The organism is Streptomyces azureus (genome assembly GCF_001270025.1).
Lineage (GTDB): Bacteria > Actinomycetota > Actinomycetes > Streptomycetales > Streptomycetaceae > Streptomyces > Streptomyces azureus.
This window is the reverse complement of record NZ_DF968290.1, coordinates 1-55,141: the sequence shown is the minus strand read 5'-3', so window position 1 is coordinate 55,141 and position 55,141 is coordinate 1. Positions and strand designations below refer to the sequence as shown.

Annotated in this window: 56 protein-coding genes, 1 rRNA gene and 1 pseudogene; 33 read left to right on the top strand and 25 right to left on the bottom strand. The window is 70.6% G+C overall.

The annotated features are described in order from the left end of the window. Positions 1 to 62: 62 nt before the first annotated feature. The 5 genes from AOQ53_RS48110 to AOQ53_RS18730 all read right to left on the bottom strand — a co-directional run bounded on the left by AOQ53_RS48110 (position 63) and on the right by AOQ53_RS18730 (position 3,709). Positions 63 to 143 (bottom strand): putative leader peptide, encoded by an 81-nt coding sequence (locus tag AOQ53_RS48110; RefSeq protein ID WP_350310325.1) that lies wholly within the window; start codon positions 141 to 143, stop codon positions 63 to 65. Positions 144 to 347: 204 nt separating this feature from the next. Then, positions 348 to 1,088 carry an LmeA family phospholipid-binding protein gene (locus AOQ53_RS18745; protein ID WP_059418775.1) on the bottom strand — a complete coding sequence of 247 codons (741 nt, stop codon included), beginning with the start codon at positions 1,086 to 1,088 and terminating at the stop codon, positions 348 to 350. A 393-nt stretch (positions 1,089 to 1,481) separates the two neighbouring features. Continuing rightward, positions 1,482 to 2,561, bottom strand: a complete 1,080-nt coding sequence (locus AOQ53_RS18740) for a hypothetical protein (protein ID WP_059418774.1) — start codon at positions 2,559 to 2,561, stop codon at positions 1,482 to 1,484. Between the two features lie 3 nt (positions 2,562 to 2,564). Beyond that, positions 2,565 to 2,819, bottom strand: coding sequence for a MoaD/ThiS family protein (locus tag AOQ53_RS18735; RefSeq protein WP_059418772.1), 255 nt, complete (start codon positions 2,817 to 2,819; stop codon positions 2,565 to 2,567). 38 nt (positions 2,820 to 2,857) lie between these two features. Further along, the gene (locus tag AOQ53_RS18730; RefSeq protein ID WP_059418770.1) at positions 2,858 to 3,709 is read right to left on the bottom strand and encodes an alpha/beta hydrolase; all 852 of its coding nucleotides are present in this window, start codon (positions 3,707 to 3,709) and stop codon (positions 2,858 to 2,860) included. A 173-nt stretch (positions 3,710 to 3,882) separates the two neighbouring features. Between AOQ53_RS18730 and AOQ53_RS18725 the strand changes: the two genes are divergently transcribed. The 6 genes from AOQ53_RS18725 (at position 3,883) to AOQ53_RS18700 (ending at position 9,487) form a co-directional block, all read left to right on the top strand. Next, complete coding sequence (locus tag AOQ53_RS18725; RefSeq protein WP_059418768.1) at positions 3,883 to 4,662, top strand: winged helix-turn-helix transcriptional regulator; 780 nt, start codon at positions 3,883 to 3,885, stop codon at positions 4,660 to 4,662. A gap of 146 nt (positions 4,663 to 4,808) precedes the next feature. Then, positions 4,809 to 5,831 carry a LacI family DNA-binding transcriptional regulator gene (locus tag AOQ53_RS18720; protein WP_078945378.1) on the top strand — a complete coding sequence of 341 codons (1,023 nt, stop codon included), beginning with the start codon at positions 4,809 to 4,811 and terminating at the stop codon, positions 5,829 to 5,831. Positions 5,832 to 5,954: 123 nt separating this feature from the next. Continuing rightward, on the top strand, positions 5,955 to 6,950 hold the full coding sequence (locus AOQ53_RS18715) for a S1C family serine protease (RefSeq protein WP_059418764.1): 996 nt from the start codon (positions 5,955 to 5,957) through the stop codon (positions 6,948 to 6,950). Between the two features lie 33 nt (positions 6,951 to 6,983). Next, on the top strand, positions 6,984 to 7,184 hold the full coding sequence (locus tag AOQ53_RS18710; RefSeq protein ID WP_059418762.1) for a hypothetical protein: 201 nt from the start codon (positions 6,984 to 6,986) through the stop codon (positions 7,182 to 7,184). A 96-nt stretch (positions 7,185 to 7,280) separates the two neighbouring features. Next, positions 7,281 to 8,018: a response regulator transcription factor gene (locus tag AOQ53_RS18705; RefSeq protein ID WP_059418760.1), complete on the top strand. Its 738-nt coding sequence runs from the start codon at positions 7,281 to 7,283 to the stop codon at positions 8,016 to 8,018. Next, a complete protein-coding gene (locus tag AOQ53_RS18700) occupies positions 8,015 to 9,487 on the top strand; it encodes a sensor histidine kinase (protein ID WP_059418757.1) in 1,473 nt (490 codons plus the stop codon). The genes AOQ53_RS18705 and AOQ53_RS18700 overlap by 4 nt, the downstream gene beginning before the upstream one ends. Before the next feature lie 48 nt (positions 9,488 to 9,535). Here AOQ53_RS18700 and mshD read toward each other — a convergent pair whose 3' ends face one another. After that, a complete protein-coding gene (gene mshD / locus AOQ53_RS18695) occupies positions 9,536 to 10,462 on the bottom strand; it encodes a mycothiol synthase (RefSeq protein ID WP_059418756.1) in 927 nt (308 codons plus the stop codon). A 549-nt stretch (positions 10,463 to 11,011) separates the two neighbouring features. Here mshD and AOQ53_RS46355 point away from each other — a divergent pair. The 3 genes and pseudogenes from AOQ53_RS46355 to AOQ53_RS18680 all read left to right on the top strand — a co-directional run. Next, positions 11,012 to 11,295, top strand: a pseudogene (locus AOQ53_RS46355) (5'-nucleotidase C-terminal domain-containing protein); the annotation flags it as partial. A gap of 58 nt (positions 11,296 to 11,353) precedes the next feature. Further along, positions 11,354 to 12,613: an LmeA family phospholipid-binding protein gene (locus AOQ53_RS18685; RefSeq protein WP_059418751.1), complete on the top strand. Its 1,260-nt coding sequence runs from the start codon at positions 11,354 to 11,356 to the stop codon at positions 12,611 to 12,613. A 148-nt stretch (positions 12,614 to 12,761) separates the two neighbouring features. Further along, positions 12,762 to 13,784: a glycoside hydrolase family 5 protein gene (locus AOQ53_RS18680; RefSeq protein ID WP_059418749.1), complete on the top strand. Its 1,023-nt coding sequence runs from the start codon at positions 12,762 to 12,764 to the stop codon at positions 13,782 to 13,784. A 75-nt stretch (positions 13,785 to 13,859) separates the two neighbouring features. Here the strand turns inward: AOQ53_RS18680 and AOQ53_RS18675 are convergent, their stop codons facing one another. The 4 genes from AOQ53_RS18675 to AOQ53_RS18660 form a co-directional block, all read right to left on the bottom strand. Continuing rightward, positions 13,860 to 15,917, bottom strand: a complete 2,058-nt coding sequence (locus tag AOQ53_RS18675; protein ID WP_059418747.1) for a pectinesterase family protein — start codon at positions 15,915 to 15,917, stop codon at positions 13,860 to 13,862. A gap of 86 nt (positions 15,918 to 16,003) precedes the next feature. Further along, positions 16,004 to 16,852, bottom strand: coding sequence for a hypothetical protein (locus AOQ53_RS18670; protein WP_059418745.1), 849 nt, complete (start codon positions 16,850 to 16,852; stop codon positions 16,004 to 16,006). Between the two features lie 122 nt (positions 16,853 to 16,974). Beyond that, positions 16,975 to 17,244 carry a hypothetical protein gene (locus AOQ53_RS18665; protein WP_059418743.1) on the bottom strand — a complete coding sequence of 90 codons (270 nt, stop codon included), beginning with the start codon at positions 17,242 to 17,244 and terminating at the stop codon, positions 16,975 to 16,977. Next, positions 17,241 to 17,465, bottom strand: a complete 225-nt coding sequence (locus AOQ53_RS18660) for a hypothetical protein (protein ID WP_059418742.1) — start codon at positions 17,463 to 17,465, stop codon at positions 17,241 to 17,243. Before AOQ53_RS18660 ends, AOQ53_RS18665 begins: the two co-directional genes overlap by 4 nt. Before the next feature lie 139 nt (positions 17,466 to 17,604). Here AOQ53_RS18660 and AOQ53_RS18655 point away from each other — a divergent pair, with 139 nt between their 5' ends. From AOQ53_RS18655 to AOQ53_RS18645, 3 genes are read left to right on the top strand one after another with little or no spacing between them, the layout of a single operon-like run. Further along, complete coding sequence (locus AOQ53_RS18655; protein WP_059418741.1) at positions 17,605 to 18,438, top strand: helix-turn-helix domain-containing protein; 834 nt, start codon at positions 17,605 to 17,607, stop codon at positions 18,436 to 18,438. Next, positions 18,435 to 18,650, top strand: coding sequence for a DUF397 domain-containing protein (locus AOQ53_RS18650; RefSeq protein ID WP_059418739.1), 216 nt, complete (start codon positions 18,435 to 18,437; stop codon positions 18,648 to 18,650). The genes AOQ53_RS18655 and AOQ53_RS18650 overlap by 4 nt, the downstream gene beginning before the upstream one ends. Beyond that, positions 18,647 to 18,883: a DUF397 domain-containing protein gene (locus AOQ53_RS18645; protein WP_236711726.1), complete on the top strand. Its 237-nt coding sequence runs from the start codon at positions 18,647 to 18,649 to the stop codon at positions 18,881 to 18,883. The genes AOQ53_RS18650 and AOQ53_RS18645 overlap by 4 nt, the downstream gene beginning before the upstream one ends. On the opposite strand, the gene AOQ53_RS18640 is transcribed toward AOQ53_RS18645, so the two are convergent. Genes AOQ53_RS18640 through AOQ53_RS18615 form a run of 6 tightly spaced genes read right to left on the bottom strand, consistent with a single transcriptional unit; the run spans position 18,873 to position 24,260 of the window. Continuing rightward, positions 18,873 to 19,808, bottom strand: coding sequence for a LysR family transcriptional regulator (locus AOQ53_RS18640; protein WP_059418735.1), 936 nt, complete (start codon positions 19,806 to 19,808; stop codon positions 18,873 to 18,875). The genes AOQ53_RS18645 and AOQ53_RS18640 overlap by 11 nt on opposite strands. A gap of 34 nt (positions 19,809 to 19,842) precedes the next feature. Beyond that, positions 19,843 to 20,496 (bottom strand): hypothetical protein, encoded by a 654-nt coding sequence (locus AOQ53_RS18635; protein ID WP_059418733.1) that lies wholly within the window; start codon positions 20,494 to 20,496, stop codon positions 19,843 to 19,845. A 17-nt stretch (positions 20,497 to 20,513) separates the two neighbouring features. Then, positions 20,514 to 22,031 (bottom strand): hypothetical protein, encoded by a 1,518-nt coding sequence (locus AOQ53_RS18630; protein WP_059418731.1) that lies wholly within the window; start codon positions 22,029 to 22,031, stop codon positions 20,514 to 20,516. After that, complete coding sequence (locus AOQ53_RS18625; RefSeq protein ID WP_059418729.1) at positions 22,028 to 22,888, bottom strand: ABC transporter ATP-binding protein; 861 nt, start codon at positions 22,886 to 22,888, stop codon at positions 22,028 to 22,030. Before AOQ53_RS18625 ends, AOQ53_RS18630 begins: the two co-directional genes overlap by 4 nt. Beyond that, the gene (locus tag AOQ53_RS18620; RefSeq protein WP_059418725.1) at positions 22,885 to 23,721 is read right to left on the bottom strand and encodes a cupin domain-containing protein; all 837 of its coding nucleotides are present in this window, start codon (positions 23,719 to 23,721) and stop codon (positions 22,885 to 22,887) included. The genes AOQ53_RS18625 and AOQ53_RS18620 overlap by 4 nt, the downstream gene beginning before the upstream one ends. Then, positions 23,718 to 24,260, bottom strand: coding sequence for an RNA polymerase sigma factor (locus tag AOQ53_RS18615; protein WP_059418723.1), 543 nt, complete (start codon positions 24,258 to 24,260; stop codon positions 23,718 to 23,720). Before AOQ53_RS18615 ends, AOQ53_RS18620 begins: the two co-directional genes overlap by 4 nt. A gap of 153 nt (positions 24,261 to 24,413) precedes the next feature. Here AOQ53_RS18615 and AOQ53_RS18610 point away from each other — a divergent pair, with 153 nt between their 5' ends. The 7 genes from AOQ53_RS18610 to pstB all read left to right on the top strand — a co-directional run bounded on the left by AOQ53_RS18610 (position 24,414) and on the right by pstB (position 32,746). After that, entirely contained in the window at positions 24,414 to 26,780 is a 2,367-nt protein-coding gene (locus tag AOQ53_RS18610) for an RNA degradosome polyphosphate kinase (protein ID WP_099054632.1), read from the top strand. Next, on the top strand, positions 26,761 to 27,957 hold the full coding sequence (locus tag AOQ53_RS18605) for a CHAD domain-containing protein (protein WP_059418719.1): 1,197 nt from the start codon (positions 26,761 to 26,763) through the stop codon (positions 27,955 to 27,957). Before AOQ53_RS18610 ends, AOQ53_RS18605 begins: the two co-directional genes overlap by 20 nt. Continuing rightward, positions 27,954 to 28,403 carry an NUDIX hydrolase gene (locus tag AOQ53_RS18600; protein ID WP_059418718.1) on the top strand — a complete coding sequence of 150 codons (450 nt, stop codon included), beginning with the start codon at positions 27,954 to 27,956 and terminating at the stop codon, positions 28,401 to 28,403. The genes AOQ53_RS18605 and AOQ53_RS18600 overlap by 4 nt, the downstream gene beginning before the upstream one ends. A gap of 239 nt (positions 28,404 to 28,642) precedes the next feature. Continuing rightward, positions 28,643 to 29,764 (top strand): phosphate ABC transporter substrate-binding protein PstS, encoded by a 1,122-nt coding sequence (gene pstS, locus AOQ53_RS18595; RefSeq protein ID WP_059418717.1) that lies wholly within the window; start codon positions 28,643 to 28,645, stop codon positions 29,762 to 29,764. A gap of 104 nt (positions 29,765 to 29,868) precedes the next feature. After that, complete coding sequence (pstC, locus tag AOQ53_RS18590) at positions 29,869 to 30,870, top strand: phosphate ABC transporter permease subunit PstC (RefSeq protein ID WP_059418716.1); 1,002 nt, start codon at positions 29,869 to 29,871, stop codon at positions 30,868 to 30,870. Continuing rightward, positions 30,867 to 31,925 carry a phosphate ABC transporter permease PstA gene (gene pstA / locus AOQ53_RS18585; protein WP_059418714.1) on the top strand — a complete coding sequence of 353 codons (1,059 nt, stop codon included), beginning with the start codon at positions 30,867 to 30,869 and terminating at the stop codon, positions 31,923 to 31,925. The genes pstC and pstA overlap by 4 nt, the downstream gene beginning before the upstream one ends. A gap of 44 nt (positions 31,926 to 31,969) precedes the next feature. Next, positions 31,970 to 32,746 carry a phosphate ABC transporter ATP-binding protein PstB gene (pstB, locus tag AOQ53_RS18580; RefSeq protein ID WP_059418713.1) on the top strand — a complete coding sequence of 259 codons (777 nt, stop codon included), beginning with the start codon at positions 31,970 to 31,972 and terminating at the stop codon, positions 32,744 to 32,746. Positions 32,747 to 33,018: 272 nt separating this feature from the next. On the opposite strand, the gene AOQ53_RS18575 is transcribed toward pstB, so the two are convergent. After that, complete coding sequence (locus AOQ53_RS18575) at positions 33,019 to 34,017, bottom strand: inorganic phosphate transporter (protein WP_059418712.1); 999 nt, start codon at positions 34,015 to 34,017, stop codon at positions 33,019 to 33,021. A gap of 7 nt (positions 34,018 to 34,024) precedes the next feature. After that, positions 34,025 to 34,645 carry a DUF47 domain-containing protein gene (locus tag AOQ53_RS18570; protein ID WP_059418711.1) on the bottom strand — a complete coding sequence of 207 codons (621 nt, stop codon included), beginning with the start codon at positions 34,643 to 34,645 and terminating at the stop codon, positions 34,025 to 34,027. A 203-nt stretch (positions 34,646 to 34,848) separates the two neighbouring features. Here AOQ53_RS18570 and AOQ53_RS18565 point away from each other — a divergent pair, with 203 nt between their 5' ends. Further along, a complete protein-coding gene (locus AOQ53_RS18565; protein ID WP_059418709.1) occupies positions 34,849 to 35,217 on the top strand; it encodes a metal-sensitive transcriptional regulator in 369 nt (122 codons plus the stop codon). A gap of 7 nt (positions 35,218 to 35,224) precedes the next feature. Here the strand turns inward: AOQ53_RS18565 and AOQ53_RS44710 are convergent, their stop codons facing one another. Then, a complete protein-coding gene (locus AOQ53_RS44710) occupies positions 35,225 to 35,395 on the bottom strand; it encodes a hypothetical protein (RefSeq protein WP_167745734.1) in 171 nt (56 codons plus the stop codon). A gap of 91 nt (positions 35,396 to 35,486) precedes the next feature. Continuing rightward, complete coding sequence (locus AOQ53_RS18560; RefSeq protein ID WP_059418708.1) at positions 35,487 to 36,338, bottom strand: hypothetical protein; 852 nt, start codon at positions 36,336 to 36,338, stop codon at positions 35,487 to 35,489. Positions 36,339 to 36,731: 393 nt separating this feature from the next. On the opposite strand from AOQ53_RS18560, the gene AOQ53_RS18555 reads away from it, so the two are divergent. Further along, entirely contained in the window at positions 36,732 to 38,279 is a 1,548-nt protein-coding gene (locus tag AOQ53_RS18555; protein WP_059418707.1) for an FAD-dependent oxidoreductase, read from the top strand. Between the two features lie 174 nt (positions 38,280 to 38,453). Here the strand turns inward: AOQ53_RS18555 and AOQ53_RS18550 are convergent, their stop codons facing one another. From AOQ53_RS18550 to AOQ53_RS18540, 3 genes are all read right to left on the bottom strand, one after another. Then, on the bottom strand, positions 38,454 to 39,170 hold the full coding sequence (locus tag AOQ53_RS18550) for a phosphatase PAP2 family protein (protein ID WP_059418705.1): 717 nt from the start codon (positions 39,168 to 39,170) through the stop codon (positions 38,454 to 38,456). A 247-nt stretch (positions 39,171 to 39,417) separates the two neighbouring features. Continuing rightward, positions 39,418 to 40,362: a bifunctional lytic transglycosylase/C40 family peptidase gene (locus AOQ53_RS18545; RefSeq protein WP_408055173.1), complete on the bottom strand. Its 945-nt coding sequence runs from the start codon at positions 40,360 to 40,362 to the stop codon at positions 39,418 to 39,420. 233 nt (positions 40,363 to 40,595) lie between these two features. Continuing rightward, complete coding sequence (locus AOQ53_RS18540; RefSeq protein ID WP_059418704.1) at positions 40,596 to 41,333, bottom strand: trypsin-like serine peptidase; 738 nt, start codon at positions 41,331 to 41,333, stop codon at positions 40,596 to 40,598. 287 nt (positions 41,334 to 41,620) lie between these two features. Here AOQ53_RS18540 and AOQ53_RS18535 point away from each other — a divergent pair, with 287 nt between their 5' ends. The 8 genes from AOQ53_RS18535 to AOQ53_RS18505 all read left to right on the top strand — a co-directional run bounded on the left by AOQ53_RS18535 (position 41,621) and on the right by AOQ53_RS18505 (position 50,714). Next, positions 41,621 to 42,922, top strand: coding sequence for a S53 family peptidase (locus tag AOQ53_RS18535; protein ID WP_059418703.1), 1,302 nt, complete (start codon positions 41,621 to 41,623; stop codon positions 42,920 to 42,922). 477 nt (positions 42,923 to 43,399) lie between these two features. Further along, on the top strand, positions 43,400 to 43,708 hold the full coding sequence (locus tag AOQ53_RS18530; RefSeq protein ID WP_003991275.1) for a hypothetical protein: 309 nt from the start codon (positions 43,400 to 43,402) through the stop codon (positions 43,706 to 43,708). A gap of 91 nt (positions 43,709 to 43,799) precedes the next feature. Next, positions 43,800 to 43,922: a hypothetical protein gene (locus AOQ53_RS47410; protein ID WP_268250144.1), complete on the top strand. Its 123-nt coding sequence runs from the start codon at positions 43,800 to 43,802 to the stop codon at positions 43,920 to 43,922. After that, positions 43,919 to 44,746, top strand: a complete 828-nt coding sequence (locus AOQ53_RS18525; protein WP_059418702.1) for a hypothetical protein — start codon at positions 43,919 to 43,921, stop codon at positions 44,744 to 44,746. The genes AOQ53_RS47410 and AOQ53_RS18525 overlap by 4 nt, the downstream gene beginning before the upstream one ends. Beyond that, entirely contained in the window at positions 44,736 to 46,067 is a 1,332-nt protein-coding gene (locus AOQ53_RS18520) for a hypothetical protein (protein ID WP_059418700.1), read from the top strand. Before AOQ53_RS18525 ends, AOQ53_RS18520 begins: the two co-directional genes overlap by 11 nt. Further along, positions 46,064 to 47,620: an SCO6880 family protein gene (locus AOQ53_RS18515; protein WP_059418699.1), complete on the top strand. Its 1,557-nt coding sequence runs from the start codon at positions 46,064 to 46,066 to the stop codon at positions 47,618 to 47,620. The genes AOQ53_RS18520 and AOQ53_RS18515 overlap by 4 nt, the downstream gene beginning before the upstream one ends. A gap of 5 nt (positions 47,621 to 47,625) precedes the next feature. Continuing rightward, positions 47,626 to 49,038, top strand: a complete 1,413-nt coding sequence (locus AOQ53_RS18510; RefSeq protein ID WP_059418698.1) for an ATP-binding protein — start codon at positions 47,626 to 47,628, stop codon at positions 49,036 to 49,038. 11 nt (positions 49,039 to 49,049) lie between these two features. Next, positions 49,050 to 50,714 (top strand): type VI secretion protein, encoded by a 1,665-nt coding sequence (locus AOQ53_RS18505; protein WP_059418697.1) that lies wholly within the window; start codon positions 49,050 to 49,052, stop codon positions 50,712 to 50,714. On the opposite strand, the gene AOQ53_RS18500 is transcribed toward AOQ53_RS18505, so the two are convergent. Continuing rightward, positions 50,703 to 51,272 carry a GNAT family N-acetyltransferase gene (locus AOQ53_RS18500; RefSeq protein WP_059418696.1) on the bottom strand — a complete coding sequence of 190 codons (570 nt, stop codon included), beginning with the start codon at positions 51,270 to 51,272 and terminating at the stop codon, positions 50,703 to 50,705. The two genes, AOQ53_RS18505 and AOQ53_RS18500, sit on opposite strands and share 12 nt — an antisense overlap. A 94-nt stretch (positions 51,273 to 51,366) precedes the next feature. On the opposite strand from AOQ53_RS18500, the gene AOQ53_RS18495 reads away from it, so the two are divergent. Genes AOQ53_RS18495 through AOQ53_RS18480 form a run of 4 tightly spaced genes read left to right on the top strand, consistent with a single transcriptional unit; the run spans position 51,367 to position 55,003 of the window. Next, the gene (locus AOQ53_RS18495) at positions 51,367 to 52,287 is read left to right on the top strand and encodes an ABC transporter ATP-binding protein (protein ID WP_059418694.1); all 921 of its coding nucleotides are present in this window, start codon (positions 51,367 to 51,369) and stop codon (positions 52,285 to 52,287) included. Then, positions 52,284 to 53,063 (top strand): ABC transporter permease, encoded by a 780-nt coding sequence (locus tag AOQ53_RS18490; protein ID WP_059418693.1) that lies wholly within the window; start codon positions 52,284 to 52,286, stop codon positions 53,061 to 53,063. Before AOQ53_RS18495 ends, AOQ53_RS18490 begins: the two co-directional genes overlap by 4 nt. A 24-nt stretch (positions 53,064 to 53,087) precedes the next feature. Further along, on the top strand, positions 53,088 to 54,335 hold the full coding sequence (locus AOQ53_RS18485; protein ID WP_059418691.1) for a sensor histidine kinase: 1,248 nt from the start codon (positions 53,088 to 53,090) through the stop codon (positions 54,333 to 54,335). Further along, a complete protein-coding gene (locus tag AOQ53_RS18480) occupies positions 54,332 to 55,003 on the top strand; it encodes a response regulator (protein ID WP_059418690.1) in 672 nt (223 codons plus the stop codon). The genes AOQ53_RS18485 and AOQ53_RS18480 overlap by 4 nt, the downstream gene beginning before the upstream one ends. A gap of 72 nt (positions 55,004 to 55,075) precedes the next feature. On the opposite strand, the gene rrf is transcribed toward AOQ53_RS18480, so the two are convergent. Continuing rightward, positions 55,076 to 55,141: ribosomal RNA gene (gene rrf, locus AOQ53_RS48405) — 5S ribosomal RNA — on the bottom strand; the annotation flags it as partial.

The window sequence follows — 55,141 nt, the reverse complement described above, 5'->3', positions numbered from 1 at the left end:
CGAGTGCCCTTGGTGCAGGGCGGCGGGGATGCGCGCGCCGGCGCATGGGCCGACGCGGTCGCTCAGAAGGTGCGACAGAGCATGGCGGCGACGCGGCACAGGTCTACTGCCCGCCGCTTCGTGAGATCCGCCTGTCGCTTCATGCCGTCGATCGTAGGGACGGTCAGGCGCGCGTGTCACCGGCGTGTCGCATGCTGAGACGCGAAAATCCACGATGTGGGATCGAGGGGGTACGAGGAGGCGCAGGACAAGGGTTGTGCCCGAATGTTTCCGCCGTCACATCTGAGCTACGGACATCACCGTCTCGCCCACCGGACACTCCAGGGCCAGTCCGCCCGGCGCCTTTCCTACCCGGCCAGACGGACGTTGGAACCCTTCACCGTGATCTCGACGCCGCCCGGCGCGGCCTGGACCTTGTCCAGCTGGATGCCGCCGGGCAGGCCGTCGATCTTCTGCTGGAAGTCGGTGATGGCCCGGACCCGGGACTCGGCGATCTCGACGCCGCCGAACTTGGGCAGGCCGTCGGCCTTCACCCGTACGGTGTCGCCGTCGATCACCGTCACGGAGCTGAGCACGGAGACCGGCTCGGGCAGCTTGGTGCCGAGGACGGTGGCCTCGACGGTGACCTTGATCTTGCCGTTGCCGCCGTCGGAGAGGCCGACGATGTTGGCGGTGACGCCCGGGGCGACCTGAGTGGGTTCGGACTTCGCCGTCTTCAGCAGCTCGTCGTAGGCGATGGTCGCGGTGCCGGTGGCGCTGGTGGCGGTGGCGGAGCTGTAGTCGCCGGAGAACTCGACGCCCCGCATGTCGGCCCGGAGGTCGTCGATACGGATCTTCTCGGCGCCGTTGCCCGCGGCGGCCTCGTAGTTCGTGATGCCGACCTCGATGTCGTCCAGGGAACCGCCGACGACCTGGGTGAGGAACGGGAAGCCCTTGATGGACACGTCCGGGGTGGCGGAGAGGTTCTCGGTGGCCTTCAGGCGGTCGGCGGCCTCGCCCTCGGCGAAGTTCACGGCGACGCGGTCGGCGATCACGAAGAGCCCGCCCAGGATCACGACGATGATCAGCAGTATTCGCAGTGCGCGCATGCGGTGTTTCCCCCACCTAGGCGGTTGGACGGCGGTCCGGTGTTCGACGACCGAGCGGCCGTCCTAGCGTGAGGGTAACTCCGTGGGGGGTGGGGGCCGTGGGTTTTGTCGATCATCTGTGACAGGGCGGGTGCTCTGCCCTGGGGCCCGGGCCGGGTGGGCCCGCAGCCCGGCGGTACGGGGTGCCGCTGCGCCCGCCCGTGCCGCCCCAGCGGCACGACTGCCCGCAGCTGAGCGGGCCCGCAGCCGCCCATGGCGAGAAGGGGACGTGTCGGGAGGCCGCCCGCAGCGGTTGGCGCGTCAACGGACAGTCAGTCGGTCACCCACCCCATCGCGCCGTTCCGAGGACGGACACCCCCGGCGCGGCCCCGACCCACAAGCCGCGCGCAGGCGCTAGACCAGCGCCCGCCCCAGCACATAGACCACCGGGGCCGCGGCGGACAGGGGCAGGGCCACGCCCGCCGTGAAGTGGACGAAGCGGGACGGGTAGTCGTAGCTGGCGACTCGGTGGCCGATCAGGGCGCAGGCTGCCGCGCCCGCGCCCAGGAGGGCGCCGGACGTGCCCAGGCCCGTCATCGAGCCGGCCGCGACACCGCCGCCCGCCGCCGCGAGCAGCGCCACCACGACCGACGCCGGGGTCGGCAGCGGCAGGGCGCGGGCCAGGACGGCGACCGCCACCGCGATCGCGCCCACGGTCACCGCGTCCGGCTCGGCCGCGAGGTACCCGCCCGCCACGATCGCCAGCGCCGATGCCGCGACCGTCGCCATCAGGCCGTACATCCGCTCGTCCGGGTCGGCGTGCGAGCGCAGCTGGAGCACCAGCGCGAGAAGCACCCACACCCCGAGCGTGCCCAGGATCGCCGAGGGCGAGCGGTCCGACGCCAGCAGCGCCGCGTCCGCCGCCAGCGCGCCCGCGAAGCCCAGCGCGATGCCCTGCCGCGCCGGCCACATCCCGTTCAGCCGGAACCAGCCCGCCGCCGTGACGGCCTGGAGGACGACGAGCGGCACCAGGAGCGCATACGTGCCGACCGCCGCCGCACCCGCCAGCAACAGCCCCAGCAGCGCCGTCAGCGCGGCCGGCTGCATCCCGGGCTCGATGATCGGCGACCGCCCCTCCGCCCGCGCCCGCTGCGCGTCCGTGATCCGCGCGTTCCCGGCGACGGTGGCCGGGCCGTACTCGGCAGCGGAGGCTGGGGTGGGAGCGGGAACAGGAGGCTCGTACCCCTGTGGCGGCAGATACGCCGTCTCCTCCGCCGCCGTCACCTGCGCGGACACCGGCGACTGCGTCTGCGTCTCCCAGGTCTGCCCCTGCCACTGCTGCGTGTACTGCTGAGCGGCGTACGGATCGTCGTACCCCTGATATCCCTGCTGATAGCCCTGCTGGTGCCCCTGCCCGGGCCACCCCTGCGGGGTCTGCGGGGTCTGCGGCTGCTGCCCGTAGGGGTCATAGCCGTCGTACGGCTGGTTGGTCATCGTTCACCCTCCTGCGAACGGCGGGAGCACCTCGACCGTGCCGCCGTCGGCCAGCCGTACCGTCTCATGTCCGCGGGTGCCCACGGGGTCACCGTCCACGAGGAACGAGCATCGCCGCAGCACGCGTTCCAGTTCGCCGGGGTGCCGCTCACGCACCCCGGCGAGCGCCTCGGCGAGCGTGGCCGCCTCGTACGGCTCCTCGGCCACCCCGGCCGCGGCCTTGGCGGCGGCCCAGTAGCGCACCGTGACCTTTGGCATCTGCTTCCTCGATCTGCTTGTCGGTGAACCCCGTCAGGCTAGCCCGCCCGGCCCACGACCCACTCCCCGATCCGCCCCAGCAGTGCGTCGCTCGCCGCGTGCTCGGCATGCCCCATGCCCGGCTCCAGCCACAGTTCGCCCTGGTCGGCGGCGGCCGCGGCCAGCATGCGGGGATGGTCGACGGGGAAGTAGCCGTCGGCGTCGCCGTGCACGATCAGCAGGGGCGTGGGGGCGATCCGGGGCACCGCCTCCACCGGGGAGAGCGGGACCGGGTTCCAGTCCCGGTGATGGATGCGGGTGCGGAAGCCGTAGCGGCTCACCACCCGGCCCTCCGGCCGCGTCACCAGCCAGTGCAGCCGGCGCATGGGGGCCGTTCCCCGGTAGTACCAGCGTGCGGGGGCGCTGACGGACACCACCGCGTCGGTCGCCTCCTGGTACAGCGCGGCATGCCGCAGCACCACCGAGCCCCCCATGGAGAACCCCACCGTCCCCACGCGCGCGTGCCCGAGCTCCCGGGCCCACCGCACCGCCGCCGCCAGGTCGAGCACCTCCCGGTCCCCGACCGTCGACCGCCCGCCGGACGCCCCGTGGCCACGGAAGGAGAACGTGACGACGGCCCCGTACCGGGTGAAGGCCCGCGCCACCCGCCGCACGTGCGGCCGGTCCACGGCACCGGTGAAGCCGTGGGCGACGACGAACACGGGGTGATCGGCAGGTGTCCGGGAGGCGTCGTATACAACCGCACCCGGGTCGTATACGGCATCGATCGTCACACCGTCGGACGTGCACAGAAATGTCCGCAATTGCGACCGCACAGGCGTTCCCCGAGTCGTCTCGGAGTGCGGACGATCGGTGGAACGCGCCACATGATCTGCCGGGCCAGAGCTCATGTGGGCTATTCTGCTGGGCAGAGGACTCGGGCAGCGTAGCCCCCGGGTCCTTTTGTGCTTTCGGAAGCGTTGTATACGACGCGGGAAACCGCAGGTGTACGGGGCCTTCGGGATCGCAGAGCCAGTGCTGTGCCAACAGACGTCCTCGCAGGGACCGAGGAGGAACCAGACGTATGAGTTCTCTGCTGCTCCTGACCAACGCCCTCCAGCCGTCGACGGAGGTGCTCCCCGCCCTCGGCCTGCTCCTGCACAACGTGCGGGTGGCCCCCGCGGAGGGGCCCGCCCTCGTCGACACCCCCGGCGCCGACGTCATCCTCGTCGACGGCCGCCGCGACCTGCCGCAGGTCCGCAGCCTGTGTCAGCTGCTTCGCTCCACCGGCCCCGGCTGTCCGCTCGTCCTCGTCGTCACGGAGGGCGGCCTCGCCGCCGTCACCGCCGACTGGGGCATCGACGACGTCCTGCTCGACACCGCCGGCCCTGCGGAGGTCGAGGCGCGGCTGCGGCTGGCCATGGGACGCCAGCAGATCGTCAGCGACGACTCCCCGATGGAGATCCGCAACGGCGACCTGTCGGTCGACGAGGCGACGTACTCCGCCAAGCTCAAGGGCCGCGTCCTCGACCTCACCTTCAAGGAGTTCGAGCTCCTGAAGTACCTCGCGCAGCACCCCGGCCGCGTCTTCACGCGCGCCCAGCTGCTCCAGGAGGTCTGGGGCTACGACTACTTCGGCGGCACCCGCACGGTCGACGTGCACGTACGGCGGCTGCGCGCCAAGCTCGGCCCCGAGCACGAGTCGCTGATCGGCACCGTCCGGAACGTCGGTTATCGATTCGTTACGCCGGAGAAGGTGGAACGCGCCGCCGAGGAGGCGAAGGCCAAGGCGGCCAAGGAAAAGCCGGACAACGAGGACGAACCGGCCGCTTTGGATGCCACCGAGGCGCGCACCAAGGCGTAAAGAGGCGTATCACGGTGCCCGCCTGGGCATCGCTTTCCGCACGGAGCGCGCGGACGGCCGCCGGGCGGCGGTCGGAATATCGCACGGAAGTGCGGAAGCTCCTTTACGCCCTGCCCAGAGCGGGTATATCCGCGTAGACTCCGCGCGTGGCCAAGGTGACTCGGGATGATGTGGCGCGGCTGGCAGGGACTTCCACTGCCGTGGTCAGTTATGTCATCAACAACGGACCCCGGCCGGTCGCCCCGGCCACGCGCGAGCGTGTCCTCGCCGCGATCAAGGAGCTGGGGTACCGGCCCGACCGGGTCGCGCAGGCGATGGCGTCCCGGCGTACGGACCTCATAGGCCTGATCATCCCGGACGCGCGCCAGCCCTTCTTCGGGGAGATGGCGCACGCGGTCGAGCAGGCCGCCTCCGAGCGCGGAAAAATGGTGCTCGTCGGCAACACGGACTACGTGGGCGAGCGCGAGGTCCACTACCTGCGCGCCTTCCTGGGAATGCGGGTCTCCGGCCTGATCCTCGTCAGCCACGCGCTCAACGACCTCGCCGCCGCCGAGATCGAGGCCTGGGACGCCCGGGTCGTGCTGCTGCACGAGCGGCCCGAGGCCATCGACGACGTCGCCGTCGTCACGGACGACCTGGGCGGCGCCCAGCTCGCCGTACGACACCTGCTGGAGCACGGCTACGAGTACGTCGCGTGTATGGGCGGCATAGCCGAGACCCCGGCCGTCGGTGACCCGGTCTCCGACCACGTCGAGGGCTGGCGGCGCGCGATGGACGAGGCCGGCATCTCCACGGAGGGCCGCCTCTTCGAGGCCCTCTACAACCGCTACGACGCCTACCAGGCCGCCCTGAAGGTCCTCTCCGGTCCCGAGCGCCCGCCCGCGATCTTCTGCTCCACCGACGACCAGGCGATCGGGCTGCTGCGGGCCGCGCGCGAACTGCGGATCGACGTGCCCGGCGAGCTGGCGGTGGCCGGCTTCGACGACATCAAGGAAGCGGCGCTGACCGACCCGCCCCTGACGACGATCGCCTCGGACCGTTCGGCGATGGCCCGCGCGGCGGTGGACCTCGTCCTCGACGACGGACTGCGTGTGGCGGGGGCCCGGCGGGAGCGGCTGAAGGTGTTCCCGTCGCGGCTGGTGGTACGGCACTCCTGCGGCTGCGCGTAGCCCCTTCCGGGGCGCCTTCCCGCACCCCTTCCGAGGCGCCTTTATATCGGGCATACGAGGTTCTGTCGGGCTTCTCAGGGAGGACTCAGGAAGCTCTCATGGTCGAGCTCCAAGCTCTGAGACATGACCGAGAGCTTCCACCGCAGTGGCGAGTACGAGAACCCTTACGAGGGTCAGCAGCAGGCCCCGGTGAACCCCGAGTGGCCGCCTCCGCCGGCGTACACCCCGGCACCCGCTCCGAAGAAGCGCAACCGTCGCACCGTCGCCCTGCTCGCCGCCGTGGCGATCGTCGCCGCGGCGATCGGCGGCGGCACCGCCTACGGCATACAGGAGCTGACGGGCAACGACACCGTCGCCTCCAGCTCCACCAGCACCAACGTGGTGCCGTCCAGCCAGAAGGGCACGGTCGCCGGGGTCGCCAGAGCGGTCAGCCCCAGCATCGTCGAGATCAGCGCCGACTCCAACGCCGGTTCCGCCACCGGCTCCGGCGTGATCATCACCAGCGGCGGTGAGATCGTCACCAACAACCACGTCGTCTCCGGTGCCTCGCAGATCAAGGTGACGACCAGCGACGGCAAGTCGTACTCGGCCAAGGTCGTCGGCACCGACAGCAAGAAGGATCTGGCGCTGATCAAGCTGGAGAACGCCTCCGGTCTGAAGGCGGCCACGCTCGGCGACTCCTCCGGGTTGCAGGTCGGCGACCAGGTCGTGGCCATCGGCTCCCCCGAGGGCCTGGCCGGCACCGTCACCAGCGGCATCGTCTCGGCCCTCGACCGTGACGTCACGGTCCCGACCGACGAGGACCAGGGCCAGCAGCAGTCCCAGCAGGGCGACGGGTGGCCGTTCGAGTTCGGCGGGCGGCAGTTCAACGGCGACACCGGCTCGGACACCACGACGTACAAGGCGCTCCAGACCGACGCGTCCCTCAACCCGGGCAACTCCGGCGGCGCGCTGATCGACATGAACGGCAACATCATCGGGATCAACTCCGCGATGTACTCGCCGGCGGGCGCCGCCTCCTCGTCCTCCGACGCGGGCAGCGTCGGCCTGGGCTTCGCCATCCCCATCAACACCGTCAAGGCCGACCTCGCCAAGCTGCGGGCCGGCTCCACCGACTGAGTTCGCGTGAGTTCCCGAGTGAGGAGTACGGCGATGATCCAGCAGGTTCCGCACACGGTGCCGGGGGCCGACCCGGCGGGGTTCGCGCTGGCACTGGCGGTGGCGTACGCCCTGCACGCACCGGAATCGGCGTCCGGACCGGCATCGGCGACGCGAGCCCCCGAGGTGGCGACGGCCAAGGCCCGGCCCGCACGCAAGGCCGCCGCCGCCCGTCGCCGCAAGGTACGGGGCTGATCCTTCTCCCGGCCCGCCCCGCCGACATGCGAGGCTGAGAGCGTCAGCGACACCCCGTCCCGCCACACCACACACCACACCCGAGGACCCCGACCCATGAGCCCCGCAGACGGCGACCGTGACCCCCAGCGCATCCTGATCGTCGACGACGAGCCGGCCGTACGCGAAGCACTCCAGCGCAGCCTCGCCTTCGAGGGGTACGGGACCGAGGTCGCCGTGGACGGCGCGGACGCGCTGGAGAAGGCCGCGGCGTACCGGCCCGACCTGGTCGTCCTCGACATCCAGATGCCCCGCATGGACGGCCTGACGGCGGCGCGCCGCATCCGCTCCACCGGCGACACGACACCCATCCTGATGCTGACCGCTCGTGACACCGTCGGCGACCGGGTCACGGGACTGGACGCCGGGGCGGACGACTACCTGGTCAAGCCCTTCGAACTCGACGAACTCTTCGCCCGCATCCGTGCCCTGCTGCGGCGCAGCTCCTACGCGGCGGCCGTCGGCGCGGGCTCTCCGGACGACGAGGACGTCCTCGCCTTCGCCGACCTGCGCATGGACCTCGCGACGCGCGAGGTCACCCGGGGCGGCCGCCCGGTGGAGCTGACCCGCACGGAGTTCACCCTGCTGGAGATGTTCATGGCGCACCCGCGCCAGGTCCTCACCCGGGAGCAGATCCTGAAGGCGGTCTGGGGCTTCGACTTCGAGCCGTCGTCGAACTCCCTCGACGTCTACGTCATGTACCTGCGCCGCAAGACCGAGGCCGGTGGCGAGCCGCGCCTCGTGCACACGGTTCGGGGTGTGGGCTACGTGCTGCGGCAGGGCGGCGCGGAGTGAACAAGGTCGTACGCCGGTTCCGCTCCCTGCCGATCCGGTCCCGCCTGGCGCTGCTGGTGGCGGCGGCGGTGGCGTTCGCGGTGGCGGCGGTTTCGGTGACGTGCTGGTTCATCGTGCAGGGTCAGTTGTACGACCAGGTGGACGGTGACCTGAAGTCGGCGTCCCGGACACTTCAGGCGGACGACTTCGAGGCGTTGACGAGGACGTGTCCCCAGACCCCCTCGGACACGCTCGGAGGCGGGCCGCGTCCCAAGACCTACGCCCAGGTGGTCGGCGCCGACGGCAAGGTGTGCCTCTTCAGCAATTCCATGGCGCCGGTGAAAGTCACGAGCAGCGACAAGGAGGCGGCCAGGAACCCTGATCCCACCACCATCACACTGCGCAACGGCACCGACAGCGAGGGCAACCCGGTACGCGTCCTGACCACCGCGGTCGTCGTCAAGAACGGGCCCTTCCCGCAGGGCGTGGCCGCCGACTACGCCCTCGTCATCGCCATCCCCCTCAAGGGAACCGAGTCCACCCTCAACGAGCTGGCCCTGATCCTCCTGCTGGTCTCCGGCATCGGGGTGGTGGGCGCCGGCGCGGCCGGCCTCGCGGTCGCCCGGGCGGGTCTGCGCCCCGTCGACAAACTCACCGAAGCCGTCGAACACGTGGCCCGCACGGAAGACCTGGACATCCGCATCCCGGTCGACGACGCCGACGAGGACGAGGTGGCCCGCCTCTCCCGCTCCTTCAACTCCATGACCTCGGCCCTGGCCAGCTCCCGGGAGCTCCAGCAACAGCTCATCGCGGACGCCGGCCACGAACTGCGCACGCCGCTCACCTCCCTGCGCACCAACATCGAGCTCCTCACCCGCAGCGAGGAGACGGGCCGTCCCATCCCCGAGGCCGACCGCAAGGCACTCCTCGCGTCGGTGAAGGCACAGATGACGGAACTGGCCGCGCTCATCGGCGACCTCCAGGAACTGTCCCGGCCGGACACGGGTCAGCACTCGGGCCGGACGCAAATCATCGCCTGGCAGGACATCGTCGACTCGGCGCTGCGGCGGGCGCGGCTGCGCGGCCCGGAGCTGACGATCACGGCGGACGTCCAGCCGTGGTTCGTCCGCGCGGAGCCGTCCGCACTGGAGCGGGCGGTGGTCAACATCCTCGACAACGCGGTGAAGTTCAGCCCGGAGGGCGGCACGATCGAGGTGCGCCTGTCCGAGGGCGTCCTGACGGTCCGCGACCACGGCCCGGGCATCCCCGACGACGAACTCCCCCACGTCTTCGACCGCTTCTGGCGCTCACCGAGCGCGCGAGCGCTGCCCGGCTCGGGTCTCGGCCTGTCGATCGTGGCACGCACGGTGCAGCAGGCGGGCGGCGAGGTGTCGCTGTCCCACGCCGAGGGCGGCGGCACGGTGGCGACGGTCCGGCTGCCGGGGGCGGCCGTGCCGCCGCCGGACAGTCCTGCCTTCGCCGCCGAATAGCACGAACAGGTCAGCACGCTCGGCGGGGCACAGCCGCAACCAGCGCCGTCACGTCTCCGTCCGGTACATCAGATCCACCTCGTGCGTCACGAACCCCAGCCGCTCGTACACGGACACCGCCGCCTTGTTGTCGGCGTCGACGTACAGCATCGCGGTCGGCACCCCCTGGTCCGCCAGGTGCCGCAGGCCGATCGTCGTGAGGGACTTGCCGAGGCCGCCGCCCTGGGCGCCGGGGGCGACGCCGAGGACGTACACCTCGCCCAGGCCCTCCTCGGCGTGGACCTTGGTCCAGTGGAAGCCGATGAGTTCGTCGCCGCGGAAGGCGAGGAAGAACCCCGCGGGGTCGAACCACGGTTCGGCCTTGCGGTCGTCGAGGTCCCGCTGGGTGAGGGAGCCCTGCTCGGGATGGTGGGCGAAGGCGGCGGCGTTGACGGCGAGCCAGGCCGCGTCGTCCTGGCCGGGGACGAAGGTGCGGACGGTGACGCCCTCGGGGAGGACCGGCTCGGGCGCGTCGAAGCCGGTCAAGGGGCGGCGCATCTGGCGCAGTTCTCGGAACAGGGTCAGGCCGAGGACCTGCGCGAGGTGCCGGGCGGCGGAGTGGCCGCCGTGGGCCCACACCCGCAGCCGCTTGCCGGACGCGGCCAGCAGCGCGGAGCCCAGCGCCCGCCCGTGCCCGTGGCCCCGGTGCCCGGGGTGCACGACCAGTTCGGCGGCTGGCGGCTCCACCGGGTCGGTGTCCTCCAGTTGGGCGTACCCGACGAGTTCGCCGTCGACGGTGAGCAGCAGATGGGCGACGCCCTCGCGTTCGCCGCCGCGCAACTGCAACCGGCCCTGTTCGGAGACCGCCTGCTGCCCGTCGGTGCGGGCGGCCTCGGCGAGCAGTGCGAGGACGGCCTCGGTCTGCTCCGGGGGGAGCGCGGCATATGTGTCGATCGAACGGGTGCGTCCGGGCCGTGCGGTGTCGTCGCTGGTCATGTGTACGAGGGTACGGGGGACCGCCGGTAAATCGGCGGCAAGAGCAACCAGGATGTAGCCACGAAAACTCTGTCGCGCTACGCGCGTTGACTCTAGGCTGCGCCGGACGACATCACTGTCCCAGCAGACCCACAGGGGGGCGTAGGCCAGCCACTTCACCGGCACCGGCGCACCGGGAGCGCCGCAGACGTCGCAGAAACCGTCTCGTCGCTCTCGCCGCCGTCTCGTCACCGTCGGCGCGCTGGCCGCGGCGACGGCGCCCGGGTCGGCGTCGGCCGGCGAGAACCACAGCGGGGGCGGCCACCGGCCGGGCCGCCACCAGGACGTCCGGCTGCTGTCCTTCAACGACCTGCACGGCAGCCTGGAGCGGCCCGCCGCTCCTCCGGCCGGGTCACCGAACACCAGCACGACGGCACGACGAAGACCATCGACGCGGGCGGTCGCGGGTGGTGTCGAGTACCTCGCCACCCATCTGCGTCGGGCCGCGAGGGCGAGAAGTGCTCCATCACCGCGGCCGGCGGCGACATGGTCGGCGCCTCCCCGCACATCTCCGGCCTCTTGACGCTGGGCCTCACCAAGTCCGGCGCCGACCGCGTGGTCACGGACTCGATCAGGCTGAACGGCGCGGCCATCGACCCGGCGGCCGCCTACCGCGCGCGACGAACAGCTTCCTCGCGGGCGGCGGCGACGGCTTCCCCACGCTCGGCCAGGGCACGAACGACGTCGTCGGCGCCGGCGACCTGACCGCGCTGGAGCAGTACCTGACGGCCAACTCGTCGGCCACGGACCCGCTGGCACCGCCGAAGGCGGACCTCATCGTGATCGTGAAGTAAATCGCATACAGGGGATTCAAGTTGCGGGCAGGGGCGGTGCGCATGGTCGGATGAGACGATGCGCACCCCCCACCGCGTAGACACGCAGCACCTTCCCCAGGACCGCTCCGAGCAGCCCCGTGACCACTCCGGGCAGCCCCGCAACCCCTACGACGAACTCGGCGCACTCGATGACGGCCCGCTGGAGGAGACCCCTCTGGCGGACTTCCTCGGCGAGGACGCCGAGCGGCGGGACGAGCGGGAACCTCAGTGGTCGCCGCCCGACCACCGCCGTGGCGGCCGGCGTCGGCGGAATCGTTTCGCCGGGCTGCCGCTCGCGATGAAGGCGGTGGTCGGGCTGGTCGTACTCGCCGCCTTCGTCGCCCTGGCCGACCGCTGGGCCCTGCTGTACGCCGAGCACCGGGCCGCAGACACGCTCAAGGACCGGCTCGACCTCGCGGCGGCGCCCGAGGTGGAGATCGGCGGATTCCCCTTCCTCACCCAACTCGCCGACAAGCGGCTGGAGTCGGTGAAGGTGACCGTCCCGGACGTCGCCGCCGACCGGGTCTCCCTGGCGAGGGTGTCGGCCACGGCGCACGACATCCGGCTGGACGCCGACGGCCTCACGTCCGTGCGCGGCGCGCACATCCCCCGGTTCGACGGGGACGTCCTGCTGTCCTTCGAGGATCTCAACCGCGAACTTGGCGCCTCCCAGGTGACGTTCACCGGTGAGGGCCGCGACCGCGTCCGGGCCCGCGGCACCCTGCCCGTCGCCGGACACGACCTGCGTCTGCGCGCCGAGGCGCGGATCCAACGGCAGGGCGAGCGGGGCATCGCCACGGAGATCGGCGGAATGCGGCTCGACATCGGAGACCTGGCCACCTACCGCCCCGGCACCCGCCCCGCGGAGGGCCTGCACCTGACCGCCAAGGGGACCGCCGACCTCGCCCGGCAGACCCGCAAGGCCAAGGCGCTGCTCTCGGTCCCGGCCATCGTGCAGCGGATGGGCGTGCCCGAGGCGACCGTGCGCGAGGCCCTGGCCGACGACGGCAAGCTCGCCGAACTGACCGGCTCCCCGAAGTTCGCCCGCCAGGCCGAACGCCTCAACCTCATCGACCTGGCATTGGACAACCCCGAGGTGCTCCGCCGCCTCGGCCTCGACCCCAACCTCCTCGACGAGCTGTCCGGCCTGACCCGCCCGGTCCTGGCCGACCGGCTGGCGCTCGCGTTCGAACTTCCGAAGCCGGAGCAGGGGGACGTTCGGCTGGACGACGTACGGGTGGAGGAGGACGGCATCCGGGTGCGGGTGTCGGGCTCGGGGCTGACCGTGGGTTCGTAGTCCCGCGAGTCGGCAACCTGCGTTCCTGATGAGATTTGGTGTGCAGATGTGTTGACCTCTGTTCGAGTTCTCTTCTAGTTTGCGGGAGCCAACGAGCCGCCGATCTGTACGCGAGTTCCGCGGACGCAACTGCTCAGAAGGGGACGTCGTGTCACGAAACACCCATCGGGGGACAGTCGGTCTGGGGGCGCTGCTCGCCTGCGCCACGGCATTCGGCGGGGCCCTCGCCTCCCCCGCAGCCGCCTCCCCCGCCGCCCCGCCGCCCGTCAGCGACTTCAAGGGCGTCAACTGGGCCGACCCGCGCGACAACTACGCCGACGACGCGGTCGTGCCCTCGGGCCTGTCCACCTCCGACAGCTACGCCACGACCTACGCCAAGTCCAGGGCGATCATCGGCGGGTTCTCCAAGCTGGGCGCCAACACCGTCCGACTCCCGGTCAACCCGACCTCTGTGAACGGCCCGTTCTGGAAGTCGTACCGGGGCGCGATCGACGCCGCCACCGCCAAGGGCTTCAAGGTCATCCTGGGCTACTGGGAGGCCGACAACGCCAAGGACGGCAAGATCGACAACCAGGCCTCCTGGGACCAGATGTGGGCGCGCATCACCTCCGCCTACGCCCGCGACTCCAAGGTGTACTTCGAGCCGATGAACGAGCCCTTCGGCTACACCGCCCAGGAGTGGACCGACATCGCCGCGAAGTGGGTGACCACCCACCGCAACGTGCCCCGCGACCGGATGCTGATCGGCGGGTACAAGTACAGCGAGGACGTCAAGCCGGTGTGCGCCGACCCGCGTCTCAACGGCACCCGGATCGCCCTGCACAACTACGGCTTCTGGCACACCGACTGGACCAGCGTCGACCAGTGGAAGCAGGACTTCAAGGCGCGCATCGGCGACTGCGCCTCGCGCACGATCCTCGACGAGTTCGGCGCTTCGATGACGACCGGCCTGGACTACAACGGCCCGGTCAACGGCTCCAACGAGGTCGCGTACATCCAGGCCGCGACCGACACCATCCGCGAGATGGGCCTCGGCTCGGTCTACTGGCCCGGCCTGCGCAACGGTGACACCTACTCCCTCACCACGCTCCAGGGCACGGGCACGAACCTCAGCCTGACGGTGAACAACCAGAGCGGCCTGGACCGGCTGCACTGGGCCTGGAAGCAGTAGCAGTCCCCACAGGGACCACCATGGTGGCCCTTCCGGGTCCGGCGCCGCTAGTCAGCCGGACCCGGAAGGGAGCCGTCAGGACGCCGAAGGCGTCCAGCCCGCGAGCCAGTCCGCGACCTCCTGGTTCGCGGCCTGCGCGTCGCTCAGGTGCGGCCGGTTGGTGCTCGCCGGACCCGCACCCGCGCCGTAGTTGCCGTACTCGGCGAACCGGTCGTCCTTCCACGAGAAGCCGCTCATGTCGGTCCACGGCGTGGACTTGATCGCGGCACTCAGGTTGGTGTTGCGGACCGTGGTCTGCGGGTCGAGCGAGGCGTCACCGCCCGCGTGCCAGGGCCGCCCGAGGTAGAAGCTGCCGGCCGACACGTCGCCGTTCACGGTCGAGTTGGCGATCAGGATGCCCTTGCGGTTCGCGGCGGTGCTCGGGGCGGTGATGTACCCGGCCGAGGTGCCGTTCCAGCGCTTCTTCAGCGTGATGATGGACTTGTCGACGACGGCCGTGGCCCGCCCGAAGATGAAGTCGACGTTGCCGATGACGTAGGAGTTGCTGACGTAGACCCGGCCCAGCCGGTCCTTCGACGCGGTGTCGAGCAGCAGCGTGTCCTGATCGCCGCTGACGATGATCCCGTCCAGGAACACCTTGTCGGCGGCGGTCCGCAGGGCGACGGCCTGGTGGCCGTTCAGGCTCTGGTTCCTCGCCTCGTCGAAGTCGTTGGAGATGGTCAGGTTCCGGGCCTGGAAGTCGTCGGCCTCGACGGCGACGGTGGCGCTGCCGCCCGTGCCGTACGTGCCGCCGCCGGGCTTGGGCGTACCGGAGGCGTTGTTGTAGACGATCGTCGTGTCCTTGCGGCTGCTGCCGGTACCCCGGATGGTGACGTGCGGCTTGTTGGACGGCACCTTCACCAGCTCCCGGTACGTGCCCGGCTTGACGGCGATCACGACCCGCGACGGATTGTTCGCCGGTACGGCGTTCACGGCGGCCTGCACCGTGCGGTACTGGCCACTGCCGTCCTTGGCGACGGTGAGGGTGGTAGCGGCCGCGGCTTTGGTGGAGGCGGCGGTCCTGCCGATGGAAGCGCGGGGGCCGGCACCGGACTTGAGGATCGACGGGAGGTCGGCGGCCTTGTCGAGGGTGTACCGGTAGTAGGCCTTCGGATCGAAGGCGGTCCCGCCGCTCTCGTTGCGCCCGCTGGTGCCGGAGAAGGAGTTCCCGCGCTGGACGACGGCGGCGCCACTGTCCTTGATGACGGGGTTCGTGACGCCCTTGAAGAAGGAGTTCTCCAGGACCATCTTGGTCGCGCCGCGCGAGTAGTTGCCGTACGACGACTTGATGGCCGTGCCCGGGGCGTCCTCCAGGAAGTTGTTGTAGAGGTGGGCGTGGGAGGCGTTGTCGGTGGACGGGTTGCGCTGCTCGGTCTCGCGGATCCAGTTGTGGTGGATCGTGATGTCCGTCTTGACGTTCTTGGTCCAGCCGATGCCGAAGGTCTTGTTGTTGTCGCTCAGCTTGTTCCAGGAGACGGTGACGTTCGTGCTGTCCTTGCGGACGTCGATGAGCCCGTCGGCCATGTGCCGCAGGTCGTTGTGATCGATCCACACATGGTGGGCGCCGTCCATCTGAACAGCGTCGAAGTCGTGATCCTTGTCGTTCCAGATGCCCTGGTACGAGTCCCGGATGGTCAGATTCCGGATGATCACGTTGTGCACGCCCTGGCCGAGGAAGAACCCACCTCCGACGATGTGCCCGGAGGTCCCGGCACCGACGATGGTCTTGTCGGACTGCACCTTGATCTCTTTGCCGACCGGGTTCATGTTGATCGTGCCGGCGACGACGATGACGTACGGCTCGGTGGCCGTGGCGTACTTCTCCAGGTCGGCCTGCGTCTTCACGGTGACGGTCTTGCCGTCCCGGCCGCCGTACGTCCCGTTCTGGCCGAGGGAGTTCACGGAGGCGAACCCGTCGGCGGTGTCGGCGGCCCAGGCCGGGGCGGCGGCGGAGGCCTGCTGGGCGGTGGAGCCGAGGACGCCGAGGTCGGTGCCGTAGGCGAGGGTGCCGGCGGCGGTCAGGGCCAGCGGCACCCCGACCGCCAGGGCCGTGCGGCTTCTGCGGTGCCGGGGCTTGCTGTGCGGCTCACTCATGCGGCGAATCCGTTCCGTGCGGGGGGATGATCCGGGAGTGGGTCGCCGCCCCGCACGGAAAGGTTGCCGTGTCCTGCGTATGTTCCTTACTTCACACAGGACTTGGGGTCGAGCTTCTCCTCGATCTTGTCCTCGCGGCCGTCGGGCTGGCCGTTGGGGAGGAGCTTGTCGGAGATGCCGTCGATGTAATACCCGTGGGAGTAGATGGTCCGGTATCCCCGGTCACGCCAGCTGTGCGCGGTGTGGTCACCGTCGCCCTTGTTCCACTCGTAGTCCTCGACGTGGAAGACGGGGTTCACGCGCACCACGCGCTGATACGGCGTCCAGGTGACGGCGACCTGCCGGCAGGGCGGGATGGTCTTTTCACTCCGGGTCTCGAACTTGGACTCCTTCTCCCAGCCCCACTCGTAGCCGGCGCTGCCGCCGACGGTGCCGGAGAAGATGCTCTTGGCGAGGGAGAGGCTGATGGTCCCGCCGACGCTCTTCTTGGCGAACGTCTTGGTGCTGTAGCTGCTGACGAAGGTTTCCTTGTCGTCGGCGGAGCCCTTGTTGCCGATCCACCGGGACGTGCGGACGGTGTCGCCCTTGATGGACCAGGTCGAGGCCTCGGCGTACCCGCACCAGCCGCGGAACAGCTCCCACGGCCCGGCGGGCTTCCACAGCCCGAAGACGTCCCGCAGGTATTCGTCCTGGGTCTTGAACTCACCGGTCTCGACGTTGAGGGCGCCGTAGACGCCCGTCAGGCTCGTCTCCTGGTTGCAGAGCCGCTCGATCATCCGGTCGGTGTCACCGGGGTCGACGCCCCGGATGTTGGTCGCCCCGGCGGGCCCGGCCGTCGCGGTCCCCGCGCCGGCCAGGAGACCGGATACGGCGAGGGCGGTGGTAGCGGCAACGGCGCCGTATTTCCTGACAGTTGACTTGCGAATGAGACGCATGGGGGTGGCTCACTCCTGTGGGGTTCTGTGACGGCGATGAAGATGTCAGAACGGGTGCAGGAGTTTGCGGTACTGGCGAGTATGACAGGACATTGACAGCTGGCAGGGTTCCATATCCCGCTTTATCGGATGTCGCCCTCGCGGCTACGACTGACCGCGACACGTAACACGTCTCCCAGGGACTCCACAGCCCTTGTCAGCGCGAAGCGCACGGCGCGTTCACCGGCCTTGGGGTCCCCGAGTACGGCCTTGGCGCCCGCGAGCACCTGCTCGGCCGAGGCGAGTTGGGCGGCCTCGACGTCGTCGGCGAGCCGCGAGAGGAGGCTGTCCGGGTCGTCGGTGGAGAGGTAACAGGGCTTGCCGTCGGCGCCGGTCCAGGGGAGCAGCCTCATGCGAAGACCTCCACGGTGTGGAGGTACGGCCGTACGAGCGGGGTGTCCATCACCAGGGGCTCTTCCACAACGAGGGGGCGGGGTGTGGATGTCGGCGGGGAGTGGGGGATGGTCCACGACCGTTGGGCCGGCGCCGCCCGGTGACGCCCCCGGGCGGGCAGCAGGATCCGCACGAGGAGGAGCAGGACCGACTCGCAGAGTTCGGCGATGCACAGGCGCACGGGGGCGTCCCTTCTCAGGGCAGGCGGGAGGGGTTTGACGAGCGGTGATTACCGTTCGTGCCTTGATGGTCACTGGTCGCGCGTACGCTCTGGAAGAGGGCTGGCGTTGCCTGAGCGCCAGGCAACGGCGAGGGGTGACATGGGTGATTTCGTTGACGGGGAGCGCGAGTCGAGGCGCGCCGAGCTCGGACGGACGCTGCGGTTCCTGCGGGAGAAGGCAGGCAAGACACTCGCGCAGTTGTCGGCGGAGACGGCGTACGACAAGAGCTACCTCTTCCGTCTGGAGAAGGGGGAGCGCCTGTCCAAGCGGGCGGTCATGGAGGACCTGGACAGCTACTACGAGTCCGGTGACCTGCTGGTTCGCCTGTGGCGGGACGCGCGCAAGGAGGTCATCAAGGACAAGTACAAGGCGTTCATGGAGCTTGAGGCGACGGCTCGCGTCATGTGGATGTTCCAGCTGGCGGTGCCTGGACTGTTGCAGACCGAGGACTATGCCCGCACGGTGTTGTCAGGGTTCTCCAGAGCCCAGACAACGGCTGGCAACAGCGAGGAGATCGAGGAACAGGTGGCCTTGCGCATGGGACGGCAGGAACTGCTGTACCGCGAACCGGCGCCCAGCATTCGCGTGATCCTGGACGAGGGAGCGCTTCGACGGCCTGTGCCCGACGGGAAGGTGTGGGCTGACCAACTGTCGCGCCTGTTGGACGCGGCCGAGTTGCCGTCGGTCGCACTTCAGGTTCTGCCCTACACAGCAGGCGTGCACGACCTCATGAACAGCCACCTCACACTGTTGTGGCAACGCGTCGGCGATCCCGTTGCCTATGTCGAAGGCAACAGCTTCGGCGAGTTGATCGACGACCCAGACAAGGTCTTGTCCTTCCGCTGGTCCTACGATCTCGTCAGGGACGCGGCGCTGACTCCGGAGGAGTCGAGGGCGTTCATCAAGCGTCTCTTGGAGGAGTGCAGATCATGAACCGAACCCTCGATCTCGGCACCGTCGTGTGGCGCAAGTCGTCCTACAGCGATGGGGGGCAGACCAACTGCCTGGAGGTCGCCGACAACCACCCCGGCATAGTCCCCGTCCGCGACAGCAAGCAGTCGGACGGCCCGATACTCGTGTTCGGCGCGAGCCCGTGGACGTCGTTCTTGGCTGGCGTCAAGGACGAAAGCCCCACGCGCGTATGACTCGGGTAGCGAACGACAGGAACGCTGCCGGAAAGACCCACTCGGCCAGGGACGCCAGCGCGTCGTTGTGGCGCAAGTCGTCCTACAGCGACGGGGGCGACAACAACTGCCTGGAGGTTGCTGACAACTGCCCCGGCACAGTCCCCGTCCGCGACAGCAAGCAGCCGGACGGCCCGATACTCGTGTTCGGCGCGAGCCCCTGGGCGTCATTCCTGACGTACGTCACCAAGTAACCGCCCACGACGGTTTCCAGACCTCCCCCTCCGTCAGCTGCGGGCGCGTCGCCAGCAGGTGGTCGCGGAGTGCTGCCAGGCCGGGATGCGGATTGTCCGTGCGCCAGAGGAGGGAGTGCGGGTAGACCGGGGTCGGGTCGCGCAGGGGGACGAGGCGCAGGTCGTGGTCGGCCGGCCAGACCAGCGGGGTTCGTTCACTGAGGAAGGTCGCCAGGGTCGGGGAGCCCGCGATGGTGTCGAGCAGGGCCTCGATGCCGAAGTTGGGGCCGATCGTGTCGATGGACGGGCCGAAGGTCTCGGCGAGTTCGTCGTAGTAGGCGGACCACTCCGTGCCGGGTGCGTTGCCCGGCATCCAGATCCGGTGCCCGGCCAGTTGCGCGGGTGTCACCGAGGCGGCTCGGGCGAACTCGTGGTCGGGGCCGACGCACAGCCGGAGCGGTTCGTCCAGGACGGAGACGGCCTCGATGCCGTCGGGGAGCCGGCGCCCGGGCATGGTGACGGCACGGAACGTGGCGTCCACGGCCCCGTCCCGCACGGCGGCCACCGCCGTATCCGCGTCGAAGAGCGTGACGACGTCCAGGGCGATCTCGGGATGCGCCCGGTGGAAGTCCCGTACCAGTCCGGCCGGGGCCGCCCGGCGCCCCACGACGTCCACCCGCAGCGCGCGTTCCCTGGGGCGCACGGCCGCCACCGCCCGCTCATCCGCCTGGAGCAGGGCCCGGGCGTGCGGCAGGAGCACCTGCCCGTCGATGGTGAGCTCCGCTCCACGCGGCGTACGCACCAGCAGCCGCACCCCCAGGTCCTTCTCCAGCGCGGCGATCCGCTTGGAGACCGCCTGCTGGGTGAGCGACAGGTCCACGGCGGCCTTCTGGAACTGCCCGGCGTCGGCGATCGCCACGAAGGCCCGTACGGCTTTGAGGTCCACGTCGTCACCCTAGGGTTCATGAACCGCGAGCGGATCAACCCGCCCGGCGCAGACCTCGACGACCAGCAGCGCGACGGCCCGGATCCGCGCGCCACGACCACCGCCGCAACGGCTCCACCGCCCCCAACGCTCCCACCAGCACCGCCCCGGCCAGCGCCACCGCCCACCGGTCGTGCGCCGCCGCCCACCGCTCGTCCTCCACCGGCACGAACAGCGCCCACCGCCCGGGCCAGAACACCATGGCCAGTACCGCCGAGGTCAGCAGACCGGCCGCGACCCGCGGTCCGGGCCGCGGGACGTCGGTGAACCGCACCGCGACCGCCGCGCCGGCCACCGCCAGGGCGAACGCCGCCCCGGCCTCCAGCGTGATGTCGGCGACCGGAGGCCGTAGCTCCGGCGGCACGAGCAGCAGTGCCGCGGCCCACCAGGCCGCCGTGGCGGGGACGAGGAGGGCCACCCGCAACGCGACACGGACCGGGCGCGGGGTCGGCACGGTGGCCGTGGTGTGCCGGGCCGGATCGTCCAGGAGGAACACCAGGCCCGTCGCGAAGGCCAGGACCGCGCCCCGCAGCAGGTGCAGGGAGAACCGTTCGCCCGTCTCCCCGGTGATCCGGGTGAGCGCGGCGAGCAGCAGTCCCGCCCCGCCGGCCGTGCCGACCACGCCCCACGGCAGGGTCCGGCAGGCCATGAGGACCAACTCCCTGGTCAGTCGAGGCACTTGTCGCCCCCCTGGGGTGCCTTCACGCCCAGCAGCCGCGCCGCCCGGGCCGCCGTCACCTTCGGCTCGGTCAGTTCGGCCCAGTGGGACTTGACGCGGGCGGTGACCTCGCCGCGGGGCCGGTCCAGCAGCTCGCGCAGGACCTCCGTCTGGGCGGCCGTCATGTACATCCCGTCCGTCGGCTGGAGCACCAGGGCCGAGCCGGTCACGCTGTCGTCGAGGCGGACGCGGCGCAGGGCCGCCATCGGGTCCGACTCCCAGCCCAGGGCCAGCCACATGACGGTGACCATGCGGCCGTCGCACATCGAGGTGGCAGCCTTCTCGTTCCCCGCGACCAGCACGCCGGCCACGGCCGCCGAGAACTCGGGGACGCGGTTTCCGCCCCACCGGGTGCGCACGGTCACCTCGTGCGGACGCTCCAGGGGCACCAGCGCACCATCGCCGGAGAGCCCGTAACGGGCCTCGATCCGCTGCCGTACGACGACCTTCTGCTCATGGGCGCTGCCACCGGCCAGGGAACGCACCCGGTCCACGACCCCGGCCCAGTCCGCGACCCGCGGCCCCCACTCGGGGAACGCGCAGTACGTCGATCCGTCCCGCCGGACACAGGACTGCACCTGGTCCGGGTTGACCGTGGCCCGCTCCCGGGCCCGGACCAGCTCGGGCGAGTCGCCGCCCGTCTGGGCGACCCCGCCCACCAGCGTCATGGCCACCGCCCCGGCGACCCCGGCCATCACCACCGGCTTGCGGCCGCCGGCGGCCAGCACCGCCACCAGTCCCGCGCACAGCGCCAGCCCGGCCAGATACAGCGCGTGCCAGGCGGCGGGCCGGCCTATCAGGTCGGACGGCAGGGTGCCGGCGGTCGGCTCGATGACCACCGGCATGAACCACCGGGTCCCGCCGCCGCTCATGCCCGTACCGAAGAGGAACAGGAGCAGGAAGAACACCACCGTCAGCGGGGCGGCGATCGCCGCCCTCACCAGCCCTGCCATGAGCAGGCCGGCCAGCCCGGCCAGCAGCACCGTCAGCGGCCCCACGAGCAGTTCGGCCACCGAACCGTGCCCGATCGCCCCGGGCCTGAGCGCCTCCCAGCCGAACTGCGCGGCCACGCACACGGCGGTGAGCAGGGCCGCGGCCACGACCGACAGCGCGTGGGCGACCGTACGCCGCCACGGCGGGAGGACCAGCACCGCGAAGTGATGCTCCGTCCCGTGCCGCCACGAGCGCAGCGCGGCGCGGTTGGCGGACAGCAGGACCGCGAGGCCGACCAGCATCGGCGCGCTCTGGGTGGCGCGGTCGACGTCCTGGAGGGCCGGGTAGCCGTCCCAGTCCTTCCCGCCGCGCCACACGGTCCAGCCGAGGTACACGAGGAAGGCGATGACCACGGGCAGCCTCGTCAGCAGCCGGCGCGTCTCGAACAGGGCCAGGGCGAACACGGCGGCCCGGGCCCCGCCCGGCTCGGCCCGCACTGCGGGCTCGACCGGCCTCTCCGCCACCGCGGTCATGCCGCCACCTCCACGGCGTCGCCGTCGAGGGCGAGCAGATAACCGTCCTCCAGAGTGGGTTCGACGAGCTCGGCCCCGTCCGGTGGATCCCCCACGTTCCGGAAGGCGCCGGTCCCCGTACGCCACCCCGCCTTGGCGCCCGGATCGCGCTCCGTGCTGCTCCACACCCGCCCCGCGGCCCGCGCCGTAAGCTCGGCCGGGGTGCCCTCGAACCGGATCCGGCCGCCGGCCATGACCAGCACCCGGTGACAGAGCATCGCCACGTCCTCCGTCTGGTGGGTGGACAGCAGCACCGTGCGCCCCTCCCCGGCCCCCGCGATCAGCTCCCGGAACCGCATGCGCTGTTCGGGGTCCAGCCCGACGGTGGGCTCGTCCAGCACCAGGAAGCCGGGATCACCGACCAGGGCGGCGCCCAGGGCGACCCGCTGCCGCATGCCGCCGGACAGCTTGCGGATCCGCTTGCCCCGCACGTCGGCGAGCCCCACCTCGTCGAGCACCCGCCACACCTCGCGGTGCCGGGCGGCCCGGTCGGTCATCTCCTTGAGGATCGCCACGTAGTCGACGAACTCGAAGGCGGTGAAGTCCGGGTGGAACCCCGGCGTCTGCGGCAGGTAGCCCAGCCGGCGCCGCACCTCCTGCCTGCCCCGCGCGGTGCCCGGGTCGTGCCCGAGCACGGTGAAGGCGCCCCGGTCGGCGGGCAGGGCCGTGGCGAGCACCCGCAGCAGCGTGGTCTTGCCGGCGCCGTTGGGCCCAAGCAGCCCGGTGACGCCGCCGGTCAGCCGCAGCGACACGTCGTCGAGGGCCCGGGTGCCGCCGTAGTGGAGGCTGAGCCCGGAGGCGGACACGGTCGGAGTCATACGGCACGTCCCTGGAAGAGATCGAATCGGTCACGGAAGAGAAAGAGCAGCCCGGCGGCGAGCGCGGCGACCAGCGCCGCCACGCCCTGCCCGGCCACGGTGAACGGCGCGAGTGGCACCTCGGGATCTGCCCGCAGCGCTTCGGCCAGCACCAGCAGCCCGACCCAGGCCCCGCCGACCAGCGACGGCGCGAGCACCGGCCCCAGCCGGGGCGTCAGCGCCAGCCCGGTCGCGGTGAGCGCGAGCGCGGGCAGCAGCCAGGCCAGCGCACGCAGCCCGTACTCGGGCAGCGCGAGCGTCGCGAGCCCGTTCAGCCCCAGCACCACGCCCAGCACGGCCACCGTCCGGATCATCAGCAGCCGGAACCCGTGCATCGGCGCGACCACGGCCATCTCGTACGTCGGGTCCAGCGCGGGCCCGTACGACAGGGCCACCCCCGCCAGCGGCAGCAACGGCGCGAGAGCGAGGAACAGCGTGGGGAACTCCCCGCTGTGCGGGGCATGCCCCGCACCGACGCTCAGCAGCAGCACGACGAGGACGGCCCCCAGCCACGACCGCCGCAGCACCGGCGCCGCCGCCAGCAGCCGCGCGGTGTGCCCGGCCACCCCGACCCGCACCAGCAGCGACTCCAGCACCCCCGCCCGGGGCGCGTCGAGCTCGGCGTCGAGCCGCTCCCACCCCGCGTCGAGCGCGACCGGATCGCTCACCTCGGCGAGCGCGCCCCGGCACGCGGCACAGGCGACCAGGTGCGCGTCGGCGGACCACAGAGCCGGTGCCGCCAGCTCGCCGCGCGCGTAGGCGCGCAGGTCCTCTTCAGGCACATGCCAGCTCATGCCAACGCCTCCCGCAACTGCTTCCGGGCCCGCATCGCCCGCGTCTTGACCGTCCCCGGCGGAATCCCCAGCAGCACGGCGGCCTCCCGGGTCGACAGGCCGTCGATGACGGTCGCCTGCAACACCGCCCGCAGCTCCGGCGACAGCCGGACCAGCGCGCCGGCGAGGTCCCCGTGCTCCACCCCCGCGAGCACGCGCTCCTCCGCCGACACCTCGTCCCGGTGCCTGAGCCGCGCCAGCGCCTGCCGCAGCCGGCCGCGCGCCCCGTCACCGCGCAGCGCGTCCACCAGCCGCCGCGACCCGATACGCCACAGCCACCCGGCCACATCACCCTCCTCCCGGTAGCGGGCCTTGCCCCGCCACACCGCGAGGAACGTCTCCTGTACGACGTCGTCGACGACACTCACGTCGGCACACCGGCCCCGCAGCCGGGCACGAAGCCACGGCGCGTACCGCCGGTACAGCTCCTCGAAGGCCCGCCGGTCGGCGTCCGCGGCAACGGCCCGCAGCAGCTCCCCGTCGCTTCTCGTTTCGCTCACGTCTCCTCATCGGACGACCCCGTGCGATCGGTTCACGAAAGCACGCCCGGCTTCCCGGCCGGCACCGAAGGCACCCCCGCGAGCCGCCCTGCGCTATCCCACACGTCATGTCTCCGTAACCATCGATTCAGACGGGCTTGCGAGGCTCGGCCAATGACTCCCGCCGTGCCAGAGCCTTCACCGCCCCGAGAGGGGCCTGGGGGGAACGGGAACACTCATGTGACGCCCCCGCTCCCGCCCGCGCTTTCCGACGCGCCCGTGATGCTCGCGGCGCGGAAGAATGGGTCCATGAGCCAGCCGAACACCCAGGCACAGGTCCAGCACGCGCAGCCCTCCGTGGGCTCCATCGCGGCCCACCGCCCGCACACCATCGCGGCGGCCGTCTCCGACCTCGAACCCGACATCGACGCCGACCTCGACGCTTACGAGGAATCGCCGTACGACGGACCCCAGCTGCCACAGGGACGTTTCCTCGACCGGGAGCGCAGCTGGCTGGCGTTCAACGAGCGCGTTCTCGAACTCGCCGAGGACCCGAACACGCCGCTGCTGGAGCGGGCCAACTTCCTCGCGATCTTCGCCAGCAACCTGGACGAGTTCTTCATGGTCCGGGTGGCCGGCCTGAAGCGCCGTATCGCCACCGGCGTGGCCACCCGCTCCGCCTCCGGCCTCCAGCCCCGCGAGGTACTGGAGATGATCTGGGCCCGCTCCCGCGAGCTCATGGCCCGGCACGCCGCCTGCTACCACGAGGACGTCGCCCCCGCGCTCGCGGAGGAGGGCATCCACCTGGTCCGCTGGAGCGAGCTCCAGGAGAAGGAGCAGGCCCGCCTGTTCACCCTGTTCCGGCACCAGATCTTCCCCGTGCTGACCCCGCTCGCGGTCGACCCGGCCCACCCCTTCCCGTACATCTCCGGCCTGTCCCTGAACCTGGCCGTCGTCGTACGGAACCCGGTCACGGGCCACAAGCACTTCGCCCGGGTCAAGGTGCCGCCGCTGCTGTCCCGCTTCCTGGAGAGCTCCCCGGGCCGCTACGTCCCCATCGAGGACGTCATCGCCGCGCACCTGGAGGAGCTCTTCCCGGGCATGGAGGTGCTGGAGCACCACGCCTTCCGCCTCACCAGGAACGAGGACCTGGAGGTCGAGGAGGACGACGCCGAGAACTTGCTCCAGGCCCTGGAGAAGGAGCTCATGCGGCGCCGCTTCGGGCCGCCGGTGCGCCTGGAGGTCGAGGAGTCCATCGACCGCGAGGTCCTGGACCTGCTGGTGCGGGAGCTGAAGATCAGCGAGGCCGAGGTGTACCCGCTGCCGGGCCCGCTGGACCTCACGGGCCTGTTCCGGATCGCCTCCCTGGACCGGCCCGAGCTGAAGTACCGCAAGTTCGTCGCCGGCACCCACCGCGACCTCGCCGAGGTCGAGTCGGCGTCCGCGCCGGACATCTTCGCCGCACTGCGCGAGCGGGACGTCCTGCTGCACCACCCGTACGACTCGTTCTCCACCTCCGTCCAGGCCTTCCTGGAGCAGGCGGCCGGCGACCCGGACGTCCTCGCGATCAAGCAGACCCTGTACCGGACCTCGGGCGACTCCCCCATAGTCGACGCCCTCATCGAGGCCGCCGAGACCGGCAAACAGGTCCTGGTCCTGGTCGAGATCAAGGCCCGCTTCGACGAGCACGCCAACATCAAGTGGGCGCGCAAGCTGGAGGAGGCCGGCTGCCACGTGGTCTACGGCCTGGTCGGCCTGAAGACCCACTGCAAGCTGTCGCTGGTGGTCCGCCAGGAGGGCGAGACGCTCCGCCGCTACAGCCACGTGGGCACCGGCAACTACCACCCGAAGACGGCCCGCCTCTACGAGGACCTCGGCCTGCTCACGGCCGACCCGCAGGTCGGCGCGGACCTCTCGGACCTCTTCAACCGCCTCTCCGGCTACTCCCGCCGCGAGACCTACCGCCGCCTCCTGGTGGCCCCCAAGTCGCTGCGTGACGGCCTGGTCTCCCGGATCACCAAGGAGATCCAGCACCACCGCGCCGGACGGCCCGCGTACGTCCGCATCAAGGTCAACTCGATGGTCGACGAGGCCGTCATCGACGCCTGCTACCGCGCGGCCCAGGCGGGTGTGCCGGTGGACGTGTGGGTGCGCGGCATCTGCGCGCTGCGCCCTGGCGTGGCGGGCCTGTCGGAGAACATCCGAGTCCGCTCCATCCTCGGCCGCTTCCTCGAGCACTCGCGCGTGTTCGCCTTCGGCAACGGCGGCGAGCCCGAGGTGTGGTTCGGCAGCGCCGACATGATGCACCGCAACCTCGACCGCCGGATAGAGGCCCTGGTCCGGGTCACCGACCCGGCCCACCGGGCGGCCCTGAACCGGCTGTTGGAGACCGGCGTGTCCGACGGCACCGCCTCCTGGCACCTCGGCCCGGACGGCGAGTGGACCCGGCATGCGACCGACGCGGACGGCCAGCCCCTGCGCAACGTCCAGGAGATGCTCATAGACGCCCGGAGGCGCCGGCGTGGCACAGCGACACCTTGACCCGACGGACCCGATGGCCGGCCCTGCCCCCACCGGGGACGCCCTCGCGGGCTACCTGAGGGCCCAGGCCACGGAGTTCCTCCGCGCGCTGCGCCTGCACCGGGAGACCGGTTCCGTGGCGAACGGCGCGGAGGGATCCGTCGACGCGGCCCGCGCGCTCCGCCGCTCGGCCCGCCGCATCAGCGCCAGCCTGCACACGTTCCAGTCCCTCCTCGACACGGGCTGGTGCGAGGGCATGCGCCCCGAACTGGCCTGGGTCTCAGGCACCCTGGCCTTGGAGCACGCGTACACGGCGCGTTTGGAACGCCTGCTGAGCGCCTTGCACCGCTTGTCGGGCGCTACGGCTGCGCCTGCCCAGCCGGCAGGCGCAGCCGCCGGCGCCCGGGCGGACGCGGCAGCGGGCGCACGCACCGACCCAGCTGCGGGCGCGCGCGCCGACTCAGCTGCGGGCAGTCGTGCCGCTGGGGCGGCACGGGTGGGCGCAGCGGCACCCCGCGACGCCGGGCTGCGCACCCCCCCGGCCTCAGCCCCGGAACGCAGCAACCTGACAGTCGGAGCAGCAAAGGCAGGCGCTCTACTGGACCGCCAGCTCACACTCGCCCGCACCCGAGCCCATTCCACAGCCCTGCAAGCCCTGGGCTCCAGCCGCTTCCACGCCATCGCGGACAAGGTCGCCGTCCTGGCCAGCGAGGTCCCGCTCACCCCATCCGCGGCCACCACGGACCTCCGCCCCCTCGCCACCGCCGCGAAGGAACGCCTCACCGACGCCGTAGCCGCCCTCCCCCTCGTCACCGCGGGCCACCCGTACAACGCCGCCGCACTCATCCACGGCCTGTCCCCGGACACCGTCCCGCACCCGCAGGACGCCCCCTGGCACCAGGTCCGCCTGCTCCTGCGCCTGCACCGCTACGCCCGCGAAGCGGTCCGCGGCGAACCCGACGGCACCTCGGTCGTCGACCTGCGCCTGCTCTCCGCCGGCCAGGCCCTGAACCGCCACCGCGATGCCTCGGAGGCGGCGGCAGCGGCGGCCCAGGCGGCCCGTACCCCCCGTATCGCGCCGGCCACGGCGTACGCCCTCGGCGTCCTGCACGCCGACCAGCGGCACGAGGTGGAGGCGGCACGCTTCGCGTTCCAGCAGGCCTGGCAGAAGGAGGCGGAGGCGGTGAGCACCCGGTGAGCTCCGGCTCCCCCGAGGACACCACCGTTCAGGCGGCCGGCTGCGTCCTGTGGCGCCGCTCCCCCGTCACCGGCGGGCTGGAGCTCTGCCTCGTGCACCGGCCGAAATACGACGACTGGTCCTGGCCGAAGGGCAAGCTGAAGCGCGACGAGGAGCCGCTCGCCGGCGCCCTGCGCGAGGTGGCCGAGGAGACGGGCTGCCGGGCCGAGCCGGGCGCCGAGCTGCCCACCCAGCGCTACCTGGCGAACGGCCGCCCCAAGCAGGTCCGCTACTGGGCGGCCGAGGCGATGTCCTGCGCGTTCTCCCCGACGGACGAGGTGGACCGGGTGCTGTGGCTGACACCTTTCGCCGCCCGCACCCGCCTCACCCAGCCCCACGACCGCCCCTTGGTCGACGCGCTGCTCGCCGTGCTGAACCCGCCACCACCGGCCGGAAGACCGGACTGAGCCCCTCCGGTCCGGGAAGCGGAACCCGCACGTGCTCTCCCCGTAAGCGTTCCGTGACCTAACCGCACCTTAGGCAGGGGTTCACCCCTCGTTCATGTGTGGCCATCGGCGCCTTCACCTGATCTGTCTAATTTCGGCCGTGCCAGATGCGAGCCGCGCCTGCTGTGCGCGGCCTCGTCCAGCGTCACCAGACTTCGCACGCCGCCGATTCAGGACGGCGGCTCCTGGAAGGAACTCAAGTGAAGCTTCAGCGCATGAACCGGCGGGCCCTCGCTCTCGGTGCTCTCGCCGTCTCCGGCGCCCTGGCCCTCACGGCGTGCGGCTCCGACGAGACCGGCAACCCCAACGGCGGCTCCTCCAACGCCGCCGCGCCGAGCAACATCAAGTGTGACGACGCCTCGGGCCAGGTACTGGCCGACGGCTCCTCCGCGCAGAAGAACGCGGTCGACGCGTGGGTGAAGCAGTTCTCGGCGGCCTGCCAGGTGGAGATCAACTACAAGGCCGGCGGTTCCGGTGCCGGTGTCACCGCGTTCACGCAGGGCCAGGTCCCCTGGGCCGGTTCGGACTCGGCGCTGAAGCCCGACGAGGTCGCGGCCTCCAAGAAGGTCTGCTCCGGTGGCCAGGGCATCGACCTGCCGATGGTCGGCGGTCCGATCGCCGTCGGCTACAACGTCCCGGGCGTCGACAAGCTCGTCCTGGACTCCGCGACGATCGCCAAGATCTTCGACAGCAAGATCACCAAGTGGAACGACCCGGCGATCGCGGAGCTGAACCCCGACGCGAAGCTGCCCAACCTCAAGATCCAGGCGTTCCACCGCTCGGACGAGTCCGGCACCACGGACAACTTCACCAAGTACCTGATCGCCACCGCCAAGAAGGACTTCCCCTACGAGGGCGGCAAGGCCTGGCAGGCCAAGGGCGGCCAGTCCGCTCCGCAGTCCTCCGGCGTCGCCGCGCAGGTCAAGCAGACCGCCGGTGCGATCGGCTACTTCGAGCTGTCGTACGCCAAGGACGGAATCAAGACCGTCGCCATCGACACCGGCGCCGCCGAGCCGGTCGAGGCCACCGTCGACAACGCCACCAAGGCGATCGCGGAGGCCAAGGTCGTCGGCACCGGCAAGGACCTCGCGCTGGAGCTGAACTACGGGACCAAGGCCGACGGCGCCTACCCGATGGTCCTGGTGACGTACGAGATCGTCTGCGACAAGGGCAACAAGGCCGAGACCCTGCCCGCGGTCAAGGCGTTCCTGCGCTACGCGGCCTCGGAGGACGGCCAGAAGATCCTCGCCGAGAACGACTACGCGCCCATGCCCGAAGAGATCATCACCAAGGTTCGCACGACCGTCGAGAGCCTGAGCTGACCTGAGTGCGGTCCGGTCCCCCCCAGCGGGACCGGACCGCACCGTCCGGTGCACCGCCGCCAAGGGCCGCACAGCACGTGCGGTTCCGCAGACCGGAGAACCCGATGGACACAACACAGATAGCTGACGCACCTCCCCCCACGCAGCCGACCACCGCCGAGCAGAAGCGCGCGGCCCGTGGCGCCACCCGGCCCGGAGACCGGATCTTCCTCGGTCTGTCCCGTGGCTCGGGCATCCTGCTCCTGGTGATCATGGCCGCGATCGCGGGCTTCCTCACCTACCGCGCCGTCCTCGCCATCAGCAAGGACGACGGCAACTTCCTGACGACCTTCGAGTGGAACACCGGTGTCAACCCACCGGTCTTCGGCATCGCGGTCCTGGCCTACGGCACGATCGTCTCCTCGATCATCGCCATGGTCATCGCGGTCCCGGTCTCGGTCGCCATCGCGCTGTTCCTCACGCACTACGCCCCGCGCCGGCTGCGCGGCCCCATCGCCTATGTGATCGACCTGCTGGCCGCCGTGCCGTCCATCGTCTACGGCCTGTGGGGCGCCCTGGTCCTCGTCCCGCACATGAACGGCCTCTTCGGCTGGCTGAACGACTACCTCGGCTGGACCGGCGTCTTCTCCTGGCAGGGCGGCGCCGCGCGCTCCATGCTCACCGTGGGCATCCTGCTCGCGATCATGATCCTGCCGATCATCACCAACGTGAGCCGCGAGGTCTTCCGCCAGGTCCCGCAGATGCACGAGGAGGCCGCCCTGGCGCTCGGCGCCACCCGCTGGGAAGTGATCCGCATGGCGGTCATCCCCTTCGGCCGCTCCGGCGTCATCTCGGCCTCGATGCTCGGCCTCGGCCGCGCTCTCGGCGAGACGATGGCCGTCGCCACCGTGCTGTCGCCCGACTTCCTGATCCACACCAGCCTGCTCGACCCGGGCGGCGGCACCTTCGCCCAGAACATCGCCAGCAAGTTCAGCGAGGCCACCGAGTTCGGCCGTGACGCGCTGATCGCCTCCGGTCTGGTCCTGTTCGTCATCACCCTGCTGGTCAACGGCGCGGCCCGCGCGATCATCGCCCGCCGCAAGGAGTACTCGGGGGCCAACGCATGAGCACCGCACCCTCCCTCGCCGCCAAGCGCCCCAGTACCTTGCGCGGCGGCCATCTGCCCAAGTGGGCTCCGTGGGCCATCGCCGCCGGATCCGTCGCCCTCGGCATCGGCGTCAGCGCCGCCGCCGGCCTGCACAGCAGCGTCCAGTGGGCGCTGATCGCCGCGATCCTGCACGTCCTCGGCACGTACGTCATCGCGGCCCGGGTCGAGAACCGCCGCCAGGCCACGGACCGCGTGGTCACCTCGCTGGTGTGGGTCGCGTTCCTGCTCGCCGTGGTGCCGCTGGCCTCGCTGGTGTGGTCGACCGTCCAACGCGGCACGAAGGTTCTCGACGTCTACTTCCTGACCCACTCGATGGGCGTGATCGCCGACTCGGAGACGGGCGGCGGCATCTACCACGCCATCCTCGGCACGCTGCAGCAGGTCGGCCTCGCCACGCTGATCGCCGCGCCGGTCGGCGTGCTCACCGCGATCTACCTGGTGGAGTACGGGCGCGGCAATCTCGCTCGGGCCGTCACCTTCTTCGTCGACGTCATGACGGGCATCCCGTCGATCGTCGCCGGCCTGTTCATCCTCAGCCTCATGCTGATCTTCGAGATGCAGCCCTTCGGCTTCGCCGGGTCACTCGCCCTCGCGATCCTGATGATGCCGGTCGTCGTCCGCTCCACGGAGGAGATGCTCAAGCTCGTCCCGAACGAGCTGCGCGAAGCCTCTCTCGCGCTCGGCGTGCCCAAGTGGCGCACCATCCTGAAGGTGGTCCTGCCGACCTCGCTCGGCGGCATCACCACCGGCATCATGCTGTCCATCGCCCGCATCGCCGGTGAGACCGCGCCCGTGCTGCTGCTGGTGTTCGGCAGCAAGTTCATCAACGCCAACCCCTTCGAGGGCGCGCAGGCGTCGCTCCCGCTGTACATCTACCAGCAGTACGGATCGGGCGAGGTCACGGCGTACGACCGAGCCTGGGCGGCGTCGCTCACGCTGATCGCCTTCGTGATGATCCTGAACCTGGTGGCCCGCGGCATCGCCCGCTGGAAGGCCCCGAAGACCGGTCGCTGACGCGGCCACAGCGACTGATCTGACTGTCTGGAAGTGAAGTAATCATGGCCAAGCGAATCGACGTAAGCGGACTGACCGCCTACTACGGCTCCCACAAGGCGATCGAGGACATCTCGATGACCGTCGAGCCGCGCTCGGTGACGGCGTTCATCGGCCCGTCCGGATGCGGCAAGTCGACGTTCCTGCGCACGCTGAACCGTATGCACGAGGTGACGTCCGGCGGCCGGGTCGAGGGCAAGGTGCTGCTCGACGACGAGGACCTCTACGGAACGGGCATCGACCCGGTGTCCGTGCGCCGTGAGGTCGGCATGGTGTTCCAGCGGCCGAACCCGTTCCCCACGATGTCGATCTTCGACAACGTGGCGGCTGGGCTGCGGCTGAACGGCAACTACAAGAAGAACGAACTGTCGGACATCGTCGAGCGGTCCCTGAAGGGCGCGAACCTCTGGAACGAGGTCAAGGACCGCCTGAACAAGCCCGGCTCGGGCCTCTCCGGCGGCCAGCAGCAGCGCCTGTGCATCGCGCGGGCGATCGCGGTCGAGCCGAACGTCCTGCTCATGGACGAGCCCTGCTCGGCCCTGGACCCGATCTCCACCCTGGCGATCGAGGACCTGATCGGCGAGCTGAAGGAGCGCTTCACGATCGTCATCGTGACGCACAACATGCAGCAGGCGGCGCGCGTCTCCGACCGCACGGCGTTCTTCAACCTGTCGGCGGTCGGCCAGCCCGGCAAGCTCATCGAGATCGACGACACGGAGCGCATCTTCTCCAACCCGTCGATACAGGCCACGGAGGACTACATCTCCGGCCGCTTCGGCTGAGTCCCCCTCGCCGAGACCCCTCGCGGTGCTGCATGGCGGTGCCACCGCGAGGCCGAAAAGGGCCCGCCCCTACTCCCAGGGGCGGGCCCGTTCGCGTACACGCTGAGCTGCGGGCAGCGTAGCCGCCTGGCTGGGGGCAGTCGTGCCGCTTGGGGCGATGGAAGTCCCTCCTGCTCGAGCGAAGCCGAGAGCTTGGGGAAGGGCGGGCGCAGCGGCGCCCCGCTCCGCCGGGCTGCGGACCCACCCGGCAGCGGCTCCGACGCCGAGCAGGACTACAGGAACGCCAGATTCACGATCCAGAAGGAAACCGCAGCCACCAAGGCCGCCGCCGGCATCGTGATGAACCACCCCAGGATGATGTTCTTGGCGACCCCCCAGCGCACGGCATTCACGCGCTTCGTCGCCCCGACCCCCATGATCGCCGACGTGATGACATGCGTCGTCGAGATCGGCGCCTTGAACAGGAACGCCGTGGTGAACATGATCGACGCCCCCGTCGTCTCCGCCGCGAACCCCTGCGGCGGATCCAGCTCGATGATCTTCCGCCCCAGCGTCCGCATGATCCGCCATCCACCGGCATACGTCCCCAGCGACAGCATCACCGCACAGGCGACCTTCACCCACACCGGAATCGGATCGCCGTAGTCCTCGACATCCGCGATGACGAGCGCCATCACCACGATGCCCATCGTCTTCTGCGCGTCCTGAAGCCCGTGCCCCAGCGCCATCCCGGCCGCCGAGACGGTCTGGGCTATCCGGAACCCCCGCTTGGCCTTGTGCGGGTTGGCCTTCCGGAATATCCACATGATCGCGGTCATCACCAGGTAACCGGCCAGCAGACCGACCACCGGGGAGATGAACATGGGGATGACGACCTTCTCCAGCACCCCGTGCCAGTAGACCGTCGTGCCACCGGCGAGCGCCGCCCCGACCATGCCGCCGAACAGCGCGTGCGAGGAGGACGACGGCAGCCCGAAGTACCAGGTGATCAGGTTCCAGGTGATCGCACCCACCAGCGCGGCGAAGAGGATTCCCATCCCCTTCGACCCCACGGGCGTCTGGATCAGCCCTTCACTGACGGTCTTGGCGACCCCGGAGCCCATGAACGCACCGGCGAGGTTCATCACCGCGGCCATGGCCAGCGCGGCCTTCGGCGTCAGCGCCCGCGTCGACACGGACGTGGCGATCGCGTTCGCCGAGTCGTGGAAACCGTTGGTGTACGTGAAGAAGAGCGCGACCCCGATGGTCACGACCAGAGCAAAGGTGTCCATGAAGAGTTCAGGACTCCTTGACGGCGATGGTCTCCACCGTGTTCGCCACGTGCTCGAACGCGTCCGCCGCTTCCTCCAGCACGTCCACGATCTGCTTGAGCTTGAGGACCTCCATGGCGTCGTACTTGCCGTTGAAGAGGTGCGCGAGGAGCTTGCGGTGGATCTGGTCGGCCTGGTTCTCCAGCCGGTTGACCTCGATCCAGTACTCGGTGAGGTTCTCCATCGTCCGCAGGTGCGGCATCGCCTCGGCCGTCAGTTCGGCCGCGCGCGCCAGTACCTCGATCTGCTGGTCGACGCCCTTGGGCAGTTCCTCGACGTTGTAGAGGACGACCAGGTCGACGGCCTCCTCCATGAAGTCCATGATGTCGTCGAGGGACGAGGCGAGGGAGTAGATGTCCTCGCGGTCGAACGGCGTGATGAACGAGGAGTTCAGCTGGTGGAAGATCGCGTGCGTGGCGTCGTCACCTGCGTGTTCCGCTGCCCGCATACGCTCTGCGATCTCGGCCCGGGCGGAAGCGTCCGCCCCGAGCAGTTCCATGAGGAGTTTCGAGCCCGTGACGATGTTGTCCGCGGATGCGGCGAACATGTCGTAGAAGCTCGTCTCCCTGGGGGTCAGACGAAAGCGCACGTGGGGTCCTCGGCTTGCTTCGGTTTCGGTCAGGCTGATGCTAGGCGCATCATCCGGCCACGGCTATCGGGCCGCCCACCAGTGTCGCCCATCAGGCACAGTGATGAGCACGGGGGCGGTCCAAGGGCCGTATACCCAGCAAAGTTCGATACCATATACCCAGTAGGGGTATCTGTCGGCTCACAGCCCACCAGGAGGACGCGATGACGGACGTGACCGACGTTACGGGTGCCGGGGATGTCCCGAATTTCACCGCCGAAGCGGATGTCGTGACCGACCACGACCGGGGCGTGCACGGGTACCACAAGCAGAAGGACGAGCACCTCAAGCGCCTGCGTCGCATCGAGGGCCAGATCCGCGGCCTCCAGCGGATGGTCGACGAGGACGTCTACTGCATCGACATACTCACCCAGGTCTCCGCCTCCACCAAGGCCCTGCAGTCCTTCGCCCTGCAACTGCTGGAGGAGCACCTGCGTCACTGCGTCGCCGACGCCGCCGGCAAGGGCGGTGACGAGATCGACGCGAAGGTGAAGGAGGCGACCCAGGCGATCGCCCGCATGCTGCGGACGTGAGCCGGGCTCAGTCCGCGGCGGCGCCCCGCTCCTCGGCCACCCTCAGCACCTCGTCGATGCTCTCCAGGCTGAGCCGCTCCTCGTGGGCGGCCGAGGCCGCGATGATCAGCTCTCCGCACAGCTCGATCTCAGCGAGGGCCACGTGGTCCTGAACTGCCGTACCGCCGACCGGAGCCACGTGCATCACCTCATCTCTGCCGTTACCGACTTCCTAGAGTAGGGAGCGGCACACACACCGCGCATGGCACGGACGGGCTAGTTCGCGCCGGTCATTCCTCGGCGATCTTGCCCGCGTAGATGTCGTCGCTGTCCGGCAGCCGTACGCGCACCGAGGCCCCGAAATCGTAGAGCAACGTGGTCGAGGCGACGGCCACGGGGCTCTTCTGCTGCCCGCCCACGAAGCTGAACCGGTGCCGGACCTTACGGATCCGCCCCTCGTCGTCGAGGTAGACGTCGAACGGCACTTCGGCCGTGGCGAACCCTTTCGCCGCCGCCTTCAGGGACTCCTTGTTGCCCTCGGAGGCCTTCTTCGCGGCAGCGCCGAGATCCGCCGTCCCCCGGTAGTGCCGCACGCCGGTGCCCGCGACCTCGGTCCTGCCCACGAACTTCGCCGACCGCGTCCCGCGCAGCACCTCGGCCGCCGCGAACGGATCGGTGGCCCCGCCGGTGACGAGGTTCCCGTCGGACAGGGTCCGGGTGTCCACCCGCACCCACTTGTCCGGGGGCACACCGGCGCCCCGGTTCTTCATGAAGAGGGCTCCCGGCGCGAGCAGTTCGGTGATCGGCCGGCGCTCGGCGGCCCCCGCGGGATCCTGCGGCAGCAGCACCCTCAGCTGTCCCATCCGATTCCGGTAGTCGTAGACCCCCGCGCCCCGGATGGTCACCCGGGTCCCGCCGGCGGCCATCTCCATCGACGTACGGGCCTTCGAACTCCCCGCCTCCACCAGGCGGTCCGCGGCCCGGTGCAGTACGACGACCGCGTCCCCGCCACGGTCGTCCCCGGCCACCGCGTCACCGCCCGCGCACCCGCCGGCTCCCAGCCCCACCCCGGCCATGACCCCGGCCGCGACGACCGCCGCACCCGCCCGCCTGTGCCGCCCTTCCCGCTGCCGCTCTGTCATCGCCTGCCTACCCCCAGCCGGTACTCCGTCACGGGCCCCCTTGTTGTTCCGGTTAACGACCGGTATGTGCCCCCGTCACGCGGGCCCGCAGGAGTCGGCATACGAGGCCTTTACCCGCGCTGGGTAACGTGGTCGTCGTGGCGCAGCAGGACGGGCTGGAAGCTCCCCCCAACCTCCCCGAACACCGCACGACGACAAAGGAGAAGGGCCGCTTCTGCATGGCCCACTGCACCTGCGGCTGGCGCGGCCCGGCCAGAAGAGCGAGAAGCCAGGCGCGCACGGACGCGGAAAGACACGTGACCGGCTGACGCAGTCGTGCCGCGGCGATGGAGCCCCCATGGAACCCTCACCTCCACCACCCCGTCTCCCATGACGGAACCACCGGGAGGCCCCATGGAACGGCGCACATTCCTCGCAGTCGGCACGGCGGGCATCGCCGCGGCCGCGACCCCGCTCACCACCGCCTGCACGCCGTCGGACACCCGATCCAGGGCCACGACCACCACGCACGCCACCACCACGAGAACCGTCACCGCCGCCAACTGGTCCGCCCTCGCCCGCGACCTCGACGGCCCCCTCATCCGCCCGGGCGACACCGCCTGGGCGACGGCCCGGCAGCTCTACAACACCCGTTTCGACACCCTCAAGCCCGCCGCGGTCGCGTACGTGTCCCACCCGGACGACATCCGCACCGCCCTGGCCTACGCCCGCGCCCACGCCCTGCGCGTGGCGATCCGCAACGGCGGCCACTCCTACGCCGGCTGGTCGTCCGGCGACGGCCGCCTGATCATCGACGTCTCGAAACTCAACCGCGTCCGGGCCTCCGGCGACACCGCGGTGATCGGCGCCGGCGCCAAACTCATCGACGTCTACCGCGCGCTGGCCGCGAAGGGCGTCACGATCCCCGCCGGCTCCTGCCCCACCGTCGGCGTCTCCGGCCTCACCCTCGGCGGCGGACACGGCGTGGTCTCCCGTGCCTACGGCCTGACCTGCGACAGCCTCACCCAGGCCACCCTGATCACCGCGGACGGCAAGCAGCTCGTCGCGGACGCCCGCGAGCACAAGGACCTCTTCTGGGCCCTGCGCGGCGCCGGCAACGGCAACTTCGGCGTGGTGACGGAACTGCGCTTCAAGACCCACCCGGCCCCGCAGGGCGTCTCGGCATACATGTCCTGGCCCTGGTCGAAGGCGGCCGCGGTGGTGAAGGCCTGGCAGGACTGGGGCCCGTCGCAGCCGGACGAGATCTGGTCGTCCCTCCACCTGGCGAGCGCCGCCGGCGGCAGGCCGACCGTCTCCGTCGCGGCCTTCTCCCTCGGCACCTACGGCGAACTCCAGAACGCGGTCGACCGCCTCGCCGACCGCGTCGGCGCCCCGGCGAGCAGTGTCTCCCTGCGGCGGCGCTCGTACGAGGAGTCGATGGAGGTCTACGCCGGCTGCTCCTCGTTCCCGACGGACGCCCAGTGCCATCTGCCCGGCTCCACTCCGGGCCGTTCCCCGAAGGGCGCGCTGGGCCGAGAGACGTACGCCGCGGCGTCGGACTTCTTCGACCGCTCCCTGTCCGCGGCCGGTATCCGCACGCTGCTGTCCCAGATCGGGTCGGTACGCGGCGGCACGGGCAGCATCGCGTTCACCGCCCTGGGCGGAGCGGTGAACCGTGTCTCCCCGACCTCCACGGCCTTCGTCCACCGCCGTTCCCGCATGCTGGCCCAGTACATCGCCTCCTGGCGCCCGGGCACGACGGGCTCCACGGCCCGCTCCTGGCTCACCTCGGCCCACAAGTCCATGCGCCCCCACGCCTCAGGCGCGGCCTACCAGAACTACACGGACCCGACCCTGACCAACTGGCGCAAGGCGTACTACGGCGACGCGGCAACCCGCCTGACAAAGCTGAAGAAGGAGTACGACCCAACCCGCTTCTTCACGTATCCCCAGGCGCTGTAAGCCGAGCTGCGGCAAGCAGTTCCGCTCAGCTACGGCCACCCGCCCCGCCGAGCTGCGGCCACACTGCCCACTGAGCTGCGGGCAGTCGTGCCGCTTGGGGCGGCACGGGTGGGCGCAGCGGCACCCCGCCACGCCGGGCTGCGAAACGCCCCACCCCCAGCAAAACGCCGAGAACTAAGCAGCAAGGTCCCGCTCGGACGCCCCCGCGGCCCGCTCACTGCGAGCCCCAGGAACCACCGCATCCGACCCGTCACCGGCGTCCCCGCGCCCGCGCCCCCGCACAAGCCACCCCACCCGAGGCGACCGCTCGATCGCCCGGGTAACCGGCGTCAACAGCGCCATCGCCACCGGCGACAACAGCAACGCGACAGCCGTCCCCAGCGCGAACCCGCCCACGACGTCCGTCGGGTAATGCACACCCATGTAGACGCGAATGAACCCGCCGAACACGGCCAGCACCAACGCGACCAGCCCGAACTTCCGGTTCGCGACGAACAGCCCGACCGCCATCGCCATGACGATCGTCGCGTGGTCGCTCACGAACGAGTAGTCGTTCTTGCCGCTGACGAGCACCTCGAGCCCCTGGTGGTCCAGGAACGGCCGGGGCCGCTCCACGAAACCCCGTATCGGCACGTTGACCAGCACTGCGATCCCCGCCGCGAGCGGTGCCCAGACCAGCGCCGCGACGGAGGACGCCGCGTCCTCCTCACCCCGGCGCCGCACGGACCACCAGCACCAGAGCACGAGCAGGACGATGGCGAGCAACAACCCGTACTCGCCCACGAACTCCATGACCCGGTCGAACCACGGCGGCGCGTCCTTGGCCAGGCCATTGATGTCATAGAGCAGGTCGACGTCGGGGTTCGACCCGGATTCGGCGAGTCCAGCCATGATGCTGCGGCCCCTTCGTCGTCTCTCTCCCGGCGCACCTGTGTGTGCGCCGCTCCTGCCACCCCCGTGGTTGTAGATCCGCTTCCGCTGCACGCGTGCGTGACACGTGCCGACTCACGTCTGCTCGGCTACGTCACCAGGAACGCATGGTCGACGCTGATACGTTCCACACTCCACCGAATGATCACCCAGACGTTATCGAAGAGAGATACGTCTTCGCAGCTCAGGGGGCGGGTTCACGCTCAGCTCACACTGTCGTGGGCAGTGCTTTCGCGCCATCTTCGGTCACCCGGGTGGCCCCGAAGTAGTCGGGGGTGTCGATCGGGTCGAACCGGATCACCGCACCCGTTCGCGGCGCGTCGATCATGTACCCACCTCCGACATAAATGCCGACATGCCGGATGGCACGCGAATTGGTGAGGTCGTCCGAGAAGAACACGAGGTCACCCGGGAGCAGTTCGTCCCTCGCGGGGTGCGGCCCGGCGTTGTACTGGTCGTTGGCGACGCGCGGCAGCTTGATGCCCACCGTCTCGTAGGCGGCCTGGGTCAGTCCCGAGCAGTCGAAGCGTCCGCCCTGCTCAGGGGTGCCGGTGCCGCCCCACAGGTAGGGGGTACCGAGTTTCTTCTGCGCGTACTCGATGGCGCCGGCGGCCTGCTCGGAGGGATCGACCCGCCCGACGGGTGCCGCGAAGCTCTCGGAGAGCGTCGTGATCCTCTTCACGTAGTTCCGGGTCTCGCTGTACGGCGGCACGCCCCTGTACTTGATCACCGCGTATGCCCCCGCGTTGTACGCGGCCAGCATGTTTTCGGTCAGGTTCCCGCCCACCTTCTTCACATACGACGCGAGTTCGCAGTCGTACGAAGCGGCAGAGGGAATCGCGTCCTTCGGGTCCCATACGTCCCGGTCCCCGTCCCCGTCGCCGTCAATGCCGTGGGTGGCCCACGTACCGGGAATGAACTGCGCTATCCCCTGGGCGGCGGCGTGGCTCTGGGCCCTCGGGTTGAAGCCGCTCTCCTGGTAGAGCTGGGCGGCGAGCAGGGCCGGGCTGATGGCGGGGCAGAGGTTGCCCCACTTCTGCACGAGGTCGGAGTACGCGGCGGGCACCGCCCCCTTGGCGAGCGCTTTCGCCCCACCGCCGACCCCGTTGGCCAGGTTCCCGGCGACGATGTAGACCCCGACGACCAGCAGCATCACGAAGGCCAGGGCGGAGCTGATCGCAACAGTCGCCACGATCCATGCCTTACGCACCGTCAACCGCCCCTCGCCGGCCAGGAGTCCGTCGCCTGGTCAGTGTAGAGGCGGCCGCCGTGCGCCGGAATGATCACGGGAAGGAGAGTCGGGGCGGAAAGGGGAACACCCAAGAGCACGGGTCGGCACGGGTCGGCACGGGTCGGCACGCCGGGGGCAACCGGCGCACAGCCCCGTCACGGGTCGCCCGCCGCCTCCCGGTACAGCCGCCCCACCTCCGCACCGAGCACCACGCTGTAGGACACATCGGGGGTCGTCCCGCCGTCTTCATGGCCGCCGAGGATCCCCACCACCTGCCCGTCCCCGTTCACCCAGGGGCTTCCGCTGGTGCCGCCGGCGAATCCCGGGCACTCGATGCGCTGCTGGGTGGGACTGTGCGCGGTCGGCTTGTTGGTGCAGCTGATGGGCGTCTCGCGGGAGTCGGGGTATCCGGTGATGGTCACCGCCGTCGCCCCCGTCGCCGTACCGGTGGCGAGCCGGTACCCACCTACGACGTCCTCGACCCCTTTCCCTCCCCGCGGCGCGACCACGGCGAACGCCACGTCGCTGTCCTCCCGCCGCCCCTCGACCCACCCACGGGGCATGAACCGCCGCTTCACCTTCCACACCCCGTAGGGCGCACGGCCGTCCCGATACCCGGGCACGAACACGAGCCCCCCACGCCCGTCCAGGCAGTGCGCCGCGGTGACGAGCAGATTCCGGTACGGAGCACGCACAACGGACGCGGTACAGAAGTGCCCACCGGCCGGCCGAGTCGCCCGCTCGGCGGGGACGAGCACCCCGACCCGTCCGCTCCCCGCACCCGCCCCCGCGGTGACGGTCACCCCGAAGGGCCCGGCACCGTCGTCGGCCACCGCGGTGGACGCGGAGGTGAGGGCGACAAGAACCACGGCAATGGAGAGGACGCGCTTCATCGGCGCCACTGTGCACGACGAAGGTGAGAGAAACGTGTGTCACCGGCCTGAAGCAGCGCCGAATCCGGGCTCCTTGGGTCAAGCCGGGCCCATGCCCCGGCCACGGGCCCGTCACTGACCGGTAAGCCCGGCACCCGCTTCAGTAAGGCGGAAGTCAGGATTCCGAAAGCGTCTTGTTGTCACGTACTCAACAAGCGATCGTCGTCGCGGGTCGCCCCCGCCGGGAACCGTACCGGCGGAAACCCCCACCCGCAGGCCTCTGTCCACCACTGTCAGGAGGCTCTACCTTGCGCACGACACCGCACAGCTCCCCCGCCGGCCGCCGCAGATGGCGCCGCGCAGGCGCCGCCGTCACCGCCACCGCCGCGCTCCTCCTCACCGGCCTCACCACCGCCGCCCACGCGGAGGCCGCCCCGGCCGCCCCCTCCAAGGTCACCTGGACCCGCTCCTGCGCCCTCCCCCGGCACACCGGCGAGATGGCCTGCAACGCCCTGCGCGTCACGGGCGGCCTCACCGCCTTCCAGAAGCAGCGGGCCGAGCGCGACGGCACCACCCCGAAGGCCGCCGACGCCTCCACCCCCTCCGGCTACGGCCCCTCCGACCTCCAGCGCGCCTACGGCCTGACCTCCGCCGCCACGAGCAGCGGCACCGGCCGGACCATCGCCGTCGTCGACGCCCACGACGACCCCGACGCCGAGTCCGACCTCGCCACCTACCGATCGCACTACGGCCTTCCCGCCTGCACCGCGGCGAACGGCTGCTTCAAGAAAGTGAGCCAGACCGGCTCCACCACCGCCCTCCCCGCCCCCGACAGCGGCTGGGCCGGCGAGATCTCCCTCGACCTCGACATGGCGAGCGCGATCTGCCCGAACTGCCACATCGTCCTCGTCGAGGCCAAGTCCGCCTCCATGGCCAACCTGGGAACCGCCGTCAACGAGGCCGTCAGCCTGGGCGCCAAGTACGTCTCCAACAGCTACGGCGGCGGCGAGTCCTCCTCCGACGCGACGTACGACTCCTCCTACTTCAACCACCCGGGCGTCGCCATCACCGTCAGCGCGGGCGACGGTGGCTACGGCGCCCAGTACCCGGCGGCCTCAAAGTACGTGACAGCCGTGGGCGGCACCAGGCTCTCCGCCTCCCCCACCACCCGTGGCTGGACCGAGAGCGTGTGGCAGACCAGCAGCACCGAGGGCACCGGCTCCGGCTGCTCCGCCTACGACGCCAAGCCCGCCTGGCAGACCGACACCGGCTGCGCCAGGCGCATGATCGCCGACGTCTCGGCCGTCGCCGACCCGGCGACCGGCGTCTCCGTCTACGACACCTACGGCGCCGACGGCCAGGGCTGGGCCACCTACGGCGGCACCAGCGCATCCGCCCCGATCATCGCGAGCGTCTACGCGCTGGCGGGCACCCCGTCCAGCGGCTCCTACCCGGCGAAGTTCCCCTACGCGAACACCTCCGCCCTCAACGACGTCACCAGCGGCAGCAACGGCACCTGCGCCACCAGCTACTTCTGCGCCGCCCGAACGGGCTATGACGGCCCGACCGGCTGGGGCACCCCGAACGGAGTCGGCGCCTTCACCGGCTGACGCTTCCCACTCGTGACAGACCGTCACCGAGTGACGCCGCCTGGGGCCGTGGGGGCCCGAGGCCGGCAGGGGACGAACGGGCCGCGGCAATCCAGCCGCGGCCCGTTCGCCGCGCCAGGTAGCCTTCACCCGGAGAACACCGGGTCGACCGCTCACCCGACCGACCGTCAGAAACGGTCCGGAGAGGTGACACAGGTCGTAGGAGGGCACAACGACGGAACCACACGACAGGTTTCGCTCAGGCCTCATTGCCCCGCGTGACCTGCCGTGATACACAGAGTGACCATACGATCCTTCGTACATCGTCCATCGCCCCCCTTAGGGGCCGGCGCGGAACGGTGGCAAGGTATTCGTACGAAACCCGCCAATCAATGACGCCAAGTCGACATACGACAGCGTCATCGTCGGCGAGAATGAGGCCTGACCTCTGCACGACCGCAGAGGGTGCGGAACTACCCAACAGGGGCGGTGACTTACATGCTCTTTGCGGCCGATAAGGGAGACATCAACACCATCATCGGCGGGATCGCTCCGGACTGGGGCCCCTTCGGCAGCCTGGGCAACGAAGCCAAGGTGATGATCGAGGTCGTGATGGCGGTCGCCATCCTGCTCTGCCTCGGCATCGCCATCTGGGGCGCCGCCAAACAGCGCATCGGTGCCACCGCCCTGCGGGACACCTTCAGCGCGGAGCAGGGCAAGGGCCTCATCATCGCGGGCCTGACGGGCGTGTTCATCATCGGCTCACTCGGCACGCTCTTCACCATCGTCTACGGCATGGCCGTGTAGGCCGGGCCCCACCCGCCCCGGCCGGGCACGCCCGGCTCCCCCTCCATCCCACCCGCCCGTCGTGCCCACCGGCGAAGGTTGCGTTTCCCTGATGTCGAGTCACCACACCGCGCCCGCGCGGGAACCAGCACGGCTACCGTCGTACGAGGAGTACGAGCAGTACGACCGGTACGAGGTGTTTCCGCACGACGTCGAGGGGGCGTACGCGGCATGAGTCTCGGTGACGAGCACGAGCCCTCCGGCGGCTACGGCGGCACGGGCCAGACCCGCACCCGCCTGCCCGACTCCGGAGCCGACCCCTACGGCACCCCCCGCCGCCGCTCGTCGTCCCGCAGCCTGGTCACGGTGGTCGGCGTAGTGGTCCTCCTCATCGCGGCAATCGCCTTCGCGAACCGGGGCGGCGACGATTCCTCCTCGTCGGACGACGCGGGCACCAAACCGGAAACAGCAGCCACGGCCCCCTCCGGCCAACGCCCCGTCCAGTCCAAGTCGGCCGCCGGCATCCCGTCGGGCTTCGCCCAGGACCAGGAGGGGGCGGAAAGCGCGGCGGCGAACTACGCGGTGGTGCTCGTCTCGGCCGACATCCTCAAGCCCGCACGGCGCCCCGAGATCGTCCGTCAGGTGTTCGACGCCGGCAGAGTCTCCGAGCTGGAGAAAAACCTCGACCAGGTGTACGACAAGGCGTTCCTGGACAAGGTCGGCCTGGACCAGAACGGCAACGCGCCGAAGGGCAGCACATACGTCTCCCGCACCATGCCGGTCGGCACCAAGGTCACCGACTACGGGGGCAGCACCGCCACCGTCGAGGTCTGGTGCACGGGCGTCTACGGGATGACGGGGGAGAGCTCGGAGAACCCGGTCACCAGCGACTGGTTCACCATGACCCTCCAGTTGCGCTGGGCCGACGGCGACTGGAAGGTCGACAGCTTCTCCCAGAAGGAAGGCCCCGCGCCGGTCAACGGCGACAACAGGGTGTCGACGTCGGACGACATCTCCAAGGCCGTCGAGGAGTTCGGAGGGTTCACGTATGCCCGGTAGCCCGCGCCGCGCAGCCAAGCTCGCCGCCACCCTCACAGCCGTGCAGACCGCAGTCGTCCTGCTCGCCGGCCGAGCGGTCGCCGCCCCTACGCCCTCGCCCACACCCAGTAACGACAACTGCTCCCTGCTCTCCGGCAGGGCCCGGGAGATCTGCGAAGGCGACACCGGCAGTGGCGGCGGCTCCGGCGGCGGCACCTCCCGCCTAGACCCCACCTCCACCCTCGACCCCCTCTCCTCCCTCGCCAAGGGCTGTGCCGACGCCGCCTCCTGGACCGTCGGCAAGCTCAGCGAGGCCGTGAAGGACACGGCGAACGTCGACTTCACCAACCCCAAGTTCCTCCAGCAGTACGCCGTCGTGTTCGCCGCGTCGACGATCCTCACGCTCCTGCTCTGGCTCCTGGCCGTCGCCAAGCGAGCCGTCCGCGGCGTCCCCCTGACCACCGCCCTGTCCGAAGCCATCGGCTTCCTCTGGCTGACCGTGCTGGCCTCCGCCTTCACCCCGCTGATCCTCTACACGGTCGTATCGGCCACCGACGGCATCACCGAGGTCCTCGCGAAAGCCACCGGCGACCAGACCGACGCCTTCTTCGGCACGTTCTCCGAGGCCCTGAAGAAGGGCGAGGACATCGGCGGCGGCCCGATCATGCTGATCGTCGTCTCCCTGGTCAGCATCCTCGCCGCCGGCGTGCTGTGGCTGGAGCTCGTCATCCGCGCCGCCCTGCTCTACGTCGGCGCCCTCCTCGGCACCGTCGTCTACGCCGGCCTCGTCGACAAGAACCTGTGGGGCCACGTCCGCCGCTGGGCCGGCATCATGATCGCCGTGATCCTGGTCAAGCCGGTGATCGTCATCGTGCTCGGCCTCGCAGGCGCGCTCTCCGCCGACGACGGCCCCGACGCCTTCTCCGCCGTCGTCTCCGGCCTCGCCATCATCCTGCTCGCCATCTTCGCCAGCGCGATGATCTACCGCTTCGTCCCCGGCTTCGGCGACGAGATCGCCGGCTCCCGCAACAACCGCCTCATGCAGGGCGCCGAGGGCAAGGCCGCCGCGGTCATCAGCTCCCCGGCCACCCTGGTCGCGCAGGGCATCAAAACCCACAGCTCCCGCGCCGACAACAACGGCGGAGGCAGTCAGTCCTCCGCCCCCCGCCCCAGCAACCCGGCCTCCGGCGGAGTCGCCGCGCACAGCTCGCGCACCTCGAACGGCGGCGGATCTGTCCCCTCCGCCGCACCCGCACCCCGTTCGAGCAGCCCCGTCAACACTCCCCACGCCAGCAGCACCCGCAACAGCAGTACCAATCGCACGGGAGGTGAAGGGCGTTGACAACCGAGTCCCACGTGTCCCATCCGGTCACGCCCCGCCGTACATATCTGATCGGCCGTGCCCGGCCGAACGCGATCATCGGCCGCAACCGCGAGACCGGCGAGATCGCCCTGATCGTCGTGGGCGCGTTCCTCGGCATGATGTGCGGGCTCCTCGTCCCCGTGCTGTCCCTGCGCATCGTGCTGCTCGCCGGGTTCCCGATGCTGGCGCTGGCCGCCGTGTACGTGCCGTACAAGCACCGCACGTTCTACAAGTGGTTCGAGATCAACCGCAGCTACAAGCGGACCCTGAAGCAGGGAGCCACCTACCGCTCCTCCGTCATCGAGGCCGGAACGCGGCTCGACGGGCGGGAGATCGAGGTCGGGCCGCCCCCGGGCATCGGCCGGATCACCTGGCTCTCCGCGCCCTTCGGCCCCGACGAGATCGCCGTCCTGCTGCACGCCGACCGCAAGACCGTCACCGCCGCCATCGAGATCGAGGGCCCCGGCGTCGGCCTGCGCGACAGCGAGGACCAGGAGGCCCTCGTCGACCGCTTCGGCACGCTGCTCAAGCACGTGGCCAACGGCGACGGCTTCGTCACCCGCCTCCAGATGCTCGCCCGCACCCTCCCCGCAGACCCGGACGCCCACGCCAAGGACGTCGCCGTGCGCGGGGACGACAAGGCACCGCCGTGGCTCCAGCAGTCGTACGAGCAACTCCAGTCGATGGTGTCCACCAGCAGCGAGCAGCACCGCGCCTACCTCGTCGCCTGCATGCACTACACCCGCGACCTCGCCGCCGAGGCCAACGCCATGGCCCGGGCCGCCCGCGCCCACGGCGGCAAGGCCGACCGGGACGCCGGACTCGCCGTCGTCATGGCCCGCGAACTCACCGACATCTGCTCGCGCCTCCAGGAGGCCGACATCCGCGTGCGGCAGCCGCTCGGCCAGAGCAGACTGTCCTCGCTGATCCACTCCATGTACGACCCGGACCACCCGATCGACCACATCCAGGCGATGACGAAACGTAATGCCTGGCCGGCCGAGCTGGACGCCATGGAGCCCACCTACCTCCAGGCCAAGACCCGCGAGTCCAGCACCCGCGCCCCCTGGTGCCACGCCACGGCCTGGGTGAAGGAGTGGCCGATGACCCCCGTCGGCGTCAACTTCCTCGCCCCGCTGCTCGTCCACACCCCGGACGTGATCCGCACGGTCGCCGTCACCATGGACCTCGAACCCACCGAGGTCGCCATCGAGCGCATGCTCACCGAGAAGACCAACGACGAGGCCGAGGCGTCCCGCGCCGCCAAGATGAACCGCACCATCGACCCGCGCGACGTGGCCGCGAACTCCCGGCTCGACCAGCGCGGCGAGGACCTCGCCAGCGGCGCCGCCGGCGTCAACCTCGTCGGCTACATCACCGTCTCCTCCCGCTCCCCCGAGTCCCTCGCCCGCGACAAGCGGACGATAAGGGCCTCAGCGGGAAAGTCGTACCTGAAGCTGGAGTGGTGCGACCGCGAGCACCACCGCGCCTTCGTGAACACCCTTCCCTTCGCCACCGGCATTCGGAGGTAGGACCTATGCGGGACCCGCTGTCCGTCCTCACCGACGCCTTCACGTCCTTCCTCTTCGGGAAGGTCGAGACGACCCGGCTCCCGGTGCGCACGTCCACGGGCCAGGCCCAGGCGGTCTACCTGCCGACGGCCGCCCCGGGCCTCGGCGACTCCGGCGTCATCATCGGCCGCGAGGTGTACTCCGGAAAGGGCTACATCTACGACCCCTTCCAGCTCTACGGCCAGCAGCTCCCCGCCCCCCACTGGCTGGTCCTCGGCGAGTCCGGCAACGGCAAGTCGGCACTGGAGAAGACATACGTCCTGCGCCAGCTCCGCTTCCGCGACCGCCAGGTCGTCGTCCTGGACGCCCAGGGCGAGGACGGCGTGGGCGAATGGAACCTCGTCGCCCAGGAGCTGGGGATAACTCCCATCCGCCTGGACCCGATGGCGGCCCTGGACATGGGCATCCGCCTCAACCCCCTCGACCCCGCGATCACCACGACGGGCCAGCTGGCGCTGCTCCGGACGATCATCGAAGTGGCCATGGGCCACGGCCTGGACGAGCGGGCCGGCTTCGCGCTCAAGGTCGCGCACGCCTACGTCAACGAGACGATCGTCGACCGCCAGCCGGTCCTGTCCGACATCGTCGAGCAGCTGCGCCACCCCGAACCCGAGTCGGCCGAGGCGATGAACGTCGCCATAGACGACGTACGGGCCTGGGGCCTGGACGTGGCACTGGTCCTGGACCGTCTCGTCGACGGTGACCTGCGCGGCATGTTCGACGGCCCCACCACGGTCGGCATCGACCTGGACGCCCCGCTCATCGTCTTCGACCTGTCCCACATCGACCGCAACTCCATCGCCATGCCCATCCTCATGGCGATCGTCGGCGTGTGGCTGGAGCACACCTGGATCCGCCCCGACCGGAAGAAGCGCATCTTCCTGGTCGAGGAGGCCTGGCACATCATCAACAGCCCCTTCGTGGCCCAGCTGTTCCAGCGCCTGCTGAAGTTCGGCCGGCGACTGGGCCTGTCCTTCGTGGCGGTCGTCCACCACCTGTCCGACGTGGTGGACGGCGCGGCGGCGAAGGAGGCGGCGGCGATCCTGAAGATGGCCTCGACGAGAACGATCTACGCCCAGAAGGCGGACGAGGCGAGGGCGACGGGCCGCGTGCTGGGCCTGCCTCGCTGGGCGGTGGAGATCATCCCGACCCTCACCCCCGGCATCGCCGTCTGGGACGTCAACGGCAACGTCCAGGTCGTCAAACACCTGGTCACGGAGACCGAACGCCCACTGGTCTTCACCGACCGCGCGATGACCGAGTCCTCCGCCGACCTCGCGGAGGACGACGCCCTGCACGCCGCCGAACTCGAGGCGGAGGAACGGGCGGCGGCCTTCGTGGAGCACCACCTGGGCGACTCCGAATCGACGGTGGCGTAGGGGGAGGACGCGTGAGACCGGACGACCGCCGCAGCCGGCACGACACCCAGGGGGGCATCCCCGACGGCCTGCTGGTCGGCATACTCGCGTTCCTCCTCGGCATGACCCTGCTGGTGTGGACGGCCACCGGCCTCGCCGCCCTGTTCGCCCACGGCTCCTGGCCGTCCGGCGTCACCTTCACACGCACGCCCCTGGCCATGCGCGGCCTCATCGCCCAGCCCCACGACATCCCCGGCGCCTGGCCCGGCACACCCCCCGGCGAACTCTCGGGCTACGGCCTGTTCTGGGGTCTGTTCATCGGCCAGCTGATGATCCTGGTCGTCCTGACGGTGTTCGTGATGGGCACGCTGGCCCGGTGGCGGGCGGTCCGGGCGAGGCGCCGGGCGGAGAAGGAGGCGGCGGCGCAGCGGGCGGCGTCTGTGACACCGCCGGATGCGGCGGGGGCTGCGTACGGGGCAGGAGGGCCGACACAGCACGAGGTACCGGCGGCGGAGCAGCACAGGGCGCCGGCCTCGGCGCAGCCCGGCGTACCCACACCGGCGCAGCACGTACCGCCAGCACCCGCGCCGCACGACGCACAGACATCGACGCACCACGACTCCGCCGCGTCGGCGCAGCACGACGTCCCTACCCCCCGCCGCGCAGCCCCCGAGCCCACGCACGTCCTGGAGCCGACGGCGCCCCTCGCTCCGACCCCGGTCGCCGCGCCCACAGCCCCGGCCTCCCTGTTCGGCCAGGAACGGGTGAGCGGCTGGGAAAAGATCCTCGTAGCCCCGAGGGAGTCCCGCCAAACCACCGCCACCCAGGCGGTACGCGACGCGGAGGGCCCAGCCCTGGTCGTCACCTCGAACCCCGCCCTCTGGCAGGAGACAAAGGACGCCCGGGCCAAACTGGGCCCCACCCATCTCTACGACCCCACCCACCTCTGCGCCACACCAGCCCGACTCCACTGGTCCCCTACAGCCGGCTGCGAGGACAAGGCCACAGCCACGGGAAGGGCGGCCGCCCTCCTCGCCCCCGTCCGCCCCACCGCCAAACTCGACCAGGCCCTCAGCGACACCGCCGAGACACTCCTGCGGAGCTATCTGCACGCCGCCGCCATCGACGGCCGCACCATCCGCCACGTCCACCGCTGGTCCCAGGGCACCCAGATCCAGGACGCCGTACGCATCCTCCGTACCAACCCCAAGGCCGCCCCGGGCTCCGCGGGCGAACTCGAGGGCGCCCTCACCGCCCATCCCGAACGCCGGGACATGGCCCAGCAGCTGACGACCCGTGCCCTCGCGGCCCTCTCCACGGTCAACATCCGCGAGGCCTGCACGCCCAACCGAACTGATGCCCTCGCCCTGGATTCCTTCGTCCACGAAGGGGGCACGCTTTATGTGGTGGGTGAATCCATCGAGGACCCCAGGACGAAGCCGGGCGCGATGCCCCTCCTGACGGCCCTCGTCTCCAGCGTGGTCGAGCGCGGCCGGCGCATGGCCGAACGGTCATCCTCCGGTCGCCTCGACCCACCATTCACGCTCGTCCTGGACGACATCGCCGCCGTGGCCCCGCTCCCCCAGCTCCCGGGGCTGCTGGCCACCGGAGCGGACCGGGGCATGCCGACCCTGGCCCTGCTCCGCTCCCGCGAACAGGGCCGCGCCCGCTGGCCGCACGACGAACTACCGGTCTGAGAAGGACGCCCCCGCTGAGCTCCGCTCCAGCACGAACTCCAACTCCCGCTCCCCGGAGTCCCCCAGCGGCACGATCAGCCCGCTCGGCACGAACCCCGCCCGGCGATAGAACCGCTGCGCCCGCCCGTTCTCCTCGTGCACGATGAGCCGCACCCGCTCCAGCCCCCGCCCCCACGCCCACTCCAGAGCAGCGTCGAACAGCACCTCGGTCAGCCCGCTCCCGCGCTCCTCGGGCCGTACGAACACGCCAACCACGTGCCCCTGCTTCCGTTCCACCGGAAACCCGGCCCAGTCCGTCGTCCCGGGCTCCTCCACGAGCACGGTCAGCGTCCCCACCCACTGCCCGTCCGGCCCCTCGGCGATGATCTGCTGCCTCGCGTCCACCCCTTCGGCGGCACCGGCCGTCCGCTCCTGCCAGAAGGAGTCCGGCCTGGCCGCGGCCTCCTCGTAGGTCTCCAGGAAGGCGAGGTGCGCCACCGGGTCCCGCAGCGCCGCGAGCCGCAGCTCCTTCGCCGCGGCCCACTCATCAGCACGGACGGACCGGATCACATAGCTCATGCCGGCAACGGTAGTACCCGGGTACGACAGCCCTCACCCCGATTACCACCGCCGGTCCGACGCCCGCCGCCCCCGCCCGCACGAGCATCGAAGCATGCTGACGGCACACGAACTCACCAAACGTTACGGCGACCGGACGGTCGTCACGGACCTGTCCTTCACCGTCCGCCCCGGCACCGTCACCGGCTTCCTCGGCCCGAACGGTGCCGGCAAGTCCACGACCATGCGGATGATCCTCGGGCTCGACGCCCCCACCCGCGGCCACGCCACCGTGAGCGGACGCTCCTACGCCGCCCATCCCGCACCCCTCACGGAGGTCGGCGCCCTGCTGGAGGCCCGCTCGGTCCACCCCGGCCGCACGGCCTACCACCACCTGCGCGCCCTGGCCCACACCCACGGCATCCCCCGGGCACGGGTCGAACAGGTCCTCGGCCTCACCGGACTGACCGACGTCGCCCACCGCCGCGTCAAGGGCTTCTCCCTCGGCATGGGCCAACGCCTCGGCATCGCCGCCGCCCTCCTCGGCGACCCGGCCACACTCATCCTCGACGAGCCCGTCAACGGCCTCGATCCCGAGGGCGTGCTGTGGATCCGCAACCTCCTCAAGTCCCTCGCCGCCGAGGGCCGCACGGTCTTCGTCTCCTCCCACCTGATGAGCGAGATGGCCCTCACCGCCGAGCACCTGGTCATCATCGGCCGCGGCCGCCTCCTCGCCGACACCACGGTCACCGACTTCGTCCGCGACTCCGGCGCGGGCCACTTCAAGGTCGTCACCCCACAGGCCTCCGACCTGGCAGACCTCCTTACCGCACCCGGCGTCGACATCACCACCGAGACCCCCGGCACCCTCCAGGTCCGCGGCACGGACGCCCAGCACATCGGCCGCACGGCAGCCGCCCACGGCATCCCCCTCTACGAACTGACACCCGGCACCGCCTCCCTGGAGGAGGCCTTCATGGACCTCACCCGCGGCGCGGTGGAGTACACGGCGACCCTCGAAGGAGCGGCGGCATGACCACGGCGACCCTCCCCTACCGCGTGACACCGGCCCGCGTCCTGCGCTCCGAGTGGCACAAGCTCTGGACCCTGCGCTCCACCTGGACCACCCTCATCGCCACCAGCGCCCTCACCGCCGCCATGGGCGCGGGCCTGGGAGCCGCCTACGACGGCACCGGCGAAGGCGGGATGGACACGGTCGTCTTCATCCTGCTCGGCACCCAGTTCGCCCAGATCAACCTCGGCGTGCTGGGCATCCTCGCCACGGCCGGCGAGTACTCCACGGGCCAGATCCGCGCCACGATGACCGCCGTCCCACGCCGCCTGCCCGTCCTCTGGTCCAAGGCAGCCGTCCTGGCCGCGATCGCCTTTCCCCTCACCCTGCTGACGAACCTCCTCACCTTTCCCCTCGCCCAGTCCTTCCTCGCCGGCACCGACCAGTCCGCCTCCCTCGGCGACCCCGGCGTGCTGCGCGCCCTCGTCGGCAACGCGGCCGGCCTCACCCTCCTCGCCGTCCTCGCCCTCGGCATCGGCGCCCTGGTCCGCTCGGTCCCGATGGCCATCGGCGCCTTCATCGGCCTCATCATGATCGTCCCGGAGGTCCTGGCCATGCTCCCGTACGAGATCCTCGACGACGCCGTCCGCTACTTCCCCGGCAAGGCCCTGGAAACCCTCACCACCGCCCAGCCCCTGCCCGGCACGGCCTCCCCGGCCGCCGCCCTGCTCGCCATGGTCCTGTGGACGACGGCGACCCTCACGCTGGCAGCGACGGCCCTACGACGCCGAGACGTCTGACAAGCGGCATCGGAAACCCTCACGATGAACCCTGTGCCGGAAGACCGGGCGCCGGAGCCCCTCACCGAGTACGCACACCGCCTCACCCGCAGGGTGCGCGCCTTCGACCGACGCCACCCCCTGCTGTGGGACGCGCACATCACCGGCTTCTGGGTCACAGCGGCCCTGATCGACTACGTCGGTGGCGGCTGGCGCCACAACGCCCACAACCTCGACGTCCCCGGCTGGCTCCTCCTCACCCTGAGCCTCGGTCTCTCGATCCCCCTCCTCTGGCGACGCACCCACCCCCGGGCCGTCCTCGCCGCCATGGCCGTCTTCGCCCTCGTCAACGCCTGGACCGGCGCGGCGCTCCAGGCAGCCCTGCTCCAGCTCGCCGTCGTCTACCACATCGCCCTGCGCCGACCCCTGCGCGACCTGTGGTGGGCGACGGCCCTGATGATCGCCACGGTCCTGGTGTCGGTCGCCCGCCACGGGGAGGGCACCTGGCACCAGCAGGTCGGTTCCCAGCTGATGTCCATCACCGTGGCCGCCCTCATCGGCATCACGGTCCGCACCCGCCGCAACCACACCGAGGCCCTGGAGGATCGCGCCCGCCGCCTGGAGACCGAACGCGACCAGCAGGCGCGACTCGCCACCGCCGCCGAACGTGCCCGCATCGCCCGCGAGATGCACGACATCATCGGCCACAACCTCTCCGTCATCACCGGCCTCGCCGACGGCGGCAGATACGCGGCCGCCAAGTCTCCCGAACGCGCCGCCCAGGCCCTCGACGCCATCGCCACCACCAGCCGCCAGGCCCTCACCGAACTCCGTCGCCTCCTGGACGTCATGCGCGAGGAAGAGCAACACGACCAGGCCGACCTGACCCCCCAACCCGGGCTCACCGACCTGGACCAGCTCCTCGACGGCGTCCGCTCCGCGGGCCTCCCCGTCCACACCACCACCCACGGCAGCCCCACCCTCCCTCCAGGCCGCCAGCTCACCGTCTACCGCGTCATCCAGGAAGCCCTGACCAACACCCTCAAACACGCCGGCGCAGGCGCCACCGCGGAGATAGAGCTGTCCTACGGGGACAAGGGAGCCGTGACAGTGACGATCACGGACACAGGCAAAGGCAGCCGAACCGGCGGCCCGTCCCGAGACGGTCGTGGACTACCCGGAATGCGTGAGCGAACCGCCCTGTACGGCGGCACACTTGAGGCCGGCCCCCGCCCGCACCCCGAGCAGGGCTGGCGCATCCGCCTACACCTCCCGGAGGAAACCCCGCAGTGACCACGGTCCTGATCGCCGACGACCAGCCCCTCCAGCGCTTCGGCTCCCGCATGCTCCTGGAGAGCCAGGACGACATGACGGTCGTGGGCGAGGCGGCGAACGGCAGCGAAGCGGTCCGCATGGCGTCCGAGCTCCACCCCGACGTCGTCCTCATGGACATCCGCATGCCCGGCCTGGACGGCATCGAGGCGACCCGCCGCATCACCGCCGCCGGCGACCGCACCCGCATCCTGATCGTCACCACCTTCGACCTGGACGAGTACGCCTACGCCGGCCTCCGCGCAGGCGCTTCCGGCTTCCTGGTCAAGGACGCCCAGCCCGAGGAACTCCTCTCCGGCATCCGCGCGGTGGCCACCGGCGACGCGGTTGTCGCCCCCAGCCTGACCCGCCGGCTCCTCGACGCCTACGTCCATCACCTGCCGACCGACCCGACTGCGGAAACATCGCCTCAGGAGGACCCCCGCCTCGCTTCCCTCACCGACCGGGAACGGGAAATCCTCACGGTCATCGGCAAGGGCTGGACGAACACGGAGATAGCCACGCGCCTCCACCTGGCCGAGTCGACGGTGAAGACCCACGTGGGCCGCATCCTCGCGAAGACCGGTTCCCGCGACCGCATTCAGGCGGTGATCCTGGCGTACGACACGCAGCTGGTCCAGCCGTCGTGAAAGATCCTCGTGAAGAACCCTGAAAAACGAAAAAAGGCCCACACCGTAAGGTGTGGGCCTTTTTCAATATTTGTTCGGCGGCGTCCTACTCTCCCACAGGGTCCCCCCTGCAGTACCATCGGCGCTGTAAGGCTTAGC

Coding starts and splice junctions, on each gene's coding strand:
- AOQ53_RS48110 (WP_350310325.1), bottom strand. CDS start 143: ATGAAGCGACAGGCGGATCTCACGAAGCGGCGGGCAGTAGACCTGTGC.
- AOQ53_RS18745 (WP_059418775.1), bottom strand. CDS start 1,088: ATGCGCGCACTGCGAATACTGCTGATCATCGTCGTGATCCTGGGCGGG.
- AOQ53_RS18740 (WP_059418774.1), bottom strand. CDS start 2,561: ATGACCAACCAGCCGTACGACGGCTATGACCCCTACGGGCAGCAGCCG.
- AOQ53_RS18735 (WP_059418772.1), bottom strand. CDS start 2,819: ATGCCAAAGGTCACGGTGCGCTACTGGGCCGCCGCCAAGGCCGCGGCC.
- AOQ53_RS18730 (WP_059418770.1), bottom strand. CDS start 3,709: ATGAGCTCTGGCCCGGCAGATCATGTGGCGCGTTCCACCGATCGTCCG.
- AOQ53_RS18725 (WP_059418768.1), top strand. CDS start 3,883: ATGAGTTCTCTGCTGCTCCTGACCAACGCCCTCCAGCCGTCGACGGAG.
- AOQ53_RS18715 (WP_059418764.1), top strand. CDS start 5,955: ATGACCGAGAGCTTCCACCGCAGTGGCGAGTACGAGAACCCTTACGAG.
- AOQ53_RS18710 (WP_059418762.1), top strand. CDS start 6,984: ATGATCCAGCAGGTTCCGCACACGGTGCCGGGGGCCGACCCGGCGGGG.
- AOQ53_RS18705 (WP_059418760.1), top strand. CDS start 7,281: ATGAGCCCCGCAGACGGCGACCGTGACCCCCAGCGCATCCTGATCGTC.
- mshD (WP_059418756.1), bottom strand. CDS start 10,462: ATGACCAGCGACGACACCGCACGGCCCGGACGCACCCGTTCGATCGAC.
- AOQ53_RS18685 (WP_059418751.1), top strand. CDS start 11,354: ATGCGCACCCCCCACCGCGTAGACACGCAGCACCTTCCCCAGGACCGC.
- AOQ53_RS18675 (WP_059418747.1), bottom strand. CDS start 15,917: ATGAGTGAGCCGCACAGCAAGCCCCGGCACCGCAGAAGCCGCACGGCC.
- AOQ53_RS18670 (WP_059418745.1), bottom strand. CDS start 16,852: ATGCGTCTCATTCGCAAGTCAACTGTCAGGAAATACGGCGCCGTTGCC.
- AOQ53_RS18665 (WP_059418743.1), bottom strand. CDS start 17,244: ATGAGGCTGCTCCCCTGGACCGGCGCCGACGGCAAGCCCTGTTACCTC.
- AOQ53_RS18655 (WP_059418741.1), top strand. CDS start 17,605: ATGGGTGATTTCGTTGACGGGGAGCGCGAGTCGAGGCGCGCCGAGCTC.
- AOQ53_RS18650 (WP_059418739.1), top strand. CDS start 18,435: ATGAACCGAACCCTCGATCTCGGCACCGTCGTGTGGCGCAAGTCGTCC.
- AOQ53_RS18645 (WP_236711726.1), top strand. CDS start 18,647: ATGACTCGGGTAGCGAACGACAGGAACGCTGCCGGAAAGACCCACTCG.
- AOQ53_RS18635 (WP_059418733.1), bottom strand. CDS start 20,496: ATGGCCTGCCGGACCCTGCCGTGGGGCGTGGTCGGCACGGCCGGCGGG.
- AOQ53_RS18630 (WP_059418731.1), bottom strand. CDS start 22,031: ATGACCGCGGTGGCGGAGAGGCCGGTCGAGCCCGCAGTGCGGGCCGAG.
- AOQ53_RS18625 (WP_059418729.1), bottom strand. CDS start 22,888: ATGACTCCGACCGTGTCCGCCTCCGGGCTCAGCCTCCACTACGGCGGC.
- AOQ53_RS18620 (WP_059418725.1), bottom strand. CDS start 23,721: ATGAGCTGGCATGTGCCTGAAGAGGACCTGCGCGCCTACGCGCGCGGC.
- AOQ53_RS18610 (WP_099054632.1), top strand. CDS start 24,414: ATGACTCCCGCCGTGCCAGAGCCTTCACCGCCCCGAGAGGGGCCTGGG.
- pstC (WP_059418716.1), top strand. CDS start 29,869: ATGGACACAACACAGATAGCTGACGCACCTCCCCCCACGCAGCCGACC.
- pstA (WP_059418714.1), top strand. CDS start 30,867: ATGAGCACCGCACCCTCCCTCGCCGCCAAGCGCCCCAGTACCTTGCGC.
- pstB (WP_059418713.1), top strand. CDS start 31,970: ATGGCCAAGCGAATCGACGTAAGCGGACTGACCGCCTACTACGGCTCC.
- AOQ53_RS18575 (WP_059418712.1), bottom strand. CDS start 34,017: ATGGACACCTTTGCTCTGGTCGTGACCATCGGGGTCGCGCTCTTCTTC.
- AOQ53_RS18565 (WP_059418709.1), top strand. CDS start 34,849: ATGACGGACGTGACCGACGTTACGGGTGCCGGGGATGTCCCGAATTTC.
- AOQ53_RS18560 (WP_059418708.1), bottom strand. CDS start 36,338: ATGACAGAGCGGCAGCGGGAAGGGCGGCACAGGCGGGCGGGTGCGGCG.
- AOQ53_RS18555 (WP_059418707.1), top strand. CDS start 36,732: ATGGAACGGCGCACATTCCTCGCAGTCGGCACGGCGGGCATCGCCGCG.
- AOQ53_RS18550 (WP_059418705.1), bottom strand. CDS start 39,170: ATGGCTGGACTCGCCGAATCCGGGTCGAACCCCGACGTCGACCTGCTC.
- AOQ53_RS18545 (WP_408055173.1), bottom strand. CDS start 40,362: ATGCTGCTGGTCGTCGGGGTCTACATCGTCGCCGGGAACCTGGCCAAC.
- AOQ53_RS18540 (WP_059418704.1), bottom strand. CDS start 41,333: ATGAAGCGCGTCCTCTCCATTGCCGTGGTTCTTGTCGCCCTCACCTCC.
- AOQ53_RS18530 (WP_003991275.1), top strand. CDS start 43,400: ATGCTCTTTGCGGCCGATAAGGGAGACATCAACACCATCATCGGCGGG.
- AOQ53_RS47410 (WP_268250144.1), top strand. CDS start 43,800: ATGTCGAGTCACCACACCGCGCCCGCGCGGGAACCAGCACGGCTACCG.
- AOQ53_RS18525 (WP_059418702.1), top strand. CDS start 43,919: ATGAGTCTCGGTGACGAGCACGAGCCCTCCGGCGGCTACGGCGGCACG.
- AOQ53_RS18520 (WP_059418700.1), top strand. CDS start 44,736: ATGCCCGGTAGCCCGCGCCGCGCAGCCAAGCTCGCCGCCACCCTCACA.
- AOQ53_RS18510 (WP_059418698.1), top strand. CDS start 47,626: ATGCGGGACCCGCTGTCCGTCCTCACCGACGCCTTCACGTCCTTCCTC.
- AOQ53_RS18500 (WP_059418696.1), bottom strand. CDS start 51,272: ATGAGCTATGTGATCCGGTCCGTCCGTGCTGATGAGTGGGCCGCGGCG.
- AOQ53_RS18495 (WP_059418694.1), top strand. CDS start 51,367: ATGCTGACGGCACACGAACTCACCAAACGTTACGGCGACCGGACGGTC.
- AOQ53_RS18490 (WP_059418693.1), top strand. CDS start 52,284: ATGACCACGGCGACCCTCCCCTACCGCGTGACACCGGCCCGCGTCCTG.
- AOQ53_RS18485 (WP_059418691.1), top strand. CDS start 53,088: ATGAACCCTGTGCCGGAAGACCGGGCGCCGGAGCCCCTCACCGAGTAC.